This window comes from Spirosoma sp. 209 (assembly GCF_002006735.1).
GTDB classification, from domain to species: Bacteria; Bacteroidota; Bacteroidia; order Cytophagales; family Spirosomataceae; genus Spirosoma; species Spirosoma sordidisoli.
Genome location: NZ_MVEC01000011.1, coordinates 1 through 57671 on the forward strand (window position 1 = coordinate 1; position 57671 = coordinate 57671).

The following is a 57671-nucleotide window of genomic DNA, read 5'->3' on the forward strand; positions in this document are numbered from 1 at the left end:
CTACCGACGCTGCGCTGTGAGGGCCCTGACGGGCCGGGGTCGTGCTGCATTTTATTTCTTTACCGCTCCTTTAGGAAAACAATGGCCCGTCAGGGCCTTCACAGCGCAGCGTTGGTAGGAATCAATTCGGCCAGATTATTCATGGCCCGTCAGGGCCCTCACAGCGCAGCGTCGGTGCCCTGGGTAGGGTTGGTGGGTCGGTAGAATAAAACGGGTTCAGACTTATGATACTTGCTTAATGTGATCTTTTTATTCTCTGATGAAACGAAGACAGTTTGTTGCCTCATCGCTCCTGGCCGTACCGGCGCTGACCCAGGAAACCAAGAAACCCGCTCCGGCTAAACAAGTGTATGAATTGCGGATATACGACATGCGCTTCGGCGCTCAGCAGTCGAATCTCGAAAAATACCTCAAAGATGCCCTTATACCGGCCCTGAACCGGCAGGGTGCCAAAACGGTGGGCGTATTTCGGGAAATGGGTAAGTCCGACCCGGCCAAGCTGTATGTACTCATACCCCACGCGTCGATGGACGCCTACGCCGGAGCCGCTACCCGGCTGGCGGCCGATACCGCCTACACCAGCGCGAGCAAAGCGTATAACGACCTGACACCCGACAAAGCCGTTTTTACCCGCTATACCACCTCGCTGCTCACGGCGTTCGACGCGCTGCCGCAGCTGGTCACGCCCGCCCGCGAGAGCCGGATTTTTGAACTGCGAACCTACGAAGGGTACTCGGAAGATGCCGTTCGGCGGAAAGTGAAGATGTTCAACGTCGACGAGCTGCCTATTTTTTACCGGGTCAAACTCAATCCGGTATTTTTCGGCGAGGTGATTGCCGGGGAGCATATGCCGTGTCTGACGTACATGCTGACGTTTAAGGACATGGCCGAGCGGGATGCCAACTGGAAACAGTTCGGCGCTGACCCCGACTGGAAACGCGTGTCGCAGCTTCCCGAATATGCCAATACCGTATCCAACATCATCCGGGTATTTCTGGAGCCGTCGCCCTACTCACAGATCTAGTCCCCGAACGTTAGTCAGAGCCGCGGCCCGGTGTCGGAAACAACACCCCGGTGGGGCTGCGTGACGGCAAAACAGGCACAGGGTGGCCAAGAGCCTACCCAGTTTATACACAGAACCCCAGATCAGCCGAGGCCGGTCTGGGGTTCTGTGCGTATGGGGAATACGGCGGTTAGGGTTTTACCAGAAACTGGTCCAGGAACAGGTAGCGGTCGCGGTGCTGTTCGGTTTCGGGGCGGGTCGTAACGTCGATGCGCATATACTGAGCCGGGGCGTTGGGTTTCAGCGCGGGCCAGTTGGGTAAACCTTTACCGTTCGGGTTACCGGTTTTTATAAAGTTGGCGAAGTAAGCCTGCATCGTTTCCGATACTTTATAGTCGTCGGGGGTCCAGGCAAATACCTTGTTGGTAGCCAGGTTCCCCATGGCGTATTCGATCTCGGCCGAGTGGACGGCTCCTTTGGCGGGAGGAACCGCATTGGGGGCGTTTCCTTTAACCACGCCACCCGCCAGACCCGGTGCTGCGTTGCCCATTTCGGGGGTCATGGCCGGGCGCGGACGGGCGTAGAAATAGCGGTAAACAGGCTTGCCTCCTCCCGTCTGGCTGTGCATATCGGCCCATTTCCAGGTGCTGTACCCGATAAAGCGGTCGCCAGCCAGATCGGTGGCTACCTGTTCTACATCGGCGTCCGACTGGGCAGCATACTGCTTCAGTGCTTCGTCGGCGCGGTCGTTGTACAGCTTCTGCACGGCTTTGGTGTAGTTTTCCAGGGTCGGATTTTCCCTGCCCATGAGGGCGCGGTAGTTCATCTCTTCCGAGTTCCAGCCTACCAGCAGGGGTACCTTGGCCTGCTCGCCGGCCGCGCAGATGGCTACCGGCGATTTCGGAAAGAAGTACCCATCGATCGAGGCCGAGAAACGGGGCGCGTCGGATTTGGCGGTAGCCTCCAGCACCTGCTCGGCCGACAGGGCCCGCAACTCCTTCAGCGATTGTACACCCAGCAGGCTGGCAAACCGGACCCCGCTCTGTTCGGCAACCGGCAGCGGAGCCGGGGGGAGGGTACCCAGTACCGACCCACTCTCTCCGATGGCACCGGCAATCAGGTTGCGCGACAGGGGCGACATCATCTGGGCGCTGACCGAGGCCGATCCGGCCGATTCGCCCGCAATTGTCACCCGCTTGGGGTCGCCCCCGAACGCGGCAATATTCTGTTGTACCCAGCGCAGCGCAGCCGCCTGGTCGAGGTAGCCGTAATTGCCCGATGAGCGGTTCGGCGACTCTTTAGTCAGCTCCGGGTGGGCCATAAAGCCAAAAGGGCCGAGTCGGTAATTGACCGTCAGGGTAACAATGCCCCGGCGGGCCATACTTTCGCCATCGTAGCGGGGCTCCGAGCCATCGCCCGCTATGAACCCTCCGCCGTAGAAGTAAACCAGCACCGGCAGCCGTTCGCTGGCCGACTTGGCGGGTGTCCAGACGTTGAGGTAAAGACAGTCTTCACTCATGCCGTCCGATCGGAAGTTCATATCCCCGAATACGGCCCGCTGCATGGCGCGCGGCCCAAACTTGGTCGCTGGCCTGACGTCGGTCCAGTTTTTTACCGGCTGGGGTTCTTTCCAGCGTAGCTCGCCCACGGGGGGCTGCGCAAAGGGAACCCCTTTAAAGGAGCGAATACCCGAGGCTTCGAGGGTGCCCTCCAGGGTACCGTTGGCCGTACGGACGCGGGGCGGAGTCGACTGAGCCAGGGCGGTCAGGCCAGTTTGCACAGACAGGAGAGAAAGAAGAATGAGTGACTTCATAGGATACATATATAATCTGAAAATGACTATATGATCTGAAACTACTTGTCATATAGGCGAGGGCATAGGCATCTGTGGGTTTTTTGGGTAAAAAACACCTACTTTACCCTGTTTACTAAAAAGCGTACCCACTCTATGAAACGGCATTACGTTTGGCTGATCGGACTCTTGATTAGCACCATTGCCCAGGCGCAGCAACCGCTCGCCCTGATCCCACAACCCGTCTCGGTACAGACCCAGCCGGGCACCTTCGCCCTGACGCGCTCCACCGCCATCCGCTACAACAAACCCGCCGGGCAGGCTGTTGCCGATCGGCTCGCCAGCCAGCTGAGTCGGCCCACCGGTTTTCCGCTCGGGGCGAAAGCGGGGTCGGGGAGCGGCATCCAGCTCAACCTGACCGAAACGCCCGATGCTCAGCTCGGCCCCGAAGGATACCGGCTCAGTGCTTCACCGAAGGGAGTTGTGATCACGGCCAACCAGCCGGCGGGGCTGTTCTATGGCGCGCAAACGCTGCTGCAGCTGTTACCCAAAGAGATCGAAAGTGCCGCGGTTACCCGGGCCAGCTGGGCGGTTCCGGCGGTTCAGATTACCGATTATCCCCGGTTCGGCTGGCGTGGCATCATGCTCGATGTGAGCCGTCATTTCTTCTCCAAAGATGACGTGAAGCGGTATATCGATGAGATGGCCCGGTATAAGTTCAACACCCTGCACTGGCACCTGACCGACGATAACGGCTGGCGGATCGAGATCAAAGCGCTGCCAAAACTAACCGAAGTAGGGGCGTGGCGGGTAGCCCGGGCCGGTCATTTCGGTGATCGGGCCGACCCGCAGCCGGGCGAGCCCGTGCCGTACGGCGGGTTTTACACCCACGACGATATCCGCGAGGTGGTTGCCTACGCGCAGGCCCGCAACGTAACCATCGTACCCGAAATCGACGTGCCGGGCCACAGTATGGCGGCTCTGGCAGCCTACCCCGAACTGAGCTGCACCAAAGCCGCTGTCAGTGTCAACCCCGGTACTCCTTTTGCAGATTGGTACGGTAACGGTACGTTCAAGATGAAGGTCGAGAACACGCTGAACCCGTCTGACGAAAAAGTATACGAGTTTCTGGACAAGGTCTTCACCGAAGTAGCTGCCCTGTTTCCCAACCCGTATATCCACGTCGGCGGAGACGAATGCTACAAAGGGTACTGGGCGCAGGACCCAGGCTGCCAGGCGCTGATGAAAAAACTCAACATCCGGCATGTAGAAGACCTGCAGGGCTACTTCATGAATCGGGTGATGAAGATTGTACAGGCTAAAGGCAAGAAGATGATTGGCTGGGATGAAATCCTGGAGGGGGGCATTGCCTCGGACGCTACGGTCATGAGCTGGCGGGGCATCAAGGGCGGGATCGAAGCGGCTCAGGCGGGCCATAACGTGGTAATGACCCCGTCGACGTTCGCTTATATCGACTACCTGCAGGGAGACCCTACCATCGAACCGCCCATCTATGCCAGCCTCCGGGCCAGCAAAAGCTACAGTTTCGAGCCTGTTCCGGATGGCGTCGATCCGAAGTTTATTCTGGGCGGGCAGGCCAACCTCTGGACCGAGCAGATTCCGACCCTGCGCCATGCCGAGTATATGACCTACCCGCGCGGCTGGGCCCTGGCCGAAGTCTACTGGTCGCCGAAAACGGCCAAAGACTGGGCCGGATTCGTACCGCGCCTGGAAGCCCACTTCGACCGGGCCGACGCAGCTGGGGTCAACTACTCTAGGGCCATTTACGACGCCATTGTTCGGACCAGTCAGAAAGACGGGAAACTGGTTGTCGAGCTGGAAAGTGAAGCGCCGGGTCTGGATCTGTACTACACCATCGATGATACCATGCCCGACGGCCGTTCGCCGAAGTACAGCCAGCCGATCACCCTGCCCGACGGACCCATCACCCTGCGCGTCATTACGTACCGGGCCGGCAAGCCCATCGGCCGACTGATTACCCTTACGCGCGATGCGATGCAGAAGCGGGTCGGGCGGTTCTAACGGCCGGATTCAAACAACAATCCGGAACCGGGCGTTATTCGTAGTTGATATGTCGACTAAACCTATTGGATGCTTGTCTGTCCAACGGGCAATTGAACACCAACTATAAGTAACGCCATGAAAACGAACCGAGTGATTATCCTGATGGCAGTTCTGACTGCCTTTATATTCAGTCATGTTGTAGAAGCACAGCAACGCCGTAAGTGGAGTCCGCAAGCAAAAGGTACCGCCATCGGGGCGGGCGTTGGCGGAGCCGCCGGGGCTATAATCAATAAGCGGAATCGGCTGGTGGGTGGTCTGATTGGTGGTGCGGCCGGTGCGGCTGGTGGGTATGCCATCGGTAAAGGCGTCGACAACCGCCGGAAAACCAACGCCCGCATTGCCGCGGCCGAACGCCAGGCGGCCGAAGCCCGTCGCGAAGCCGCCCTGGCTCGCCGGGAAGCGGCCGCAGCTGCCGATAAGCCCGGCGTGGTAACCCGTCCGGCTGCCGAGCGGGTAGCTGCCGTGCAGAAAGCACCTGTACCCGCCGTGGCAGGGGTAGCCGCCGGGGCCGGTCTGGCCGCCACCGCGTTCAGTGCCCAAACCCTGTCGGAGCCGTATCAGAACAACACCCTGTTCCTGCTGAACAACAACTACGGCGATCAGAACAGTGCCTATCCCAGCTCCGAAGTGCGCCGGAAAAGCTGGTAAACAGCTTGCCTTCTCCATGGTCCGTGAGGCCCACCCGGCCATATAGTGTTGCTGACGCGTGAATGGTCCGTGTCCTCACGGACCATGGAGACGATGTTTTTGATCGTACTGTCACTCCTCACCGTGGTCCGTGTCCTCACGGACCACCCAGCCGGATAGTATTGCTGATACATGAATAGTCCCACTACGCGTTCCGGTGCGGACACAGACCATGGAGAAAGCAATCTATTGTGAGATTAGTCCATATCAACCATTCCATCATCTAAATACACCAACGTCATGAAAGCATACGGATTTGTTCTACTCGTGGCCCTGTTTGCCAGCGGCTGCTCCTCGACCGATACGGTCAATATTCAGGATTTAAACCAGCAGTTTATCGGTGCCTGGAATAACAAGGATACCGAGAAAGTCATTGGTTTCCTGGCCGAAGATGTGCATTTCCTGCAGGGCAACACCCACTTCAAAGGGAAGTCGGAGGTCGCGCAGAAATGGGTTCGCGAAACCATGCCAACCCTGGCTGATCTGAAAACGAATGTAGTCAGCTCGGCCGCCGATACCCAGACCGCTTATGAAGCCGGTACCTACTCGGTCGATGTGCTGCCCGAAGGCCCCCAGCAGCCACGAGGCTACGGGGAGGGCAACTTCATCCTGCTTTGGAAGAAGGGGACCGACAATACCTGGAAACTCAACTACGCTCAGCTGGAGGGATTGCCGGTACAGGTGAAGCAGTAAAGGGACTGGTAGTCAACACAAAAAAATAACCCGGCTGGTCCGGGTTATTTTTTTGTGCGTTCGTTCTGGATGCTGGTTCGCAGGGTGGCGAAAAACTCCTGGCAATCGGCGAACTGCTCGGCGTCGCCATAGTCCGTTTTTTCCTGATTCCAGCGTTTGATGGTTCCGTTAAGCAGGTCGGTCAGGCGCTGACCGGGTTCGGGCTGCGCCTGGCGAAGTTTGTTTAGTTCCTGCCGAACGGCTTTGATCTCGTCGGCAATCCAGGCGCGGTTTGTGGCGTAGCGCACTTTCCAGGCGGCAAAGGCTTCGTCGCGCGCGCGGGTTTCGGCGGCCGTTGACGCCGACAGGGATGGGGCCGATGTTGTTGTGGCTGATGAGCCGGTTACCTGCGCCGATGCGGCCATCGACAGCATCAACAGGAACAGAAAAGAAAACAACCGAATCATGGGGGTTACGTCATTGAGTCAACAAAGAAACGCATAAAAGCGGGTAGGTAGTACGCCGTAACAACTTACCCGGAACCATACAGCCTAGCTAACCGAGGATTTGAATCCTAAAGCTATGGATGTAGTTATGGTTAGTTACGGTTATTCGAACCGTTAGGTGAAGGACTGATTGGTCAACTTACTACCGATAAATAAATTCGACTGCGTTTATCTGAGACTATGTTCAATTGTATACACGGTAACACGAACATATTTGTTTATTTGTAACCTATTTTATATTTACTCGATGTGGTATTTAGAATTTGTAGCTTGTAGACCTTGATTATGTCTACAAAGCTCAGTCGTTTCTTTGCTGCCTCCCGTAATTGTAAACCACGAAAATGTTGAAAACCAACCCTTAAACTTGATGAAGCACAAATACGTACTAGTACTCTTCCTGATTATTATCCAGTTCGGTTGTTCTAAGCGAGCCGTTGTTCGGTTTACTCAGAGAGCTCCTGAGCTGACCTCGGCCGATGTACTGACCGAAATTATGCTTGTCAACAAGGCGCCACGCATTGTGCTTCGTGTGCCAAATACGCGCAAAGGGGTTACGAATACGCAGGGAACAGGCAGTCACCAGTCCAATGTAATCAACCCCGTTCTGGTAAAGCAGGCTGGTAGCGGAAGAGCAGCTGCCAAAGTGCAGTACGTTGAATCGCAGTATGACGAGACGGCTTTGTATAACGCTATTGAGAAGCAGCTCTTCAAGGAAGGGTTCAGCGTACGAGACCGGGGGCTGTTCAACCAGGTACTCGATGATAATGCCAGCTTAGACTATTCGAAGATCAAAGAACTGACGAATACGGATTTGATTCTGGAGCTTGTCAGTTTAGAAAGCTCGGTCGGGTACCGAACGAACGTCTGTTATCTGGAGGCCGATGATGCGCCCAAAATTATAAACGAGTACCGCAACCAGGGGGCTTCGGTTGAATTCAAACTGGTACATGTAAAGACGAACGAGATCGTTGGAACCTACAAAATTCATTACACGCCCTGCCTGGAAGGGTGCCGGGGTATCTATACCAAAAAAGGTACTAATGGCACATTTATAAGTAGCTTCTGGTTAAGGCCCGGCGAAAAAGAGCAGCTTCAGAAGCTGAACCGAAAAGGATACGAAGATCTCGATCAGGATCGGTTGGAAGCCTTTATTACCGATGCTACCCAACAGCTGGTCAAAACAATGCGCTAATTTCTGAACCACACCTTATGAAGCAAACTCTACTAGCCACACTATTTTTTTTGGTTTTTCCGCTGGTTTTGTCAGCACAGGATGCCATTTATACAGCCAATGGAAACCGGATCAGTGATGCACAACTGACCGGTCTTACGGAAGATAAAGTAACCTTTACCGTTCAGCGGGACGGTAAAGCCAGCACATTCAACTTTCAGCGTGCCAATGTTTTGTTTGCGTTCAGTCGTACCGGTAACTTTCTGGTAATAAGCGAATTGAGTAGCGACCTGACAAAAGCCCAGCAACAACTTGGAGCGTATTTATCAGCACCAGTCAGAGCGGGTGACAGGGAGTATCTGATCAGGGCAGTTCCACTTACTGTCATTCCGGCCACTATTGCCTATGAGAGCGATGCTGTTGTAAACTACAAAACCGCCGAAGGTAAATCCGCATCCATTCCCAAGAGTGAGCTCGTAGGGATTCTTTACCAGGATGGACGGCATCTGTTATTACGGGAAGCCGCCGAGATCGCTCCTTTATTAAAGGACATTGGCGGGCAGATAAAAGGCGAGACCCTGGCCGCAAAACCGCAGCCAGCCGTACCTACAGCCAGCTCTCCGGAGCCTCTGCCCACGCCATTGCCCACCGCTCCGGCCGCGTTGCCCTCCGACGGCGCTGCAAAACCGGAAGCGGCTATCCCGTCGGGAAAAGTGACAGACAAGCCGTTGACGACCGAATCGGCGACTGATGTCCGAAAGCCGGCATTGACCGAGGGAGAATACCAGGGCTATCGTAAAAAAGCATTGCAGAAGGTAGACGAATTTGTCTCGTATCTGAATATCATCACCGATAAAAAGCTGCCCACCTACGAAAAAGATAAGGCTATCGATCAGGCAGCCAGACTGTTTATGCCAGCGGCTACTATCGCTGTTACCTCAACCAGCAAACCCGGAGCCCGCCGTTACCCCATTCGCGACTACCTCAACCGGCTTAAGCTCCTGCCTTACAGCTCCGCCCGGATCGAGTGGTCAGAAGTGCAGTATATAAAGGAACTGTCGCAGGCTGCCGACGGGAACTACTATGGAGTCATCACGGGCCAGCAAACATTTATCGGGTATGGCAGCCAGGATCAGGTACTCTACTCTGACGTAGTTCAGAAGAATGTACGGGTTAAACTCCAGTCATACGGATCTACGTCAGACGGGGTAAAAAGTATAAAATGGGATGTATTGTTGGGTAGTATCGGTGTAGCGCAATAAATCACTACGAACGTGAGGAAGGCATTACTCGTATGCTCATCTCTGCTGAGCGTGGTGGTACAGGCGCAGGTGCCAGAACACCCCCCATGTCGGCGATTAGAGGGCGTTATCGTCGATTACAGTACCCGCAAAGCTCTGCCCAGGGCCAATCTGTTCGTTAAACTGCCCGGGGGGCAGAAGAAGGTCAGCTCTAGTTCAGCACAGGGAAGATTTTCGATAAACGCTCCCTGCGAAGCAACGGCTATTGTCATAGAAAAACAAGGTTACCGTACGCAGGTGCTTCCTGTCGCTATCGTGCAGGCAGATACCCATACCGTGGTTGTTGAGGTCCCATTGCTGGCGGTAGAGCCGCCAGCCAAGGATCGGATCTACTTGCAAACCGAGCAAAAGTCGTATGTCCAGGCCAGCCGTTTCGTCGGAGCCGACCAACCAGACAGCATTGGGCAACATGCTGTTTTTGTGGTGAGCGATGCAATCCGTAAGACGCCGGTCGAGGGAAAGATCTGCTTTGTTTTTACGAAAACGGGTGAGCGTAAATGCCTGGATACAGACAAAGCTGGTCAGGCAGCCATCAACTTTAGCCAGGCAGATATCGTTGCCGTTGACGCCACCGCAGCAGGTTACCAGCCCTACGCAGGCAACCTGCTCGTTGAATCACTGAAGGGCGCGTCGACGAAACAAATAATTCAGCTGCAACGCGAGCTGACCCTGCTGACCGTCTGGGCAGGTAAAGCAGAACAAGGTACGCTTCTAGGAAAGGGTGTTCGTATCCCGCTGAAGAAGGTGACGGGGGCCAGGGGGGGCGTTTGGTTCAGTACGTATCAAGCCGAGCCGGGTTCGTATACACTGGTCGTGAAGCGTCAGGGGCAGATCCGTAGTGAAGAGATAGGCGTTAGAAGTGGCTTGACTGTGCTGTACACAGACCCGCTGAAAGCCACCGCCGAACTGGGCGTACGAACCGCAGAAACGGGAATAAAACCCAACGGGGCCCCTCCTGTATCGCGGCCTGCTCTGGTACTTCCGGATAGTATTCCGATGCTTTATTTTGAGCAGGGCAGTTATCAGTTGCGGGCCGATTCGCAGGAGGTGTTGAAACAGGTGGCTCAGTACCTGAAGACGCACCCCCATTACCGCCTGCAGGTGACTGGTCATACGGATAATGTAGGTAACGAGCGCCTGAACGAAAACCTGTCCGAATACCGGGCTGCGGTTGCCTTTACATTTCTGACCCGACAGGGTATTCCCGAAGAGAAGTTAAACAAAGCCGGAGAGGGCAGCAGAAATCCGATTTCACCCAACGATACGGAAGCCAACAAAGCACTAAACAGGAGGGTAGCCCTGAAACTTATTACCAATCAATGAAGAAACTCTACGCAGCAGGCTATTCTTTATGGATCAGCGCCCTGGTGGCTGGTATAACCGGTTGTCATCAGGACCCTTTTTTGCCCAAGTCGGCCATCCCGTTTGCCTGTCAGCTTAGTCAGTCCGTGACTATTGATGAAGACCTGCGGGATACCACTACCTATCAGTACAACTCATTTGGGAACGTAGAAAAGAGCACGTACCGCAGATGGGTCAGAGGGCAATTAATGATGAGTACCGAGCAGGTCTACGTATATACAGCGGATCATTACCTCACCTCTCAGGTGGAGCAACTGATAAGTCGTGACAACAGCGGCCGGCAAATAAAGCAAGTAAACGGCTATCTCTATACGTACGAAGACGAGCGGCTTCGTACGGTAAAAATCATTAATAACACAACGAACGTAACCCTTGGCTATCGGGACTATACCTACAACGGCGACAGACTGAAGACCTACACGCAAGCCGATGCCAACCGGGTTGTTACAAAGCGATATTCGTACGACGACACCGGGAAACTTTCTTCCTGCCAGGCGCCAGGATCGATCAGCTCTTATACCGTAGATAAGGGAAAAATTATAGCAGAAAGCCACTACGGTAATCCGGATAGTACTGACATACGCTATCAGTTTGACAATCGGGGACAGCTCGAAAAACAGACCGTCTATTCCGGATTCAGCCGGGTACAGTATACGTACACCTACGATAACAATCCCTACTGGTACCAGACGCAGCTGGGGCTGAGAGGCATCCCGGCGCTCGACTTAGGGGGGCACAGGCCGCTACATAACGTAAAGACAAGGACGTACCAACGCTACCAGAACGACAGGCTACTTGAGGAGCAAACCCTTGTCTACAACCATGCCTACAACAAAAACGGCTATTCGCTGGGCTACGGCCGTAGTGACGGAGCCCGTCAGATCAACTATTACACCAACTGCCCATGAAAAACAGCTTCTTCTATTTGGTAGTGGGCTTCTTACTGATCGGACTGCCGGCCGTAGCTCAGGATAAGTCGGCTAAGGTGTACATAGCCAAAGTAAGTAAAGGGGGCGCGTTAACGCCCCAGCAGATGAAGCGACGCAACGACGAGATTAAGTTTCAGGCTACCAACCGGATCAATAAAAACCTCGTCGACCTGCTCAACACCCTTACGTTTGATGGACTGGGTGATGCTGAACGCATTGCGTTAATGCAGAACAGCTTTTTACCTAGTCCGAACCAGATATTTAGTGGAGACGACGTAGTTATCGAAGATGATATCGATCCTACCCATACGTCGGCCGAGGGGGCGGTTGATGTAGATGTCGAGAAATACCTGCGTAACATGGACCTGTTCTACGTCAAGTCCGATACGCTGACCATCGCCTTTTCTCAGCTAATTGTCTCTGACGTTCAGGAGGGGAAAGACTACCCGTATGTGAAAGTGTTTTTCACCCAGACCTTCAGGAGTAAAAACAAACAGGTAGACAGGGCCTATCAACCCGTACGGCGGGTGGCTGAACTAAAAGCAGAAATTGTTGACGGCAAATGGCGAACGTTTATTACCCGTCTGGCCTTTCTGCGGCCGGGCGAAGCGCTCACTCAGCTTACCAACCCAACGATCCTGCAAGCTGACGGACCGAAAAAGCCCCTGGATAGTAAAGAGGTCAGTTTTCGCAAAGCCGACAATCCCATTGACTCGCTAACGGTAAAATGGGATAGTCAATGGTTGAGTGTTGTCCGATCGACCATTGATATGATACCGACGGGTTACTACCGACGGGGTATAACGACCAGCAAAAGCCAGGATAATATCAGCATAACCTTATCCAGAGAAGATCAGCAGCTTACGTTTCGCCGGATTGATGGGTCAACAGTAGGGTTTACGCAGGCAAGGTCAATCGTGGGGGATGAGAAGTTACGCCAGCGCAGCCGGCGCCGGTTGTCTGGCTGGCTTCAGGTGGCAACTGGGCTTGTATCGCTCGGTGCCAGCTATGCAGGTTATGCGTATCTCCAGAAGCAATATGATGGTTACAGCCATCAGGTATCGGCGCTCAATGCTGACTATGCGATCTGGCAAACGCTGGCGCAACGGCCCGATACCAGTCCGTTAGTAACCATGCCATTTACCTCCTATGCCCAGCCTGGTATCTACGCGGTCTATGGTGGAGGAGTGGCGGGTGGCGGCCTGCTCATCAATGGAATCCGATTATTACTGAAAGCCGGGAAGTAGCCAGGCGTAGTTGCAAACAACCCGCCGACCAATTACAGATCCACACGTCTATGCAGTTCGTTCTAAAAACTTTGTGGGCAACGGCCCTGCTGATCGTTAGTAGTGCTTTGGTTGCAAAGGGCCAATCGTTGGCTCTGTACTACGGTGATCCAAATGGGAGGCCAGAAGATGCCTTCGATGGTAACGTATTCCGATCGGGTACGGAGTATGGCGATGCCAGTATATATGCGGTTCTGAGTAATGGAGCCCAGTCTTTCCAGATAGCATCGCCGGGTGAAAATCTGACAAAAACCGTAACCTCTACCGGCTATTTTACAATTCGGCCAACGAGCAGCATCGTTATTGACCGGACCAGAATTCTCAACTTCACCGGCTCGGTAACGGGATCGGTTAGCATCAATGTCAAGACCCTGAGCATTTCAACCATCAGTGCCAACGTGGCTACAGAAGCAGTCCCCGGCTCAACGCTCACCATAACATACACGACCGGAGCGGGCACCTATCCTGTGGGGCTCGCTGCCGGCAAATTCAAGGCTCAGTTACTGGATGGTAATGGGGTTCTGTATGGTGATCTGTCAAACTCAGAAGATCAGTATACTGACGGCGAGAAATTTGGTTCCAGCCGGGGTGGTATCCGGTCTATCAAGGCAACCATTCCGGCCAGTGTACCTCCCGGTACATACCGGGTTCGGGTTGTTACCCAGGGCCTGATCTCAAATGTGCTGGGTACTGCCAGCGGCACGTTTGTAATCAGAACCAATACACTTGGTATTACCGCCGGTACCCTGGCTTCAGCGCCTGTTTGTGCGGGAAATACGGTAAGCATCCCTTTCACGACAACCGGGAGCTTTCCGCAGGGGAACCAGTTCAGGGTGCGGCTACTTACCTTGAATGGGACGCCTGTACAGGATTTCACCGAAACCAGTGCCACGTCGCCAATCCGGGTTACAATACCGGCTTCCCTGGCTGGTGGCGCGTATCAGTTTCTCGTTTTTAGCACGTCGACCTCTACTGTCAGTGCTCCCAATCTTATCAACATACGGGCCCGGCCAACGCTTATGCTATCGGGGGGCGGCAGCATCAACGCAGGTGCCAGAGCAACCGTGCAGCTGACGTTTACAGGTACACCGCCCTGGTCCGTTGGCTTCGTTGATTACAGTGCTGACCTGGCACCCACCTATGTACGAACGCTTACTTTTTCCAGCAGCAATGGTACCATCAACCCGACGCTTTTTTCCAGTTCGACAATTGACCGGCAATTCATAAAAGAGTTTAGCGATAACGGATGTGGTACCAGTGATGCCATAACTGGCTCGGCATTCGTTTCCGTAACACCCATAACGGTGACGACCAGCAGCCTGTCAGAAGCGTATTGTCCTGGTTCCGATATATCCGTTCCGTTTACCGTAAGCAGCCCATTGCCAGCCGACGCGGTATACCGGCTACAGATTTCGGATAGCAACGGCAATTTTCAGAATGCCCAATTTATTGGCGGAGTCGCCCGCACTAGTCCACTAAGTGCAACCATTCCTCAGTCGCTGCCGGCTGGCACGGGGTATAAACTGCGTGTTGTACTGCAGGAGCCGACAGTGCCAGGCGCTGTTGATTACACAAAAGCCATAAATCCAGTGCCCGGATCACTGATTGTCAGCCGACCCAATGCCCCCGGAGTGACGGATGTGTCGTTCTGTCAGGGGGCTTCGCTAAGTCAGCTCACAGCTACCGGTACGTCGTTGACCTGGTACAGCAACGGAGGGACTTCACGGCTGGCAGGGGCGCCAATTCCACCCAATGACCGATCGAGTCAGTATCAGGTAAGCCAAACCATAAACGGATGCGAAAGTGCGTTGGCAACGATCACGGTATCGATCAAAGCGCTGCCTCCGGCGCCAACCGTAAGCAGTGTGGCCATATGCCAGGGCGGGTCGGGGCAATTTTCCACGTCGATTCCGGGGGCGCTGTGGTACACTTCCGGAACCGGTGGTACCCCAGCCCCGCAGCCCCCGCTGCTGAACAGCCAAAATCCCGGTAGTCAGACGGTCTATGTAAGTCAGACTATCAACGGGTGCGAAAGCCCCCGGACGGCAGTCGTGGCTATCGTTTACCCAATTCCGCCTGCACCCGCTGTTCAGAACCCAAAAGAGGTATGCCAGTATGCCACGGCGAGTCCACTCGCGGCTACCGGCCAGGACCTGACCTGGTATGATCAGTCCGGTAAGCTGGCCGGAGTACCCGTACCCGAAACCTCCACGGCTGGTAGTAAATCCTATTCGGTTACCCAGCGCATAAACGGTTGCGAAAGCCCCCGATCTCTCGTTGAGCAGGTGGTGCGGGCTGCGCCGGTCAATCCGGTTGCCAGTTCGATACGCCTTTGTGTTGGCGAAAATCCACGTTCGCTTACGGCTACTGGCACTGCCATCCGGTGGTACAGCAACGGCACGGGCGGCACGGGCTCGCCGGCTCCGCCAGGCTATTTTACGGACGTAGCCAATGTGTTTACGTTCTATGTAACCCAGACTGACAACAACGGCTGCGAAAGCCAGCGTCAGCCTGTATCGGTATCCGTGGTGGCACCGCCTTCGGCCCCTACTGTCACGGCTAATCAGACGGTATGTCAGTTTGCCAGAGTAAATCCACTGTCTGCCGTTCCTGCTACCGACTTAGTCTGGCAGGGGCCGGGTATTGCAGGAACAACCGGTGTGGCGCCTACTCCTTCTACAACTGAACCCGCCACCTTCACCTATTCAGTAGCCCAGCGGGCCGGGAGCTGCATAAGCGCCTATACCACCATCCTGTTTACCGTTCGGAAGACGCCCGAGGCTCCTAAGGTAAATTCACCGGCGGCCTTCTGTATCGGACAAAGCAGTGCAACCCTTTCGGCGACAGGAGAGGGGCAGCTCCGCTGGTATACCAACGCTGGACGCATTGGCCCATCCCTGCCACAGGTATTGGTAAACACCCAACAGGCCAGTACAACAACCTACTACGTCACCCAAACGGATGCTTTCAACTGCGAAAGCCCTGGTAGTGCCCTAACCGTTCGGGTGTCTGCCAAAGCCACCGCCCTCCTGACCGGCGACAGCGTAATCTATGCCGGTGACAGTACCGCAATCCGGGTGCGGCTTACGGGCGATGGTCCCTGGTCGTTCACGAACTGGAATAGCAACGCTATCAACAGCAGCGACTCTATCTACGTCAAGTGGGAAAAGCCAATGAGTACTCGTACGTACACGATCACCAATTTGACCAGTGCCTGCGGAAGGGGAGATATCCTGAACAGCTATCGGCTTTCGGTCATGACGCCCCTGTCGAATCAGGCTTCACTGGAGCCGCTGGACGTCAATGCGTACCCGAACCCAACTACGGGTAGTGTAACAGTAAGCTGGAGCGCGGCTATGAAACAGGAGATACGCCTGCAAATGATCAACGCCCAGGGTCAGCTGATCAGGCAGATAACGCGACAGGCTACCAGCGTATCGCAAACAGAACCGTTTCCGCTCGGGAGCCAACCCACCGGTACGTATATACTGCGCGTCATTACGCCCAAAAATGGGATAGTTACGCGGGTCATTGTCAAGCAATAAGAGCTCGACTGTTTTTAATGCTGCCTGATTGTCAATTTACCTGTAAATACCAATCAATAAAACCTCCACAAATATGTTAAGCTTTAAGCAATTTGACTTCCCACCTGGTCAGGATTTTGTTCCATCAAAAGAAACGAAAAATTTTTGGCTGTACACAAAGAAAAGTAAACGTACGTTCAGTGGTGTCGTACTTCCTGGTTTGTTCGAAACAGTCGGGTATCCCACACAAATGCTGGCTTTTTTCGCTATACTTCTCCTGGAGATAGTGCCAACAATTTATGGAATAGATCAGGGGGTTTTGTGGCAGGCAATTCTTGCCGCTATTTTTATAGATATATTCCTCGCTGTAGTTTCCCATATATGGCATGATAGCATATGTCGCTATCGAAATGAATTGGTGAACACAGATGAGCCTGTACTCAAAGAAGCATTGAGAAGAAAGATAAATCGTTGTCTTTGGTATACATACTTTTTCTATGTTTTGATTTTAATATCAGGTATTCTGAAGTTCTATTTTTTTTATGACGCGTATATGACTCCAGATGCTATAGCTGGCGCAGTTCTGGTATGTTATTTTTTAGGCGCTTTACTTCACGTAGCCTATACGGGTTATTTTCTGTACACGTCCCGATTCAATTACAAAATTCAGTCGGAGTATAGCCGGTATGTAGAGTCGGGTGGTGTAAAATTTAAAGACCAAACTGGTAAAGTTCCACAACCCCTCTTTCAGGATGGTAATACATTTCAGGTAGAACCAACGTCCTCAGGCAATCATCATATTTTCCAGGATGAAAACGGACGTCCTTTCTTGGAGACCAGTGGGGTGCTGACTGATAACGAATTAGCGAACCTAATTGTCAGACAGTCATACAATGTACAGGGGCTGGTAGCCCGAGTCGGGTTGAAGCGTCAAATGGAAATTTTACAGACCAATTAACTTTCAATATGAAAAAATTTACGAATCTGTTGTCGCTATGCCTTGTCGTAATGTTCCTGTCCGATGGCTGTAAAGGTGATCGTGCAGGGCAGGGACCAGATAGAAGTGGACTGAAAATAATAATGATGGATTCTCTGTCTGTGCAGGAAGAAGACGATGGCAGACGATTACCTGAAAATATCCGTGATTTATGTTCCGTGCTAATTTCGGAGACCAAAGACTGCGATCGTATTTTCATTCTCGATCCAGTGATTACACGCCTGGACTTGAATAAAACAATCTCTCTCAAGACAGCTATAGAGAAGGGAGGGGCAAAGAATGTTGAAAATCCTAATGTAATTGGTAAACTCATACAAAAAAACTTTGACGAGATAGAGGTTCCGCGAGAGTTTACTACGCGTCAGGCTAGCAACATTAATGCGGAAGCATTGATCAAAAAACTTTCTACAACTGAGTCTGTCAACGACTCAATTCTGATAGTGAATGAAAATTCTTCTCTGGATAAATATGAGTTGAACGGAAAGCAGTATAAAGTATTTACGAGTATGGAAGAAGTACGAACTAAAATCAGTTCTCTCCTCTGCCAGAACGATAAGACTAATTTTACTATTTTTATTAATCCTCCACTGCTTAATACTAGTATTTCAATTGTACCGAAACCTGTCGAACCACCAGTATATTCTCCCAAATCCGCGTCTCCTCGTTTTACAAAAAGACAAATCAGCTCAGGCGGAGGAGACCTGGTGATGGTAAAAGGTAGTGAAGGGTGTGATGTATGCACCCGTTACTACAGCGCGGTCGATAATGCAGGGCGCATCCGGCAGATTACAGAGAAGAATTCAACGAACTGCTGCCCCTGTGGGAAGGATATCGTACTGCGAGGAAGAACCTACCGTATGAACTGCGATGATACAGGTGGTAACAGGCTTGAATCTGTAGACTAAAACTTATAAGTAACTCCACACCAAAACCCTTATAAAAATGGATTTCAAAGATCAGATTAAACAGCTGGGCGACCGGGTTGCCCGGCTGAAAGACTCTATCCAGACCGAAGAAGCCACCAAAACAGCGTTGATTCTGCCCTTTTTGCAAACGCTGGGGTATGATGTATTTAACCCCCTGGAAATTGTACCGGAATTCATCAGTGATATCGGTACCAAAAAAGGCGAGAAGGTCGACTATGCAGTTATGCGGGAGAGTACCGACGGCAAACCAGCAGAGCCCTGTATGCTGATTGAATGTAAGCACTGGAAACAGGCGCTTACCCTGCATGATAATCAGCTACTACGTTATTTTCACGTTACGAAAGCCCGGTTTGGCGTGCTGACCAATGGTATCGTTTATCGGTTCTACACAGACCTGCAGGAGCCCAATAAAATGGACGAGTCGCCATTTCTAGAGGTCAATCTGCTGGATCTGCGCGATAATCAGATTGAGGAACTCAAGAAGTTTCATAAATCATATTTCGACGTTGAAACGATTATCTCTACAGCCAGCGAACTGAAGTATACCGGCGAACTGAAAGGCCTTATTCAGCAGGAAATGGCCAGCCCCTCAGATGCTTTGGTGCGGCACCTGGCCAGACAGGTATATGGCGGTACACTTACGGCTAAAATGATGGAGTATTTTACGAATCTGGTTCGTAAATCATTTCAGCACACGTTTTCGGACCAGATCACCGATCGGTTAAAAACGGCTCTGGGTCAGGAGGAAATAGCGGTTTCGCAACCTGTTTCTCTCGAAATCAGTAGTACGGTTGTTCCGGATGAAAAGAAAGGACCAATGGTCGTAACAACGCAGGAGGAACTGGAAGGATTTTATATCGTGAGAGCCATTCTGCGAAGTAATATCGATGCCAATCGGATCGTCCACCGCGATGCCCAGTCCTATTTTGCCATTCTGCTCGACGACAATAACCGAAAGCCGATCTGTCGGCTACACCTGAACGGAAGTAAGAAATCGATTACTCTGTTCGATGAAAACAAAGCTGAACAACGTCATGAGATCAGCAGCATAAATGATATTTTTCTACATAGCGATGCGCTGCTAAAGTCCCTGTCGGCCTATGAGTAGGCAATGACCTGATCTCTTAGTCTGATTTCCACACCAAAAATCGTCAGCCATGGTTCGATTAATTGTTGTTCTTGGCCTGCTTGTTTCTGGAAACCTGTCATTGGCACAGGTTCGCGTGCGTGGGTACTATCGGGAGAACGGCACTTACGTACCACCCCGTGAGCGTACCCGGCCAAATCATACCAGTATCGATAACTACAGCTATCCGGGTAATTACAATCCGAATACGGGGCGTATTACGGGAGGTCCGTCATCAACCTCCTACGCAACGGCTCCAGTCGTACCCGCCAGTCCCGGGTATTCTACCTCTGGTTCTACGAAAGAACCTATGCCCGCAAGGCCAGTAGGTGACGGTCAGCTATACGCCGAAACAGAAGCTAATGCTGCCTTGAGAGACAGGGCGAGTTATAAGGCTCCATCCATCTATGTGATCCCTAAAGGAGCCGTTGTTAAGATAGCCTTGTACGACGATTATTATTACCGGGCTGAGGTCAATGGTCGTAGCGGTTATATCTGTATCTGTCAGGTAAAGAAAACGGTCAGAAAGTTATGACCAGAGTGGCTTAACCTTAGCGGTGGCCTGTTCAGGGCGCATCACAAAAGAATACATCTCGTAACCGATGCAACCACAGACTGAACACGCAGGCCGCCTGGTATAGCCAGCAAAAAAGCCGGTCCCAGCTGGGACCGGCTTTTGGCCATTCAGTATACAGACTATTACGCGAAACGCAGGAATCGTTTCATGCAGGAGTAGCAGATATAGTATTTGGTGGGTAAGTAGCCGAGTAACGTTCGGACAAGGGCGGGTCTGGGAATACGCTCGATCGAATGCGTTTCGCCACAAGCCGGACAGCGGCTTTTGAAGACAGGGCGATAGTACAGCAACGGCAATACGAAGACCGCCAATGCGACCGCACCGGCTAAAAAGATAAGACTCATAAGGTGAATAGTGTTTGAGGAAGAACTAGACAAATATAAGTTTTATAATTAGCTGATATGCAATCTATTGGTTAATATTCTTTGAATATTATAAACATATTGGCTAATAATTCACATGTAGTTACATGCAAATCAAATCTTACTATTCTGTAGGTTATACTCAGCCTGTAATTTGGTTATTACTACTCAACTTAACACATATAGTATGTATTGATAGGGCAGGGCTGTATGTCAATCAGGCTAGCGAAACAGCTACAAAATGAGGCTGAAACAGACGCTCAATACGCTGGTTCATGAGCCAGTTTCCGGTCTATACCGACCATGTTATGTCCGGGCTGGCTGCGCATCTGCCGGCATCAGTGCAGCACAGCGGGTAGGATAAACTCTTCCATCATTCGGTCTACCTGCGGGTGCGCGTAGGGGGCGTTGTAGGCGGTGGCGGTGACGACCACGACCAGCGGCAGATCGGTGAACACGTAGATTTTGTTACCCCCGTTTCCGGTGCAGTAGTACGTCTCGTAGGCCTTACCTCCGACGGTGAAGGTCCGGTTCCAGAACAGATACCCGTAATACTCGTTGGTTCGACCGGGAATCGCTTTCCGCCGGGTAAAGGTTTTGGCGACCCACTCGGCGGGTAGGAGCTGCTGGCCATTCCACCGGCCGCCGTTTTTGTATAGCTGACCGAACTTGGCAAAGTCGAGCGCGTTCATCTGAATACCCCCTGCCGTATTAACCACCTGCTGGGGCGTGTATTGCCAGCTATACTCCCGGATGCCCAGGGGCGAGAATAGCTTTTGCTTCGAATAACGATCCAGACCGCCCGGCACTACCTTGTGCAGCACATCGCCCAGAACCACTACCCCGGCCGTGAAATAGTGCCAGTCGCCCCGAAATTTCGATGGCGTAACGGGCAGGTCGAGCGCAAACGTCACCCAGTTGGGCGCCGGGTACATGTTCTCTTCGTTACCCGGTGAGTCCATCTCGTTATCGTTGCCGTCGAAAGCCGAACTCATCGTCAGCAGGTCGGCGAGGGTGGTGCGGGCTTTATCGGTCGAATAATGTTGGTAGGCTTTCAGGTCGTAAAAGTCGGCCAGGGGCTGCTGTTCGTGTTTCAGGTATCCCTCGGCGATTGCAAGTCCGGTCAGGGTCGATGCGAAAGATTTGCCCACTGAGCGGACATCGTGGCGGGTCGTTCGGCTGGCTCCGTTGAAATACTCCTCGAGCAGGAGTTTCCCGTTCTTCACGACGACGACGCTGGTAATATGCCGGAATACGCCTGCCTCGATGTTTGCTTTCAGGGTTTTGATGCGACGCGTATCCAGCGAGTCGGTAGATACCGGGAGCCCGGCATAGGGTTCGGGTACGGCCAGCCGGATACGGGTCAGGTCAATAACCGGCTTTCGTTTCACGATCAGGGTCAGCTCGCCGGTGGCTATCGGCTGGCCTGTTTTCACGCCAGCCAGGTTTACGTACGGACTGATCACTAGCCGAAACCGGTGCCTGCCGTCGGACAGGGCACTGTCTCCGCCGTTCTGCATAAACCGGTTCCAGGCCGACTGGCTCCACCAGCGACCCTCGCGTTCGTTATCGACCAGAGGTTTGCTCAGGATCGTTTCCTCATTTTTTATCCGGGCATAGGGCGCGCCCGGGTGCAGGTTGGTCTGGTAGATGAGCCGGTTATCGACGTAGAAGGCAAACTGGTAGTTCCCCACTTTGGTGAGGGAGTCTGCGCTGAGGGTAGGGGCCAGCGGATGCAGGTAATTGGTCAGGGAGCTGGCCATGAAAACCGTCATGAACAGATTGCTCCGGTTGGTAAACTCGTGGGTTTTCAGAAAGTCCGCTGGCTTCAGGGCCGCGACCGGTATGTCGGTGGCTGTAAAAACGATCGTGCCCACCTGAGCTTGATGAAGCCCCGGGCTAATTCCCTGGTCGTTGACAAATGAACCCGGTTGGGCCTGTGAGCCCAAATATGTAAGCAGAAATAAAGGCAGCAGCCAACCGTATCGACCCGACATAATGCGTTGTGAGGATAAACAATGCCCCAAAGGTGAGCAAACCGCCGGTCTGGAAATAGAACAGAATTAACCTGCCCGGTCTAGCATGCCAAAAGCTTTCGGTAGTGGGAGGGCGTAAGCCTGTACTGCTGCCGGAACGACCGGATAAAATGACTCTGATCGGAAAACCCGCAGGCTAGTGCTACGTCGGTCAGGGCAATGTCCGGCATGAGCAGTAGCGGCATCGCCTGCTGAAGCCGGATCGCCCGCAGGTAGCCCCCAAAATGGCAGTGGAAGTAACGGGGAAACTGGCGGCAGAGGTAAACGGGATGCAGGCCTGTCTGGTCTGCCAGCTGCGCCAGTGTCCACGGTTCATGGGGAGCGTCGTGGAGTAAGTCCCGGAGCTGGCTCACCCAGGCCGGTTTCTGGCGATCAAGCCTGACCGGTGATGACTCGATCTCGCTGAGAAGCTGCACCAGCAACGCATCGACAGCCAGCTTTTCGTGGCCGTCCTGCAACTTCGTTTCCTTCAAAATGGCGTACATGAGCGCTTTCAGCCCCGGATCGGGCAGGTTGAGGCTGCCCTGTACACGGGACGTATCCAGCCCGTGGGCGTTGAACCAGTCGGGCGTAATTTCGACATGGAAGCCGCGTGTATATCCCCTGGGCTTGGTATTGTAGTGGGCCTCCTGCCAGTGGTGGAACAGCAGGCTCCCGGCGGTGCAATGGTGCGTGTCGGTACGGTTGCCTTCCAGCACCCGACCCGCCAGAACAAAGGTAAAGTAGGCGTTTTCGTGGTAATGCCAGTCGACCCGATCGTGGGTGTATTCGGTATCGGTCAGCGTCAGGCCGCCCAGCGTCACCAGCTGGTTCGTCAGGCCGTAATACTGTCCATTCCGCAAGGCGTTCATAGGAGGCTGACAGGGAAATAGGATCGAATACGCCCCATTGTCGCTGCTAAGGTACACGGAACGGATCAATAACCGCAGTTTAGGAAGACAACCCGACCGCCGAACGGCCCTATGCCGTACTCAGCAGGGCTGATAGGCCGCTGCCCGCACAACGCTCCCTGTCGACAAACGCAGTTGGGGGCATTATACGGGCAGTGGGTTATCCTGAAGAAACAGCCGAACTCAATTCCACAACTGGTTGGCCGCCGTCAGAATGATTGGCTCTCTATCCGTCACGACGATGGTTTGCTCGTGCTGTACGGCCAGACTATTCCTGGCGATCAGGGTCCAGCCATCGCCTTTCTCATGGGCATACGACGCTTTGGTAGACAAAAACGTCTCAATCGCCACCACGGAATGCTTTTTGAAATGTGCTTTGTTGGACCGGTCATGGTAGCACAGGATTTCGTGGGGTTCTTCGTGCAGGCTCCGGCCGATGCCGTGCCCGGACAGATTCTTAATGACCCGGTATCCGCTTCGTTTCGCTTCTGTTTCGATAAAGCGACCGATTTCAGCGATCCGCACCCCACCCCGGATCCGGCTAATGGCTTTGGCCAGAATCCGTTTGGAGGCTTCGACCAGATGACCGTGCTGATGAATATCCCGCCCCAGCACAAACGAGCCACCGTTGTCGGACCAGTAGCCATTCAGCTCGGCCGATACATCGATATTGATCAGATCCCCTTCCTGAAGAATCCGTTTCGCAGAAGGGATGCCGTGACAGACTTCATCGTTTAAACTGATACAGGTCCAGCCCGGAAAGCCGTAGGTCAGTTTCGGTGCCGAACGCGCCCCGTACGATTCCAGCAGTTGCCGCCCGTACCGGTCCAGCTCCAGCGTCGACATGCCCGGCTGGGCGTACGCCTGCATGCGTTTAAGCGTTGAGCCAACCACCTGGCTAATCTGCTGCATGCCTATCCATTCTTCCTCGGAGGTCAATGACATAACGTTCGGTTAAATAGTCAATTTCTGGCGAAAGTAAGCCCTGCAGCCCGTTTTCACACCAGGTAAAAAACACCGACGCATCAGTAAGGCCGATCAGCCATAGTCAGGACAAAATGATATCGTCACAAAACGAACGCGACCATCGACGCCAGAATTCCGCTGTTGTGCTCCCGTGGCGGTTCGTTGAAGATCTTACACCTGATGATTTTTGATTGGGGGCCGAAGTAGAAGCGATATAAGGCGGGCTACTGGTAGGACAAATAATAACGACAGGCCAGCTAATGAAATATGCATCCCTCTGCAGAACGGATCGTAGGCAGAGCTGACCATTCTGAAACGTGGAAAGTGGAAATTTCCAAAATGCTAAAGGGCGGGGTCAATACAGGGAAATACTTGCCTTTATGGGAGGTGTTTTCCTGTATATTATTGATAATTAGTAGATTAATATAAAATTCGAGTGCAAAAAGAGTATATATAGTTTTATTGTATAAATACAGTAAAAGATATAAATATATAGGTAGATATGTCTATGCTAAAACTTTGTTACATATTTGTTACGAGCTTGTCAGAGCTGCTTACATAGGATTATGTAAGTGTGTTTATATAAATGTTGAGGAAAATGGCAAACAATGATATTAAAGAAACAGTGCAAGCGGGACCTACAAAAAGGTTCTTCGTGGAAATGATAACAAGAGATATAGAGCTACAAGACTCAATCCTTGACTTGTTAGACAATTGCGTAGATGGGGTCTTGCGAAGTATACGGGGTCAAATAGTTAAAGAGAAGCCATACGAGGGATTTAAAGCTGAAATTATATTTAACGAAAAAGAATTTATAATACGAGATAATTGTGGAGGCATACCTGAAAGCGTTGCAAAAAATCAGGCTTTCATGCTGGGTAGAGCAAGTAAAGTTGATGATAGTATACCGACAGTAGGTATGTATGGTATTGGCATGAAGCGAGCCATCTTCAAAATGGGGAGGTCTTGTAAAGTCATATCTGAAACAAGCGATAATGCTTTTAAAGTTGAAATTACACCTGAATGGATGAGTAATGACAACGTGTGGGAGTTAGAGTTAGTACATACAGATAAAGTCGGTAAAAATGGGACAAGCATCCATATAGAGAATTTACTGCCGAATATCTCAGAGCTATTCAAGAAAGATAGGCCTATTTTCGAAGATTTACCTAGGATAATAGCTCAACATTATAGTTTTATCATTGAAAAAGGGTTTACTGTTTATGTTAATGGACACGAAATAAAACCCAAAAAAGTGGGACTACTTGTTTCTCCTGATGGAGAGTTCCAATCCCGGTCTTTAACTCCATACATATATAAAGGAAATTTAGATGACGGTTTAATGGTTTCTCTTGCAGTTGGTTTTCACAAACCCATGATAGATAGTGATGATTTAGATGAAGAACAGAAAACTAGACGTAGTTCAGCAGATGCGGGTTGGACTATAGTGTGTAACGATAGAGTTGTATTGTATAATGACAAAACAATTCTGACTGGATGGGGAGAGGCTGGAGTTCCATCTTATCATACACAATTTATTGGTATATTAGGTATCGTATTTTTTAACTCAAATGATGCAAGTAAATTGCCTCTAACTACAACTAAAAGAGGTGTAGAGACTTCTTCCAAAAATTATCTTTATGTGAAAAACTATATGCGGGAAGGATTGAAAAAGTTTACTGATTATACTAACTACTGGAAGGGAGAGAAAGAAACACAGAGGGCTTATGCTGAGTCAGCTAAGGTTGTTGACTTTAAAGAATTAGTGAGTGCGGATGCTAACAACATGTGGACAAGCATTCAGAATAGAGCAAAGGAGAAGAAACTTAATTTACCTCTGATGAGACCTGTATTAAACGATCCCTTAACTCAAATTAAATTTTATAGAAAAATTAGTGAAATAGAGAAAGTTAAGTTGTCATTTTATGAGTCTGATAGTGATGCTAAACCATCAGATATTGGAGCAGCTTGTTTTGACTATTTTTTAAACCGTCAGTCTGGCAATGAGTAGTGGAGGATTTGTATTTTATCATCAACGACAAAACAAAGCCGTTGAGCGTCAATTGTTTATTGATCTACTCGTAAAGGTAAATAGATCACTACCTATTAGTGAGTACTCATACGTAAGTTTTGGGGGAACCTATTTCGAGGATTTTAAACTAATGCACTCGTATTTTGACAGTATGAATATGTTTTCTATCGAGTCAGAAAAAATAGTTTACCAACGTCAACTATTTAACACTCCATATTCATGTATAAGTGTTAACAATACGGTAAGTAGTTCATTCATAACTGATTATAATCAAGATGCGAATAGTATTTTATGGCTTGATTTCGCTGACTCGAGAGCCCATAGAGAACAACTCGGAGAGTTTGAGTCTTTTTTAACAAAGGCTTGGTCTGGTGATATAGTTAAGATTACTCTTAATGCTAACCCCGGAGCACTTGTTGATGGTAGTCAAACAAACAAAGTAACTGGTAAACGCTACTTGGCTGATGAATTAAATCAGGCTCGGTTAGATAAATTGAAAACAAGAATCGAAGATTTCCTGCCAAAAAATGTCACACCAAATGACATGAAAAAGGATTCATATCCAGCACTTCTTCACAATGTTATAAAGTACGTATCATCTAAGGCAATGGCGTCTAGACCAGATTCCACGGTTTTTCAACCACTTACATCATTTTATTATTCAGATTCAGGCAATCAAATGATGACTATGACTGGTGCTATATTGGAGGAAGAACGAGTTAAGAGTTTTATAGATGAAACCAAGCTAGCGAATTGGAATCTGTCAACTTTAGAATGGGGCAGTTGTAAGAAAATTTCTGTTCCTCCTCTCACTTCAAAGGAGAAATCATTTATAGATCAAATGCTCCCAAATAGTAGTACTAGTGATATTATTGATGCTTTAGGCTTTTCTTTTGCAGAGGACGATAAATTAAACCAAGAGATGGTTGAAGGATATAGACAATATTATCGTTATTATCCATCTTTTCACAAAGTGACTTTCTAAAGATACTTTCGTATTGTACTTAGAACATGTTCCGCAACAATTGGACTTACACTGTTCCCTATCTGTCTAAAGCTGTGCCATTTTGTGGGATGAAATGAGAACCAATCTGGAAACCCTTGTAGTCTAGCGGCTTCGCGTGGATTAATTACACGAGCTTCAGAATAATGAATAGGCCGTACCGCTTGAAAACTGCCTTTTTCTCTACTAGTGCCAGCTCGTATTGTAGGGCAGTAACCTAGAGGATTCAACCTTACAGACTTTGAGATATAATCCTGTTGACCAGGTAGTAAACTCGAATACCTGGCTGCGACTTCTTTACTATGAATTGTTCCTAAAAAACCAGAAACTTCTTTACCTTGGTGAAGGCGCTTAATATTATATGGAGATCCAACACCTATTGGTATACGGTCTAGTACAGATTCTATAAAACGTCCTCCAACGTTAATATCTACCTTTTGCCAGCTACTTTTCTCGTCTTGCCACGCTGGATCGGTGAAAGTGGGCAAGCCAATAAGTGCTTTCTCAACCACTGTCAATTCAGTTGATGAATCTGGCTTAAAATGACTAACAGATAAAGCATACTTGTATTTTTTGGGATTGTAGCCAACAAAGAAAATTCTGGTACGCGAGGTTGGTGCACCGTAAAGGTTAGCTTTAATTGAGATGGGCTCCAAAAGCTCGTATTCATCTTTGATCCAAGAAAATGCATTTTCTCTTACAAGGTCGTATCTTCTATGCATTATTCCAGGTACGTTTTCCGCTACAAAAAAACTAGGTTTGGTTTCGTGTACCAGTCTGAAAAAGTGGTTGAAAAGATCATTTCTTATGTCATCAGTATTTCTAGGTCCGATGACGCTAAAACCTTGGCATGGCGGCCCACCGATTAGTCCATCTAGCTCACCCTCTAAGAGCCCAGATGCATCCAATAATTGCCTTCCTGAAAGCGCAGAAACATCTATTGCGAGATGAGAAGTGTTTGGAAAGTTGACAGCATGCGCGTTGATTGCATACGAGTCTATTTCGACTGCTGAAGAAACATTGAATCCGGCCCTGGCTGCACCTAAGCTCAAGCCTCCAACGCCAGCAAACAAGTCTATAACTTTAGGAATGTTATTCATAAATGCCCAAAGTTCGGAAATATTTGAACAACTAAAAGTGTAGTTTAAATTTAGGATTAAGTTGGCTGATAACTGACTGCCACTTAACGCATTAATTGACAGCTAGTTATTAGCCGTGTATTAAAATAATGAATTGAAGTAATTAATCCAATTTAACAAAATCCATCGGTTTTGACGTAGAAGCGGAAGTAATGAGCCAATAAGTAATAGCCTGTATAAAACACTTTATTACTTATTTTAGCTGCGAAGTCGGATTAATGATGCAGTTTGTCAGTAAACGACTTCTCTAGCCACCCGCTCCTCATTAGCTTTACCATAGTAGCGGACGTGCTTAGTAGTGGTATGGCCGAGCATAGCGTCCACGCTTTCCTCTGACACACCGAGCTCATTGAGCATGAGGTTAGTGAAGGTTTTGCGGGCCACCTTAACAGTTAGTTTGGTTTTGATGCCTGCCAGGTGCTGAGTTTGCTTTAACCAGTCGTTAAAGCCGGAGTTACTGATTTTGGGCAGTTTCTCCACGCTGCCATATTTGGCAAATCCTGTGTTGGCTTCGTCGCACAAATAGACGTATGCGCTTATGAATTGATGGGTGAGATACCTACTTGGCGTTGTTGGCTATTCTGTTGGCTAGCCAAAACAAAAAACGGGTTAAGCGTATGGCTTAACCCGTTGTAATGAAGTGTATTATCTGGTGCACTCGTAGGGATTCGAACCCCAAACCTCCTGATCCGTAGTCAGGTGCTCTATCCAATTGAGCTACGAATGCATTTCCCGTTGATTGGGAGTGCAAAAGTAGGGAGAAAAAAGGCGTCTGTCAACCTATCGGCCCGAAAAATTTGCTTTCCGCTTCATCAGAAAGGCACCAATCCCCTCGGCAGCATCGGCCGAGCGACCCAATGCGTCCTGATTTTCAGCTTCCTGCTCCAGCTGGTGGTCGAGGTCCGAATACAGCGATTGATTCAAAACTTTTTTCAATGCTCCAATCGCGCGGGTAGGGGCGGTGGCGTAATAGCCCACCACCTCCGCTACGGCTGCGTCGAGGCTAGCCGGGGGAACCGAGCGGCTGACGAGGCCGATCTGGGCCGCTTCGGGGCCGTAAACGCGTCGGCCGGTGCTGCTCAGTTCAAAAGCCCGCTGCGGGCCCACCAGACGCGGCAGAAAGAACGTAGAACCGGCGTCGGGCATGAGGCCGATGTTGATGAAGATCTGGCTGAAATAAGCCTCGTCGGTGCAGATAACGACGTCGCAGGCCAGGGCCAGCGAACAGCCCGCCCCGGCCGCTACGCCGTTGATTCGCCCCACAACGGGTTTGGGCAGGTTGCGGATGGCCCGGATCATGGGGTGATAGCCGTTCCGCAGCGACTCGCCCAGGTTCATCGTTCCGCCCGAGGCTGCCGCGCTGGCGAACCCTTCTTTCAGGTCGGCACCGGAGCAGAAGGCTTTGTCGCCCGCGCCGGTCAGCACCACGACCCGTACGCGGTCGTCGGCCCCGGCGGCTTCCATGGCGCTGGTGATATCCCGGATCAGACCGGGGCTAAGGGCGTTGTAGACCTGGGGCCGGTTGAGGGTAATGCGGCAAACGCCGTCGGCCAGTTCGTAGAGCAGTGTATCGTACATGATCGGTAAGGGTTAGTCAGGATACTACTAGATAAACCAGAATACGGCCAGCAGGCTGATGGCCACCCCCAGCGCCAGCCCGGCCAGGATCTGCCCCGGCGTATGGGCGTTGAGCTTGAGCCGCGCACTGCCCACCAGGCCCGCCAGCAGCACCAGCAGCAGTAGCGGAAAAAACAGATCGGTCAGGCTGAACTTCAGCATCAGCCCGCCAATACCGCCCAGTACGCCCCCCAGCCCGACGCCGTGGGCGCTGATTTGCCAGTACAGACTGATCAGCCCGACCAGCAGAATCGATACGGCAATACTGCCCAGCAGAATTGCTATTTCGGGCGCTACGGTCGAGACGAGCTGCATCCGGAAGGCAAACAGATAAGCCACAAAGGTGTAGATGAGCGCCGTCAGAAAATAGGGCAGCCGACGGTCGGCCAGGGTTTCGAGCTGCAGGCTGCTGACGTAGCCCGTACGAACCAGATAAACGATCAGCAGCGAGGGCACCGCAAAGGTGCCGATGAAGATCAGCACCAGCAGGCTGAGCCGCAGGGCCGGCGAAAACGCATCCATACCGACTACACCGGGTGCCTGAAACAGCAACAGGCCGAACAGCAGTGTCGGCATGAGCAGGGGGTGCAGCAGAATCGAGAGGAAGCGGGCGAACGAGGTTGTCAATGAATAACGATGAATGATAGATGATGAATTCGTTTTGGGGAGCCTGCGGCTGGGTTGCAAAGTTAACCGTCCTGGCTGTTGTCACTCATCATCCATCCTCCATAATTCGGTGTTCCTATAACTGTTTTCGCAAGCGGGCTACGGGAATGTTGAGCTGCTCGCGGTATTTGGCCACGGTACGGCGGGCAATGTTGTAGCCGCGGTCGTTCAGAATCTTCTCGAGCTTATCGTCCGAGAGCGGGTTCATCTTGGGTTCGCTGTCGATGAGGTCTTTCAGGATATTCTTCACCTCGCGGCTGCTGACGTCTTCTCCCGTATCGGTCGAGATCCCTTCCGAGAAGAAATACTTGAGCGGATAAATGCCGAACTCGGTCTGTACGGCCTTGCTGTTGGCCACCCGCGACACGGTCGATACGTCCATGTCGATGAGGGTGGCAATGTCTTTCAGGATCATGGGCCGCAGCTTCGACTCGTCGCCGGTCAGGAAGAAGTCGTACTGGAACCGCACGATGGCGTTCATGGTCTTGAGCAGGGTCTGCTGCCGCTGTTTGATGGCGTCGATGAACCATTTGGCTGCATCGAGTTTCTGCTTCACGAACGAGACCGTTTCGCGCAGGGATTTGTTTTGCTTGCTGCTCTTGTCGTAGGTATCGAGCATGTCGGCAAACGACCGGCTGATGCGCAGTTCGGGCGCGTTCTTGGAGTTCAGCGTCAGTTCGAGCTTGCCGTTGCTGTTGGTCAGGATAAAGTCCGGTATGAGGTACTGCACGTTGCCGGCTTCGCCTTCTACCGACCCCGGCTTGGGGTTGAGCTTGATGATCACATCGACGACCCGTTTCAGCGATTCGTCGCTGATGTTGAGCCGTCGCTGAATTTTGTCGTAGTGTTTCTTCGAGAACTCATCGAAAAAATCTTCGATGATGCGGATGGCCAGTACGTTGTAGGGGTCCGACTGATCTTTGCGCCGGAGTTGCAGCAGCAGGCATTCCTGGAGCGAGCGGGCGGCAATACCCGGCGGGTCGAAGGTCTGGATCTTATGCAGCACTTCCTGAATTTCTTCGGCGTCGGTGAATACGTTCTGCGAAAACGCCAGATCGTTCACGATGGCCTGCATAGATCGTCGGATGTAGCCGTCGGCCTCGATACTGCCAATCAGCTGCAGACCGATGATCCGCTGTTCCTCGCTGAGCGAGAGGTAGCCAAACTGCTGAAGCAGCGAGTCGGTCAGGCTCGAGCTGGTGGCCAGCGGCATGTCGCGCTCTTCTTCGCTGTAGTTGCCGTCGCCCTGCATCTTGTAGCCGGCATAATCTTCACCCTGCAGGTAGCTGTCGATATCGAGATCGTCGGTGCGGTCTTTATACTCGTCGTCGCCGAAGTCATCGTCGAACGGATCGTCCTCTTTCTGATCGAATTCGTCGTCCATGCCCTCTTCCAGCGCCGGGTTGATTTCCAACTCCTCTTCGATGCGGGTATCCAGTTCGGCAGTAGGAATCTGCAACAGCTTTATGAACTGAATCTGCTGGGGCGATAACTTCTGCTGAAGAGACTGGGAAAGGCTTAACTTCTGCATGGTAGTGATGTTTCAAATCGGGTAGGGGTGTCAACAGGGATTGGCGGCTCCAGTCGGCAAAATGCCCCTCACAATTATCAGACCAATTTAGTTATGATTTTGTTTAGGGCCACAAAAAAAATACAATAACTCGTTCAGAATTAATGATTTGCCCAAAAAAAGTACTTCGTTAATGGCCCCGGATAGTAGGTAAATTGTTGATAAATAGTTAGTTAGCTGGGCCCTTTCGGGGGGCAGCCCGAGAGAATAAAACTGGCACCATTTTTTATACCTTAGCGGCATGACAAACAAGCTATACGACACCTCGCTGAGTCTGCTCACTGATCTCTACCAGGTCACCATGGCCTATGGGTACTGGAAATCAGGCACTGCCGAAAAAGAAGCGGTCTTCAACCTGTACTTCCGGAAAAACCCGTTCGGCGGAGGCTATACGATAGCCTGTGGACTTAGTAATGTAATCGGCTACGTCGAACAGTTCAGTTTTTCGCGGAAAGACCTGCGGTATCTCCGTACCCTCACCGGCAACGACGGGCAGCCGTTGTTCGAGGAGGCTTTTATCGAGTACCTGGCCGCGCTGAAGCTGAGCTGCACCATCGATGCCATCCCCGAAGGAACGGTCGTATTTCCCAACGAGCCGCTGGTGCGGGTACGCGGGCCCATCCTGCAGTGTCAGCTGCTCGAAACGCCCCTCCTGAACCTGGTCAACTTCGAGTCGCTGATTGCTACCAAGGCGGCCCGGCTCCGGCTGGTTGCCGAGTCGGACACGCTGCTGGAGTTCGGACTGCGCCGGGCACAGGGGATCGATGGCGGCATGACGGCCAGCCGGGCGGCCTATATCGGTGGCTGCGACGCTACCTCGAACGTGCTGGCGGGCAAACTCTACGACATTCCGGTTCGGGGTACCCACGCCCACAGCTGGGTCATGTCCTTCGACGATGAGCAGCAGGCGTTCGATACCTACGCGCAGGTGCTGCCCAACAACGTTACCCTGCTCGTTGACACCTACGATACGCTGGACGGGGTGCGGCATGCCATCGAAACGGGGCATAAACTCCGGGCCAGGGGCTACCGGCTGGCCGGCATCCGGCTCGACTCCGGCGATCTGGCCTACCTTAGCATCGAAGCCCGTAAACTGCTCGATGAGGCTGGTTTTACCGATACCAGCATCGTGGCCAGTAACGACCTCGACGAGACGATCATCACCAGTCTGAAGCAGCAGGGGGCTAAAATTACGGTTTGGGGCGTAGGCACCAAACTGGTTACGGCTTTCGATCAGCCAGCGCTGGGGGGCGTCTATAAGCTGGCCGCGCTCCGCACGGGGGATGCCCACAAGCCCTGGGACTATAAGATCAAACTGTCGGAGCAGGCTATCAAAACCTCGACTCCGGGCATTCAGCAGGTGCGCCGGTACAGCGACGAGCGGGGCTTTCTGGCCGATATGATTTTCGATGCGACGCTGAACGGCACCCACCAGCCCACCACCATGATCGACCCGCTCGACTTCACCAAACGTCGGCGCTTCGACGCGCATGCGGCTTTCGAGGATCTGCTGGTGCCCATCTTTGCGGCCGGCCAGTGCGTGTACGATAAACCCGATATCCACGCCATCCGGGCGCGGGTGCAGGCGCAGCTGGCCGCGCTTCACCCCGGCGTTAAACGACTCGTCAACCCGCATACCTACCCCGTCGGACTGGAACGACACCTGCACGACCTCAAAACCGCGCTTATTCTCGAACGACGAGGGGAGTAAGAGCTGGATTTTTGGTGAAAGAGGCTACCGCGTATGATGCGTGCCGTTGTCGACGTGTACCACATAGGCCCGGCCACCGGCCTGCTCGATGGCGTCGGCTACCGCGATGGGGTTTTCGGGTGCGTAGGCAAACATGCAGCCACCACCGCCCGACCCGTTGATCTTGCCACCCAGCGCGCCGGCTGCGAGGGCAGCGTCGAGCATCCGGTCTATTTTAGGGGTGCTGATACGCTGGGCGTCGCGGAGGTTGGCGTGGTGGTCGGTCAGGAGCTGGCCGAACCGCCGGTGGTCGAGCGCATCGGCCTGTAACACCGTCAGCGCATCGCGCAGGATGTCGCGGTTGGAAAGGTTGCCTTTCAGCAGGATGTACTCGTCTTTGGTCAGGCTGTCTTTGAACTCGGTCGCGTCGGTCAGGGTCGAGTGGTGCAGCGAGAAGTCGGGGTTCACCGTTCTGATGCGGGCCAGGATGTCGAGCATGCCGTACTTGACCCGGCTCAGAATCCCGATCGTATCTTTCGGCTCCTGCGAATCGCCCAGTACGAAGGTGCCGAGCTGGGACGCCGGGCTGCGGGGCTCCAGGCTGACCAGCCGGATCTGCGGCTGCGATTCGAGGTAGATCACCTGCCCAACGGCCGTGGCGTAATGGTCCATCATACCGCCGGGTTCGCCAAATTCAAGCACTTCGGCTGCGTAGGCCAGCTCGGCCAGCTGCGTGGGTGGCAGGGAACGCGGCTGGTCGGCCAGCTGGGTCAGCACATCGAGCCAGGTCACCAGCAGCGCCGACGAACTCGACGTGCCTGCGTTGATGGGAATGGTACCGTGAACCTCGCCCAGAACCCCCCGCGAAAAGGTAAAACCCTCGCGCAGCAGCACGTTGACCGCCGACCGGAAGTAATCCCGATCCTGCGGATACGTCAGCGGAGAGCCGTCGAACGGAATCGTTACCGTACTGCCGATGTCGGGCAGGCTGAGCCGAAACCCTGTTTCGGGGATAGAGGTGGCCTCGATCTGAATCCGGCGCGAGATGGCGGCCGCTATGACGGGTAACCCTAGATAATCCTGATGTTCGCCGAACAGGCAGATACGGCCGGGGGTAGAACTGGTCATCGGAACAAAAAAGCAGACAGGGACTTACCAGCTCGTTTTTTTGTAGCCCGACACGGCATAGTACAGGATGAAGCCGAAGAGGGGCAGCAGCATGGCATAGGCCAGTTGCGGGCTGTACGTATCGGTCAGATACCCGTGGAGCAGGGGCAGCAGCGCTCCGCCCGAAATGCCCATGATCAGCAGGGCCGACCCGAGTTTGGTGAAGCGGCCCAGGCGGTTGAGCGCCAGCGGCCAGAGCGCCGGCCAGATCGGGGCGAGACCAAAACCCAGCAGCGCTACGCACAGGACCGAGGTAAAACCGCTGGTCAGCAGGGTAGCTACCGTCAGTACCAGCCCGTAGGCGGCTCCGAACCGCAGTGCCGTTTGCTGCGAGATCACTTTGGGGATCAGCACGATACCCAGCACGTAGCCCGCCAGCAGGCCGTACAGCGTATAGGTCGTGAAATATTTGGCTTCGTCGTTATCAAAACCCAGCGCTTTACCGTAGTTGATGATGGTATCGCCCGCAATGACCTCGGCACCCACGTAACAGAACAGAGCCGCTACGCCCAGCACCAGGTTGGGAAACTGCCAGACGCTGGTATGCGCCACCGTATCGGCGGGCGCGTCGTCCTGCTCTTCCGAAACCTCAGGCAAGTTTGAAAACCGAATCAGGCCCGCCAGCACTACCAGTACGCCCGTCAAAATCAGATAGGGCGACACCACCTTTTCGAGCGAAGCAGCCCCCGATACGGCATTGGCCCCCGTCAGCAGCAGCCCGCCAAACACGAACTGGCTGATGATACCGGCCAGCTTATTGGCAATACCCATGAAGCTGATGCGCTGGGCGGCACTTTCGCGTGGACCCAGAATGGTAGCGTAGGGGTTAGAGGCCGTTTGCAGCACCGTCAGCCCGATGCCGATCAGAAATAGACCGACCAGAAAAAGCGGGTACGATACGGCTTTGGCCGCCGGCACGAAAATAAGCGTACCGACCGCCATCACCAGCAAACCCAGCGACATGCCACTTTTAAAACCCGTTCGCTTCAACACCGCCGACGACGGAATGGCCATGAGCGTATAGGAGATAAAGAACGCAAAGGCAACCAGGTTGGAACCAACGGTGCTGAGGTCGAAGGCCTGCTTGAAAAACGCAATTAGGACGCTGTTGACCCAGGTCACGAAGCCGAATATGAAAAAGAGGGCGCCGATGATGAGCAGCGGGCCGGTGTAATTCTGGGGTTTGGAAGGGGCAGTTACCATGTCTGGGAGAGCAACAAAAAACGATGGGCTAATGAACAGAAAACGACCGGTGTCGAAGAGACGGCAGGCATTCGCTAGCCAATATTATTAAATTTTTTCAAAAATTGTCGTTTAACCCGAAAACCGGTGGGTTGGTCTTCCATTTGCCCCGGGTGAAGTCGGGAATATCGACCGCTTTGCTGTTCCCGGCAATGCTTTGTTCGGACAGGGGGCTGATGGCGCTCCAGACGGCTGCGTCATAGACGTCGATCGGAACGGGGCCTTTGGCTTTGACGGCTTCGATAAACGCCCGCAAGACGAAAAAGTCGATGCCGCCATGCCCGGCTTTGTCGGCGGTTTGGGAGTGCCGTTTCCAGAGCGGGTGGTCGTATTTCTCCTGATAGGCGGCAAAAGGCTCCCAGGTGTGGGCTTTGGGCGAGGTACCTTCGAGGTAGATCATGTCGTTATCGTCCATCCAGATACCCTGCGTGCCCTGCGCCCGGAAGCCGAGCGAGTAGGGGCGGGGTGAGTTGGTGTCGTGCATGATCACGATGTTTTCGCCGTTGGCGCACTCGATCATGGTCGTTACCACATCGCCGAGTTTGAAGTTGACTTTGGCGTTGGGGTGGTCGGCTCCGCCCTTGTCGACAACGTACTTATGCAGCCCGCGGCTTTTGGTGGCCATACTGGTTAGCCGGACGAAGCGGTTGCCCCGGTTGATGTTGAGCCAGTGGGCCACCGGACCGAGGCCGTGGGTTGGGTACAGATCCCCGTTGCGGTCTACGGAGTGTTGGGTGCGCCAGCGGGCTTCCGAAAAGCCTTTTTCGCCGAACTCGACCCCACCGCCATAGGCTTTTTTGCCGTCGTTGAACTTCACTTCGCGCAGGTCGTGCTGGTAGCCGCAGTGGGCGTAGGTCATTTCGCCGAACAGGCCCTGCCGGATCATGTTGAGTACCGCCAGCACGTCGCGCCGGTAGCAGACGTTCTCCAGAATCATGCAGGGCATCTTTGTTTTCTCGGAGGTGTTGACCAGATCCCACGACTCCTGAAGCGTTACCGTTGCCGATACTTCAACCGCTGCGTACTTGCCGGCTTTCATGGTCGCTACGGCCATGGGTACGTGCCATTCCCAGGGGGTAGCAATCACGACGCCGTCGAGGTCGTCGCGTTTGAGCATCTGCAAAAAGGCTTCGCTGCCTTTGGTATAGGCTTCGGGCAGCGGTCGGCCCGCTTTCTGGATCATGGCGTTGGTGCGGGCAATGCTGTCCGGGTCAACGTCGCAGATGGCCGGAATGACAACGTCGTCGCGATACAGTGCCTGTTCTACATGACTGCGTCCGCGCAGGCCGACGCCAATGAAGCCAAGCCGGACTTTGGTGTCGGCCTGGGCAGCCTGTCCGGCGCGGCTGGTCAGTACCGTCGGGAAAATAGATGCGGCTGTGCCGGTGAGGGCGGCCGTACGGATAAACTGGCGTCGGGTGGTGGCGGTCATGGGGATTAGGTTAGGACTACTTCAGGAATCACGACCGGAAATATACGGATTATCACCAAACCGGATGCCGCTGCCGGTGTCTAGAAATTCCACCAGACCTCGGTCGGGTAGGCCACACCCAGTACCACCGGCTCACCAATTCGGGGGGTCGTTACGGGAAGCCCCACCGCGCGGGCGCGTTCTGTAAACCGTTGTATGGGCTCGTTCCAGGGGTGGTAGGCCAGCGCGAACTTACTCCAGTGAACGGGTAAAACGGTTTTAGCCTTCAGATCCTGACCGGCCTTCACGACCTCTTCGGGAAACATATGAATATTGGGCCAGTCGCGGCCGTACTGACCGCATTCCAGAATAGCCAGATCGAACGGGCCGTAGGTAGCGCCTATTTTGGCAAACTGTTCGTCGTAGCCCGAGTCGCCCCCCAGAAACAGCCGGTAGCCGTGCAGGTCGAGGACGAACGATGTCCAGAAGGTTTTGCCGCGGGTCAGGCCCCGTCCCGAGAAGTGTCGCGCCGGGGTAGACGTGAGCCGGATGCTATCGGCCACGGCCTGCGTTTCCCACCAGTCGAACTCAACGATGCGGTCGGCTGGCACGCCCCAGCGTTCGAGGTGGGCACCAACGCCCAGGGCGGTATAGAACCGTTTAACTTTTGGTATGAGCCGGGTAATGGTCTGGTAATCGAGGTGATCGTAATGATCGTGCGACAGCACCAGCATGTCGATGGCGGGCATATCGTCGGCGCTGTAGGCATCCGAACCCGGAAACGACCGGCCGAAATACCCGATGGGCGACGCGCTGCCGCTCAGGACCGGATCGACCAGAATCGTAACTCCTTTGGACTTGATGAGGTAGGACGAATGCCCGAACCAGACCAGGCTGGGGGTGTCGTCGGGTAAACTGGACAGGGAGGTACGGACGGTAGGGATGGGCCGGGGCGGTTCGTTGGTGGCGGGCTTGTTCAGGAAGTCGCTCATCATGGCGATGTAGGAGGCTCCTTCGCGCATCATGGCCGTGGGGGCGATATTCTGGAAAGCACCGTCGCGGTAGTTGGGCGACTGGCTGATGCGCTCCAGCCGGGCGTCGGCTGGATTCAGGCCAAAAACGGGCTGCTGGAGAAAGATATACCCCCCGATGGCCAGGGTTGCCAGAATGATAAGGGTGATGAGCATGGTGGATTTAAGCGATTTCATGTTAGGCAAACCATGTGGGGTCGGCTTCCGTTCGGTACCCGGGGGAACAAACCGTTTAGAGCGGGCGTTATACAAATAAACCTGCCTACGCTTGTTTAGCTTTTTTAAAGAAATGTTGAACAAGATCCGGTGAAAACGGGTTAAATAGGTATCATTCGCACACGAAAGAGCGGGTTTTCTTCAACGCTCTGCTGTCTGCCTGTGTTGTACACATACTTTGTAACGACAGGTTGATCGAACCATTTTTCGATTACTAGTTTATGGAAACCTCCCGGGCCGATGCCCTGCGGGTGGCTGTGTTTCGGAAAGAGCACTTTAACGCGGCCCATCGTCTGAATAACCCCAACTGGTCAGACGAAAAAAACGCCCGCGTTTACGGCAAGTGCAACAATCCCAATTATCACGGACACAATTACGAGCTGATTGTTCAGGTTACGGGGCCCATCGATCCCGAAACCGGCTATGTCATCGACATGAAAGAGCTCGGTGACCTGATCAAAACGCACGTTACCGACCGCTTCGATCACAAAAATCTCAACCTCGACACCGATGAGTTCGCCGACCTGAACCCGTCGGCCGAAAACATTGCCATCGTTATTCACACAATTTTACGCAACCAGCTGAGCCAGGACCTGGCCCTCAAAATCAGACTTTATGAAACGGAACGGAACTTCGTCGAGTACCCCGCTTAACGGACAGGCTATGAACGGCGTTTCGCTGAACGGAAACCCCATGAACGGTAAACACATGAACGGTAACGGCCTGAATGGTCATCATCACGACGAACTGATTGATGAAATCGGCGACGAACACGGCGCTGCTTCGATTGATACACCCATGCGGCCCGACGCCTTCGATCTGGACGACGATACCAAAATCGACCTGATTGAAGAGCACTTCCGCGAGATCATGAGTATTCTGGGCCTCGACCTGACCGACGACAGCCTCAAAGGATCGCCCCGGCGGGTGGCCAAGATGTACGTCAAGGAAATCTTCCGCGGCCTGGACCCGGCCAACAAACCCGCACCGACCCTGTTCGAGAACAAGTTCCGGTACAACGAGATGCTGGTCGAGAAAGACATTCTGGTGCAGACCTACTGCGAGCACCATTTTGTACCGATCATTGGCAAGGCGCACGTGGCCTACATCTCCAGCGGGAAGGTCATCGGCCTCTCCAAGCTGAACCGGATCGTAGAATATTACAGCAAGCGTCCCCAGGTGCAGGAACGCCTGACGGTTCAGATTGCCGACGAGCTGAAGAAGGTGCTCGAGACCGAAGACGTAGCGGTCATCATCGACGCCAAACACCTCTGCGTGTCGACGCGGGGCGTACACGACGTCAATAGCTCGACCATTACGGCTGCCTACGGGGGCAAGTTCGATGAAGAGGCTACCCGTCAGGAATTATTGCGCTATATCGGCACGTCGAACGTAACTATCTAACCGGTTTGCGGTTTTACAGGGTACCGTCTGGCGTCAGCCAGCGTAGCTGTAAAAACCGCAACCTTTTTTTATGCAAGGCAAAAACATCCTCATTGTCGGGGCGAGTTCGGGCATCGGTCACGCGCTGGCCCGGCAGCTTCAGGAGCAGGGCGCAACCCTGTTCACCGCTGGCCGAACCCAGCCCGAAGGTATCCAGTCGACCCATATGACGTGGGACGTAACCCAGGCCCCGGCGACCGATGCGCTCAACCAGCTGCCCGATACCCTGCATGGGCTGGTCTACTGCCCCGGAACCATCAACCTGAAACCATTTCAGCGGCTCACCCTGGACGACTATTCCAATGATCTGCAGGTAAACGTGCTGGGCGCGGTGTCGGCCATTCATACGGCTTATGCCGCTATCAAGAAGTCGAAGTCGGCCAGTATCGTGCTGTTCAGTACGGTAGCGGCCAAGCTGGGGATGGGTATGCACTCGTCGGTTTCGGTCGCCAAATCGGCGGTGGAAGGACTGACCAAGTCGCTGGCGGCCGAACTGGCTCCGTTTAATGTTCGGGTCAATGCCGTAGCGCCTTCACTGACCGATACGCCGATGGCCAAATTTCTGCTCGGTGACGATACCAAGCGCGAAGCAGCCAACAAACGGCACCCGCTCAACCGGTACGGCTCTCCGGAGGATATTGCCACCATGGCCGCTTATCTGCTCACCGACCAGGCGAGCTGGATTACCGGCCAGATCATCGGGGTCGATGGGGGTATGGGCAGCCTGAAATAAACCTACTTCTCCATTGTAAAGCCGTCTTGTCGGGCATCAGCTCCGGCAAGACGGCTTTTTTGCGTTTAGGCAGGTACCTCCGTCTCGGCTGGGACGGGGGCTTTGATGGTATAAACGGGCGTAGCCGCATAGCGGGGCGCAACGATGACTTCAGTGCTATCCCGGTGCGGGGCAAACTGGGAGGCTACCAGGTCGGGACAGTTGTTTTCTTTGGAGAGGTGAGCCAGCAGGACGTGACTCATATGAGCCGGTTTATGCGCTCTGAACAACGCCAGCGCCTGCTGATTGGAGAGGTGCCCTTTGCCGCCCCGGATGCGCTGCTTCAGAAAATACGGGTATCGACCGTTTTCGAGCATCTCCTCGTCGTAATTGGCTTCCAGAAAGGCGGCATGACACTGGCTGAAATGCTCGATCAGCGACTCACAGGGGTACCCCAGATCCGTGAACACCCCCACGTTGGTCCCCTTATAGCGAACCAGGAAACTGTGTGGGTCGGCGGCATCGTGCAACTTCAGGAAGGCCGACACGCACAAATCGCCGATCCAGACCGGGCTGTCGCTGCGCAGCGGCCTGAGCGGATACGCTTGCGAAGCCAGCCGGGAGTTTTGCAGGGTTCTGGCGGTGATGTATACGGGAAGCTGGTACTTTTTAGCCAGTTGCGGAATGCCGCTGACGTGGTCGGTATGTTCGTGGGAAACGAAAATGGCCTTTACGGTATGTATGGATAAGCCCAGCTGGTCGAGCCGACGTTCGATCTGGCGGCAGGAAATGCCCACATCGATCAGGACGGCTTCGGTGTCGTTGCCAACGTAGTAGCAGTTTCCGTTACTGCCTGAATTAAGCGAGGTGATGTAAAGCGACATGCCGGTACGGAGGGATGAAACGAAACAACAAAAATAGGCAGGAAGAGGTTGCCGACGGCGGCAGTACCGGCACAATTACACAAAAATAAACCGGCCTGCAATTCCTACAGGCCGGTTGGTCGGGTAAAAAACGAATGATAGAAGTCGACTATTTAGCCGCCACGGTAAACAGAAAGGTGTCTGCGGGTTTGGGAGCCACTACGGTACAGTTGATCCGGTAAATGGTATCGCCCCATTTGCTGACAATACCCCGGTCTTCGGGCGCGTCGAGCTTTACTTTCTCGACGGCTACCTGCATCTGCTTCGGATTGTAGGTCACCACAAAGTCTTTGGCCGGCTGATCGTTGGGCTGGTAGTGAACGAGCAGCTCGCCGGGTTTCAGTACCTCCGCCGGGTAGCAGGTCATCAGATGCTGGGTGAGTGAACTGGCTTTATCCAGGCTGATCACGTCTGTGATCTGAACGTTTTTACCCCGGTTGAGCCGAACCGTCCGCTGCCAGCTTTTCACCCCCGCATCGGCCGGGTAGGCCTTCGCAATATCGACGCCAAACTGGGTGGTGGCGTTACCGGCTTTGTAGGTTACCTGGCTGGCTTTGTAGGTCATGCCCGGCGGCTGGGTCTTGCCGTTGATGGTGGGCAGGTTGTGGTAGTCGGAGCAGTTGTACCAGATCTCATACCGCTTGTCGCTGAAGGTTTTGCGGGTGTAGGTGCCCCGACCCACGTCGATCAGCAGCGGCTGACCGTTGTAATAGACCACGTAATTGCCGATGTCGTTGTGGTTATGGCTTTCGTCGTTGTGCCCGCCTTTGGCCGCTACGTAGAACCCGTCGGTGGTACCGGCTTTGTCGCGGGCGGCAAAGACCTGCAGGTCGGGTAACCAGACGTTCTGAGGCAGGGGCAATCCCTGGGCGGCTTTCTGAAACTCGTCCTGCATAAACAGGGAATAGAAGTGGCGGAAGTAATGAAACTTGCCGACAGCGCCCGTCTCCGGTTTGCGGTAGTAGGCACCGAACCGCATCATGTCGGGGTCGTTGATGGCTTTGCCGTATCGGTAAATCATCGTCGCGGCCATACCGGGCTGCGGATCGGCGTCGGCAAAGTTCAGGAAGTAGCGGTCGCTGATCTGGGCGCGGTAGATAAACCGGCCCATGTTTCTGACCTTCTCGTCGGCATAGACATAGGCAAAGGCATCGTTACTGGCAGTGTTCAGCAGCGCAATGTTATCATAGAGCGACGCGGCAGCGGCTCCCCAGTAGCTGGGCCCCTCGTCGCAGCCGCCATCCTGCGGATACGGGTTCAGGAATTCGTCCAGCACGTCGAGCAGCTTATGCACGGATGACGCTCGTTTGTCGTCGTCTTTTTCCAGCAGCAGCACCGCGTTGAGCCAGTTGGAGCAGATCCAGGGGTTCCAGTTGTTGGGCGCGCGACCCGCAGCGGTCTTGGTCATCCAGCCGTGGGGCTGCGTCATCAGAGGCTGAAAAATCCGGTTATTGGTTTCCGTATAGATCCGTTTGCGGATCTGGGGCGAAACGGCATCCAGCTTGTCACCGAGGTAATAGTCGACCCAGGCCAGGTAGGTGGCGGTTTCGGCCGCAAACAGGTCGACAAACGGTTTCGACACGTCCATCAGCCCGGCATACGAGCGGGAGCGCGGCAGGTGGGCCGGCACGCCCCAGAACGACTCTTCACAAATGGACCAGACGCCGTCGATGATGGGGTCAACAAACCGGCCTTTGTTTTCGTAGATCTCGGCCAGCAGCAGTGTACCCAGCACCTCGCGCTTTTCAAAACTGACGTTCTGGTACTGATCCCGGTCGCCGGTGCGTTCGATGAGCAGCGATTTGGTGGCCGGAATATACGGCCAGGTGTAGGTCAGGTACGTTTCGGCTTTTTTGACATAGGCCTGCATCATGGCCTGATCGGCTTTGGCCCAGCCCGCCCGGTCGTCGCGTTTGGGAAAAGGGGTCCATCTGGCCTGCGGGATCAGGACGCTCTTCAACTGCTCTTTCGTGAATTTACCGCTCAGCAAATCAGCCTGCTGCCCGAAGGCCGCCAGACTGACGAGCAGGGCAACGCATACTCCAGCTACGTGTTTCATAGAATTGGGTCAGGATGTGGCGGGTGGGTCATCCACCGGCCTGAGAAAAGGTAGCGGCTATAACCGCTGCCAGAATAACGAATGGGTCAGGGCAAACACGCCGGTGTCGCGGGCTGCAGCTGTTGATTGGCCGTACTTCTGACCGGCAACGGCCTGCAGGGGAGCAAACTCCTCTACGTGCAGGGCCTTGATCTGCTGAAAGGTCCAGGGCTTTTCCTGGCGGGCGTAGGGCACCAGCCATTCATACGCCTTTCGGATGCTTTTGCCGTCGGGGGTCTGGTAGTTCCAGAGGTCGACGCCTACGGTTTCGGCCAGTTGCGCCAGGGTGAAAAAGCCTTTCAGGTTCATGATCGAGTAGTTCCAGGACAGCGTACGGGCCAGTTCATGCGGCTGGCTACCGTCTGGTTTGAGCTGCGTCTGAATCCGCTTCATGGTCTTCTGTTCGAGCATCTGCCGGGCCAGCGCCCGGTTGTCCAGAAAAAGCGCGAACGCTACCGTCTGTACGTCATAATAAGTGCCGTGGTTGTTATGCTCATCTTCTTCATCCTTGCCGATGGGGCTGGTCAGCATCCAGTCCATGAACTGCTGCACCCAGCCCTGAAGCGCCCGATGATCTTGTTTTGACCAGGCTTTCGATCCCTGCAGCAGCTGAACGGCATCGGTCAGGTTGGCCAGCCCCCGGCTGTCGATCAGTCCGATGCCCCGGCCTTCGGTAATTCCCGGAATAGCCTGGCCGTAGTTCAGGTTCGGGTTCATTTTGGTAGCCGGGTCCAGGAACCAGATCCTCAGCCGCTCGGCCGCGCGACGGGCGTAAGTCTCATTGTCTGAATAATAGTACGCCAGTGCCAGCGTCTGCACGTCGTCGCAGAGGTTCTTGAGGTAGGTCTCGTCCACAATGGCCGACCGCTCCGGGTTGATCTGGCCGTCTTTGCGGATGTACGGTAATCCGTTGGGTTTGGTCGTGTCGGGCCACCAGTAGGGTCCCACGCTCATGTAATCGTGTTTGTTGCCGCTGGGGGGCGTTTTGCTCTTTTCCATGACCGAGTGAGCCGGTCGGGTCAGCACCTGGTCGGCAGCGGTCAGCAAGGCCTGCCGGGCCGCCGTCATCGCCGGGTCACCCTGCCGGATCTTCTGTTTGCTGGCCTGTAGCAGCGTAGCATCCAGCAGGAACGTGGCCGGTTTTCTGACGGGTTGCGCCACCGAGTCAAAAACCAGGGCTATACCAATCAGGCAGCCGCAAAGTGCCAGTCGTTGAGTCAGCTTGTTCATCGATTCGTGGGGGAGGGGAACCAGTACAACCCGTACCGTCTCGACAACGGTACGGGTGTAGGCCGGTTAGTTCAGCTTGAGCCGTTTGATGCTCACCGTCATGGTTTTGGCGGTGTTGTTGACCCCGTTTACATAGACGTAGGCCGCGTAGGCGCCGTCAGCCGTTTTCACGAAGGCGCCCTGATCCGCAGCCATGCCATAGGCGTAGTCTGCTACGTTGGTGAAGGTGGTCCGCTCCAGATCGATATCGTCGATATAGACGTCGAAACCGGCGGTGCCGCGCAGCTGGGCATCCTTCACGTCGACCCGCTTGTCGATGGCCGTACGGGGTTTAGCCAGTCCGGTTGGCAGGACGACGTCCTTGAGGTAATCGGCGTTCGAAGGCGCTACCAGCGCATGGCCGAAGGCATAGTTGCCCGCGCCGAGGGTTGGCCGGTAGATGTAGACCAGATCGATTTTGCTGGCCAGGTTGTTCTGCTCGACTTCGGCTTTGGTATAGGCCGTCATGTCGGCCAGCGAGATGTAGGCTTTGGCGCCGTCGGCCAGTACGATAGACCGTTTCATGTCCATACGGCTGATGCGGTAGGTCGGCGACTGGATGCTGACTTCCTTACCGGTGGAGGAGGTAACACTGAACCGGAACGATACATCTTTCCCCTGCGACGCTGCCGTGGGGTAGTAATAATACCGCAGCGTAATAGCCTTGTTGGTGGCTACATCCAGGATATTAGCGGTCGATATGGCTCCTCGGGTAGCGGTGTCGCCCGCCGTCGCCAGCGGTTCATCGACGCCGGTGCTGCGGTTGGTGTACCAGGAAAACCGGTCGAAGCCAGTGCCGGTGCCGCCGGGCAGGGTCGCTTCGGCCCGAACGGTTTTCAGGTCACCTTCGAGGGTACCGATGGCGTAGGCAAACTCGATCCGGTCGCCCACCACGGCGGGCCCCGTCGTTTTTTTGAGCAGGTCGTTTCTTAGAGGCCCTTCGTCCGGGCTTACGCTAGGCTGGCAGCCAACCGTCAGTAAGGCAGCAACAACCGGGATCAGCGGAAATAGATAGTGGCGCATGGGCAGTTATTGTTGAAGGGTGACCGTTACTGTGTAGGTTTTGCGTACCTGCCGGTTGCCCGACACGACTGTATAGGTCTGCGGCTGGCGGAAGTCCGTCCAGATACCCATGGTGGGTTCTACGATGGCATCGGTCACGACACTGCAATACGGTTTGACGCGCTGCATGTTGGTGCCGAACCGCGCCACGGCCGTCACGGTCAGCGCCGTCGTGTCGATCTTGGTCTGGCCGCTGACCAGCACGGTCCGGTGGTCGGAGCCGAGCAGGTCGAAAAAGGTAACGTAGCACTGCGACCGGCCGGTAATCAGCAGACCGGTGTCATCAATGGGATCGTTGCTGCAGGAAAGCAGGCCTATAACGGCCAGCATACAGAGGAGTTTGGAAAACAAAGACTGGTTCATCGAACAGGGTATTTATGGGCCAAAGCCGGGTTGCCCAACCAGCAGATGGCGCTGGCAGGCCCGGGGCTTATAGCCAGGGTTCGTTCTGAATAATGTTCGGGTTTACTTCAATTTCGCTGGTCGGAATCTGGAAGATATAATACCGCTGGTAGGCGCGCAGGTCGGCATTCACAAATTCATCGCGGACGCGGGTGCCCTGGCTGTCGAAGAGGACCTGCCCGGCTGGCATCGGCCAGATTTCTTCGGCTTTTCTCCACCGGCGGATGTCGAAGAAGCGGTGACCTTCGCCCACCAGCTCAACGATCCGCTCCTGTTCGATGGCTTTGAAGAATTCGGCCTGGGTGGCAAACTTAGCCTGGTTCAGCGCGGGCAGGTTACCCCGTCGACGGATGCGGTTGAGCAGGGTAAAGAGCTCGGGCGTAGGGCCACCGTTGATCTCGTTAACGGCTTCGGCATACATCAGCCACACGTCGGGCAGGCGCATGAGGTAGATATCCTGCGGACCGTCGCTGCGGCCGATACCGCCCGTCTGGCGTACCCATTTCCGGAAGATATACCCGGCCGGGGCGCCGTCGTAGTTGATATACGTAACCCCGTCGCGGCTGCCGAAGCGGAAAGGAATGCTGTCGAGCGCGTTGAGGCCGTCGGTCGAGAGCCGAACCATTTTTTGCTCGTCCCACAGCATCGTAGCCCGCATCCGGTAATCGCGACCAATGTAGGACCGGGGATTCGTGGCGCTGTTGACGAGGGTAGTGTTGCGGCTCAGCACGAGCGGGGGCGCAAAGTCGCCGGTGCTCACCAGCTGATACCGGTTGGCCAGCCGGTAGGTGGGCGCTACCCAGCACTGGGCGTTGCCGGTGTTGCGGGTGCCGAAGTCGCGCATCAGCTCTTCGCCCTGCCCCAGCAGCGGCCCGCCAAACTGAACCGAGAAAAGAATCTCGGGATCGTATTCGTTGAAATACTGGAACAGGTGCCAGTAGTTGGGGTTATCGATCGGGCCGGGTTCGCCATTCCGGAACAGCGGAATATTCTTGTCGATAATCTTCTTGAACTCAGCCGCTGCCGCCATGTAATGCTTCTGGGCTTCGGCGGTTTTTCCCTCGTTTTTCATCCAGCAGGCCCAGTACAGGTTGACTTTGCCGCTGAAGGCCAGAGCCGCCCGCTGCGAGGCCCGTCCCTGGTTATCGCCGGTGTAGGTTTCGGGCAGTACCGAAGCCGCATAGCTCAGGTCGGCCAGGATCGAATCTTTCACGGCCGCCCGCGGGGTGCGGGTGAGGGTATAGGCTTCGGCGTTGCCGTCGAGTCGCTTCGTGAAATACGGCACATCACCCCATAGATCGATCAGCCGGAAGTAGTTCAGTGCACGAATGAAGCGCACCTCGCCCGTCAGCCGGTTCATCAGGGCCTGGTCCGTGGGCGACTGTAAGGTAGCCCGCAGGGTGCCGATGTTGGCCAGCACGTAGTTGGCCCGGTTAATGGCCCGGTAGCAGTCGCCCCACAAAAAGCCGAAGTTGCCACCGTTGGTGGCGTTGGTAGCCGAGCCGATGCCGCCGGGGTTAAACGCGCCCTGGTTGTTGCTAGTGCCGCGGGTATGCACAAATTCACCGGCTCCGTCGAAGTAATAATCGCGGTCAAACGTGGTTCGGTTGGCTTCGTAAACGCCGTTGACGGCAAAGATGGCGTCGTCGGCTGTTTTCCAGAACAGGTCAGACGACAGCTGCGTGGTAGGTACCTGGTCGAGCAGGTCTTCCGTGCAGGAGGCCGCCGTCATCAGGGCTACGCCCAGCAGACAATATAGTTTGGTAAGTCGTTTCATGAGAATGAGTCGGAGAGAGACTACAGATTAAGGTTCAGACCGAACGAGAACGAGCGCAGCAGCGGGAACGGATCGTCCTGGTTGTCGACGCCGGCTACGCTGGTGCTCTTCTCGGGATCGACACCCCGGTATTTGGTGAAGGTCAGCAGGTTCTCGGCCGTGGCGTAGATCCGCAGGCGGCTTACGCCGAAGCGGCTCGTTACCTTGGCCGGGATGTTGTAGCCAGCCTGGATGTTTTTCAGCCGCAGGTAGCTGAAACTATCCAGCCAGAACGTCGATTCGGCCTGGTTGTTGGCTCCTGAACCGCTGACCAGCCGCGGCAGCGAAGCCGACCGGTTATCCAGGTTCCAGGTGTCGTTCCAGTGGAAATCCTGGAAGGCGTTACGCGTAGAGGGTACGTTGACGTTGTTGAACGGCTCGAGCCAGAAGTCTTTCCGGCCCGTTGCGGCCTGCCACAGTACGCTGACGTCGAAGCCGCGCCAGTTGCCGAACAGGTTAAGCCCGTAGGTGCCGATGGGCTGGTCGCGGTTAAACTGCGGCTGTGCTTTGCGGTCTTCGTCGTTGACCTGACCATCGCCGTTGAGGTCTTTGTAGAGAATATCGCCCGGCGAGAAGTACTGGCCCTGGTAAGGAGCATTGGCGATGTCTTCCCAGCTCTGGGCAATGCCCGTCGCTACGCGGCTGTAGGCAAAGTGGTAGGGCATGTTGAGGTACGTAAAGCCCTTGCCCAGAAACTCGTTCCACTGGAGCAGCTTGTTGCGGTTGAACGCCAGGTTCAGGTTGGCGCCCACGTTGGCGTCGCGGACTTTGGCGCGGTAGGTCAGGTTCACCTCCAGACCGCGGTTGCGCAGCTCGCCAATGTTGACGCGGGGCGCCGAATACCCCGACAGAAACGCCGACAGGGTAGATGGCCGGATCATGCCGGTCGTAAGCTTCTGGTAAAAATCGATCTCACTCGACAGCCGTCCGCCGAAGAAAACCAGGTCGAGCCCCAGGTTGGTCACGTTCGTTTCTTCCCAGGAGAAGTCTTCGTTGATGATCTTGGCCGAGCTGAAACCCTTAACGATTTTGCCGTTCAGGATGTAGTTGGTCAGGTTGAAGATGTCGCGCTGCTCATACCGGCCCACGCCCGAGTTATTCCCGAGTTTACCGATCGAGGCCCGCACCTTACCCGATGAGAGGAAGTTGGAAAACCGCTTGAAAAACGGCTCTTCCGAAAAGCGCCATCCGGCCGAAGCCGACGGGAAGAAACCGTACTGGAAACCCGGCAGAAACTTGCTGGAGCCGTCGTAACGCGCGTTGACTTCGAACAGATACCGATCGTTGACGACGTAGTTGACCCGGCCAATACCCGACCGCAGCCCTTCGGCATCGGAGTTGCCACCGGCGGCCTGGGTCGTGGTCAGGGCTGCGTCTATCTCGCTCAGCAGCGGGTTGATCCGGTCCTGACGGCTGGCCGACAGGTTGCGGTTGAACCAGTATTCTTCCGTATACGCGCCCAGCAGGCTGAGCTGGTGGTTGCCGAACAGGGTTTTGTTGTAAGTCACCCGCCCCTGCAGCAGGGTTTTGTAGCCGGAGTTGACCGCATTGCTGATGCCGGCGCTGGGGGCTACCAGGTTCCGCGCAATCAGTCCCGTCTGGAAGTTGTACTCGTCGGTGGGGTCAGAATAGCTCTTGACGAACTGGTTGTAGTACCGCAGGCCGTAGTCGCCCCGTACGGTCAGGCCCTCAATTGGGTTCCACTCGCCGTAGAGGTTGGCGTTCAGTTCCTGCCGGTCGTTCTGGTTGTGGTTCACCTCAAATTGAGAGAGCATATTCCGGGCAAAGGCATCTTCACCGTAGGCCATAATACCGCCATACTGGCCGGTGTTCGGGTTCTTCGGCAGTATACCCGCCACCGCGTACCGGATGTCATAGCCGGCCGTTCCGTTGTAGGTGATAAATCCTTCCTGGTTGGCGTACTCCTGCTTGGACCACTGACCATCCATCCGGATACCGACTTTGATGTTGTCCCGGACTTTGTAGTCGAGGTTGAAACGGGTGTTATACCGGCGGTAGTTGTGGTTGATCAGCACCCCCAATTCATCGAAAATACCCGCCGACAGGTAGAAGTTAGCCCGGTCTGTACCGCCCGAGGCCGACAGGTTGTGGGTCTGAATCCGGCCGTTGTCGCGCAGGATGACGTCCCACCAGTTGGTGCTGGGGTACTTGATCGGATCGACCATACTCTTCGACAGCCAGTCTTCTACCGTGCCGTAGCGATAGGTCGTCGACGAGGCTCCGGCGCCGGACGCCCGCAGGTGCATGGTCAGCGACCGGGCGTAATCGTCGAAGTAATTGTAGAAGTTGGTAGGCTGCGACAGGCCGTAGGTGCCCGTGTAGCTGATCTGCGCTTTCTTGTTCTGCGAACCGTTTTTGGTGGTGATCAGCACCACGCCATTGGCCGCCCGCGAGCCGTAGACCGAGGCCGAAGCCGCGTCTTTCAGTACCGAGATGCTGGCCACGTCGTTCATGTCGATCCGGTTGATGTCGACATCGGGAATACCGTCGACGACGATCAGCGGACCGGCGTTGTTGACCGTACCCAACCCCCGGATCACCAGTGCGGCTCCACTGCGACCCGCCTGCCCCGTCGACTGCTGAACGGCGAGGCCCGGAATCAGCCCCGAAAGGCCCGACGATACGTTGGCCAGCGAGCGGCTGGCGATTTTTTCATCGATGGTGATGGCGGCAACCGCCCCCGTCAGGTTCTCTTTTTTCTGGGTACCGTATCCAACAACGACTACCTCGTTCAGGGTCTTGATGTCGGGCGCCATGGCCACATCGAGGGTGGTTTCGCTGGTGATGGCTACCTCTTTGGGGAGGTACCCGATGGCCGACACCACGAGTGTACCGCCACCGGTAGGTACGTTGATCGTGAATTTGCCATCGGCATCGGATGTCGTTCCCGTTTTGGCGTCGTTTTTCAACACCACCGTTGCACCGGGGAGGCCGGTTCCTTTTTCGTCGAGCACCCGACCGCTGAACCGGTAGGAGCCCACGGGGCGGGTGGCAGGCGTTTGCCCGCTTCCCGGCGTCACGGCCTGCCCGAGGGCGGCTCCGGTGACCAGCGCTACGGCTAGCCAGCCGTGCATCATCGGCCGTATGACGTGAGTAGATAGAGGTTTATACATGAGCAAGAATCACAGGTTAATTGGTTTACAGGCAATGGGGTAATCAATCTAATCGGGAGCAGGCCGCTGGGAGAAGTCGTTTATAAGCGGGTGCCAACCCGTAAAACGGGCGGGCACCAACGTATGGCGGCTTACTGAATGAGTATCGATTCGTGTCTGGTTAGGCGGGGTTAGCTGCGTTTTTTGCGCAGCGCATCGTAGCGCAGCAATGCTTCCAGGTAGTAGTAGTCGGCGTAGACCAGCGGCACGTCGATCTCGCTCTTGCCGGGTTTGTGACCCACACTGTGCTTCAGGATAAAATGGTTGTTCTCGCCCACTTTAGCCCGGTAGGCAGGTCCCGACAGGCTTTCCAGCATCTGCACCGCCGACTGGTAGTATTTTTTGGCCGAGGGGCCGCCATAGGTGCTTAGCTCCAGCAGGGCCGAAGACGCAATAGCGCCGGCCGATGCGTCGCGCTCTTCGTTCGGGATGCCCGGCGCGTTGAAGTCCCAATACGGAATTTTATCGGCGGGCAGGTTGGGGTGGTTCAGGAAAAAGTCGGCAATGCGCTGGGCCTGCTGCAGGTACGTTTTGTCTTTGGTTTCGCGGTACATGGTCGTATAGCCGTACAGCGCCCAGGCCTGGCCCCGCGCCCAGGCCGACTCGTCGGCATAGCCCTGGTGGGTTCGGCGGGCCAGCACCTTGCCACCGTCGCCGTAGCAGATGACGTGGTAGCTGCTGGCATCGGGCCGGAAGTGGTTTTTCAGGGTCTGGTTCGCATGGGTAACGCTGAGGTCCCGAAGTCGTTTGTCTCCCGACTCGCGGGCGGCCCAGAACAGGAACTCCAGGTTCATCATGTTATCGATGATGACGGGATAGTCGTACTTTTCGCCGGCCTTATCCTTGAAGCTGTTCCACGATTTGATGACCCCGTAATCGGGCCGGAACCGGGTCGAGAGCGACTGCGCACCCGTCAGCATGATGGTGCGGTACTGCGGATTTTTGGTGAGCCGGTACCCGTTTCCGAAGGGGCAGTAGAGCATGAAGCCCAGATCGTGGGTGCCGGTGTTGTGCTGCTCTTTGGCAACGGCCATGGTCCATTTGTGGGCCGCGTCTTTCCACTTCGGGTCGCCGGTCTGCTCGAACAGGTACCAGAGCGATCCGCCGAAGAAACCGCTGCACCACCAGCTCGATTTCATATCGCGCGGGCTGCCGTCGGGGTTGGTCGACTGCGGAAATTTGGTCGTGTCGGGATGCGACTGCAACATGCCCTCGTATTGCTGAGCCGCGAAGGCAAAAGCACCCTTGACGTCGATGGGCGTCTGGGCCGGCGCCAGTTGGGTCAGTAAAACCAGGCCAAGTATAGAAATAGAACGTTTGATCATCGTAGTGCTGAAATAGGTGAGAAGTCCATGTCGGCGAAGTCTTTGTTTTCGCCGGCCATACCCCAGATAAAGGAATACGAAGAGGTGCCGCAACCCGAGTGAATGGACCAGGGCGGAGAAATAATGGCCTGGTGGTTGGCCACGACGAGATGGCGGGTCTGATCGGGCGGACCCATAAGGTGAAAGACGCGATGGTCGGGGTGCAGGTCGAAATAGCAGTAGGCCTCCATACGCCGGTCGTGTACGTGCGCGGGCATCGTGTTCCAGACACTACCCGGTTCCAGGACCGTAAGGCCCATCACGAGCTGGCAGCTGGCTAGTCCGGCGGCATGGATGTATTTGTAGATGGTCCGTTCGTTGGCCGTTTCCCGGGCCCCGAGCCGGATGGGGCTGGCGTCTTCTTTGGCCAGTTTAGCCGTCGGGTGGGCGTAATGGGCCGGGGCCGACATCAGAAAAAAGCGGGCCGGCTCACCGGCATCAAAGCTCTGGAACGTCACCGACCGGCTTCCCTGGCCCACGTACAAGGCGTCGAGCGCCGTCAGGGAATAGGAAGTACCATCGACTACAACCGAGCCGGGGCCGCCTACGTTGATGATGCCCAGTTCGCGACGCTCCAGGAAAAACGAGGTTTTAAGATTGTCGTAGGGAGGAAGCTCGATCGAATCGTAGATCGGTAGCACGCCACCAACGATCACCCGATCGTAATGAGTGTATACCGTCTGGATGCTGTCGGGCTCGAACAGGGATTCGACCAGAAAATGATCGCGCAATTTCTCCGTGGTGAAATGTTGCATTTCACCCAGGCCAACCGCGTGGAGAATGGGCATTACGGTAGTGTCTGTTATCATGCGAAAACGAGTACGTGTTTGAGATTAGCTGGAATAGATACGGACTGGAATGGTCTCTTTACAAGAAGCTTAATTAGGTATATGGCAGGCGTACTGTGTTGGAAAAGTGATAAATGAGCCTGGGTGGAGAGCGGTTGTTTCTAACAAAAAAGAAAGGTTGACTGTACAGGTCATTTAGCTTTTTCAAGGAAATTATACGCTTGAGGTAAGCTTGTCAATAGCCAACATATCCAGAAAGTGAACATTCTTCCCGCAAACGTTGCCGCAAACGTTTGCGGGAAGAATTATTTTTTGAAAACATTACACTTTACGGGTACAGGCTAAACGGAGTAGCCTAATCGCTTTTTTGGTATGGCAAGGAACGTTAGGGCGCTTTATATAAATTTAATACTATTTGGGGATCCGATAAAAAAGCCGCAGCGCCTGTCTGGTTGGGTAGACAGGCGCTGCGACTTTGGACGGAATAAGGTATAGATAAACCTGCTGCGAATGCAGACTGGCGACGTTTAATCTTTGGTCAAGACACCATCAACATTCCGCCAGATGCCGAGCGGATTGCCGTTTTGTAAGGCGGGCGGCAGGAGCGCATCCGGAAAACTCTGGTACGAGACCGGACGGACCCAGCGCAGAATGGCCGCGGTGCCCACCGACGTCGTACGACTGTCGCTGGTGGCCGGAAAGGGGCCTCCATGGGTCATGGCTTCGCAGACCTCTACGCCGGTAGGAAATCCGCCAAACAGCACCCGACCCGCCTTTTCCTGTAACCGGCCGATCCAGTCGTACGCCGACTGCTGTAACTCGTCGGGCGTAGCGTATAAGGTTGCTGTCAGCTGCCCTTCCAGCGAATCGATGCAATCGGCCAGTTCGGCTTCGGTCTGGCAAATAACCACCAGCGAGCTGGGTCCGAAAATCTCGTGGCTGAGGTCCGTATTCGACATGAACAGGGGAGCGGTGGTGGTCAGCACCGTAGGCCGGCCTTCGGTGCGGCTCTCATCGGCATCCGTTTCTGCTTCGGCCAGTAGATGAACGCCGGGCAGCACCCGAATTTGCTGAACCCCTTTCTGATAGGCTTGCTGAATACCGGCGTTGAGCATGGTTGCGGGCGCAGTAGCCCGTATTTTCTCAGCTACGGTTTCCAGAAAGGCGTTGGTCAGGCTTTCTCCACCGTCGAGCATGAAAACCAGCCCCGGATTGGTGCAAAACTGCCCGACCCCCAGCGTGACGGAGGCTGCCAGCCCGGCTGCTACTTTCGTGGGGTCCTCGGCAATGGAGCCCGGCAGCACGATTAGCGGGTTGACTGCGCTCATTTCGGCATAGACCGGAATGGGTTCGGGGCGTTCCTGAGCTACCCGCAAGAGAGCTAAACCGCCCCGGCGCGATCCGGTGAAGCCAACGGCTTTTATGGCAGGGTGAGCAACCAGGCGCTGGGCTACTTCGTTGTCGGCATGGAGCAGCGAGAACACCCCGTCGGGCATACCGGTTTTCTGAGCTGCCGTAGCTATAGCTGACCCTACCATAGAGGAGGTACCCGGATGCGAGGGGTGGGCTTTGCAGACAACCGGACAGCCAGCCGCCAGGGCCGATGCGGTATCGCCCCCGGCTACCGAAAAAGCCAGCGGGAAGTTACTCGCTCCAAACACGACCACCGGTCCGAGCGGCACCAGCATCCGGCGCAGGTCGGGCCGGGGAAGGGGTTGCCGGTCGGGAAGAGCCGGATTGATGCGGGCGTCGACCCAGGAGCCTTCCCGAAGCAGGTTGGCAAAGAGCCGGAGCTGGCCGGTGGTACGGCCGCGCTCGCCCGCAATCCGGCCGGTGGGCAGGCCGCTTTCCAGCACCGCCCGTTCGATCAGGGCATCGCCCAGGTTTTCGATTTCGGCTGCAATGGCGTCGAGGAAATCGGCCCGCTGCTGCGGACTGCGTTTCTGGTAGGGCGCAAAAGCGGCCAGCGCTTTCTCAACGGCCATGTCGGCCTGTTCAGCGGTCACGTTGGTGAACTCGTCGGGTAAGAGGTCGCCCTGGGCCGGGGCGTAGGCCTGGAATGAATCCCCTTCGCCAAGGACTGATTCGTGGCCAATGAGGTTTGTGGTAAGCGGTTGAGCTATCATGGATTGGTTGTATCTGATTCGGGTGAACCGGCTGGCTGGGCTACCGGTCATTCAGTATGATCAGGCCAGTGGCCCGACACGCTCCAGCAGGGCTTTGGATTTGCGGATGCCTTCGTATTCGTCGAGGTTTGCCCCTTCGTACTCAATACCCACAATACCCCGGAAACCACTGTCTTTGACGATCTTCATCATTCGGGCAAAATCGACCAGGGTGTCATTGCCCTGCGCATCGAAGTCGTGGGTCTTGGCCGATACGCCTTTCGCAAACGGCATCATCTCTTTGGTTCCTTTGTAGCGGTCATATTCTTCAACGCAGGCGCCCCCCCATTCGGTGCCGTTATCGGCCCGGCGCAGGCAGAAATTGCCAAAATCGGGCAGCGTACCGACATTTTTCATGTTGACCTGCTTCATAACGGTGGTCAGCCACTCACCGTTGGAGGAATGGCCGCCGTGATTCTCGACAATGACGTTGATGTTCATGGTTTTGGCAAACTCACCGAGCTTGCCCAGTCCATCGACCGCGCTTTTCATCACATCGGCCGCTGAGCCAATGCCGTGGGCGTTGACCCGGATGGTCTTACAGCAGAGGTATTTGGCGCACTCGACCCATTTTTTGTGGTTGTCGACCGCCGTTTGCCGCTTGGCTGCGTCGAGATCGCCCAGTCCACCCTCACCGTCGATCATGATGAGGTGATTGCTGACGCCGTTGTCTTTGCAGCGCGTCAGCAGGTCGTTGAGGTAGGTTTTGTCCTGAGCCTTGTCCTTAAAGAACTGGTTGACGTACTCAACAATACTGATGTCGAATTCTTTACGGGCAATAGCCGGAAAATCGAGGTTGGTAATTTTCTTGGCGAAGAGGGTTTTATGCAGCGACCATTCGGCCAGCGAGATCTCGAAGAACATCTTTTTCTTCATGGGGCCAGCAACGAGTTCGGGCAGAAAAGCCATTCCGGCTGCGAATCCGGCGGCTTGCTGAATAAATTGACGGCGATTGGTAGTCATAACAGGCCAGGTTTGGAGATTAGCGTTTGAAGTCTGTAGTTCGTAGTTTACAGGACCAGGTTCGGCCGCTAAACTACAAACTTCAAACGTCAAACTACGAACAATATACCCATCTATGCTTTCCTTCGAGACGATTGCCGAGGCCCACGACCGCATCAGACCCTATATCCACCGCACGCCGGTGCTGACCAACCAGACCATTAATGAACGGGCCGGCGCCGACTTGTATTTCAAGTGCGAAAATTTCCAGAAAATAGGTGCTTTCAAGGCGCGTGGGGGCACAAACGCGGTGCTACAGGTAGCTCAAAACCGCGAAGGCACCGCCATCACCACCCATTCGTCGGGTAATCATGCCCAGGCTATTGCCTATGCGGCCCGACAGGTTGGTCTGCCTGCCTATATCGTGATGCCCCGCAACGCTCCGCAGGTCAAAAAAGACGCGGTCCGGGGCTATGGCGCCGAAGTAATCGAGTGTGAGCCAACGCTCGATGCCCGCGAACAGGGCGTGCGG

The 57671-nt window shown here is 54.4% G+C and carries 46 protein-coding genes and 1 tRNA gene (1 of these 47 running past the window's edge); 20 read left to right on the forward strand and 27 right to left on the reverse strand.

Translation table 11 applies throughout. The features are described from left to right. The first annotated feature begins 259 nt into the window (after window positions 1-259). On the forward strand, window positions 260-1024 hold the full coding sequence (locus B1C80_RS18200) for an NIPSNAP family protein (protein WP_077922638.1): 765 nt from the start codon (window positions 260-262) through the stop codon (window positions 1022-1024). A gap of 169 nt (window positions 1025-1193) precedes the next feature. Here the strand turns inward: B1C80_RS18200 and B1C80_RS18205 are convergent, their stop codons facing one another. After that, on the reverse strand, window positions 1194-2816 hold the full coding sequence (locus B1C80_RS18205; RefSeq protein ID WP_077922639.1) for a carboxylesterase/lipase family protein: 1623 nt from the start codon (window positions 2814-2816) through the stop codon (window positions 1194-1196). A 135-nt stretch (window positions 2817-2951) separates the two neighbouring features. Between B1C80_RS18205 and B1C80_RS18210 the strand changes: the two genes are divergently transcribed. The 3 genes from B1C80_RS18210 to B1C80_RS18220 all read left to right on the forward strand — a co-directional run bounded on the left by B1C80_RS18210 (window position 2952) and on the right by B1C80_RS18220 (window position 6260). Next, window positions 2952-4838 (forward strand): beta-N-acetylhexosaminidase, encoded by a 1887-nt coding sequence (locus B1C80_RS18210; RefSeq protein ID WP_077922640.1) that lies wholly within the window; start codon window positions 2952-2954, stop codon window positions 4836-4838. A gap of 117 nt (window positions 4839-4955) precedes the next feature. Further along, complete coding sequence (locus B1C80_RS18215; protein ID WP_077922641.1) at window positions 4956-5528, forward strand: YMGG-like glycine zipper-containing protein; 573 nt, start codon at window positions 4956-4958, stop codon at window positions 5526-5528. A gap of 279 nt (window positions 5529-5807) precedes the next feature. Beyond that, on the forward strand, window positions 5808-6260 hold the full coding sequence (locus tag B1C80_RS18220) for a nuclear transport factor 2 family protein (protein WP_077922642.1): 453 nt from the start codon (window positions 5808-5810) through the stop codon (window positions 6258-6260). A 44-nt stretch (window positions 6261-6304) separates the two neighbouring features. Here B1C80_RS18220 and B1C80_RS18225 read toward each other — a convergent pair whose 3' ends face one another. Beyond that, complete coding sequence (locus B1C80_RS18225; RefSeq protein ID WP_077922643.1) at window positions 6305-6706, reverse strand: hypothetical protein; 402 nt, start codon at window positions 6704-6706, stop codon at window positions 6305-6307. Window positions 6707-7112: 406 nt separating this feature from the next. On the opposite strand from B1C80_RS18225, the gene B1C80_RS18230 reads away from it, so the two are divergent. The 9 genes from B1C80_RS18230 to B1C80_RS18270 all read left to right on the forward strand — a co-directional run bounded on the left by B1C80_RS18230 (window position 7113) and on the right by B1C80_RS18270 (window position 19349). Further along, a complete protein-coding gene (locus tag B1C80_RS18230; RefSeq protein WP_077922644.1) occupies window positions 7113-7937 on the forward strand; it encodes a hypothetical protein in 825 nt (274 codons plus the stop codon). Window positions 7938-7954: 17 nt separating this feature from the next. After that, window positions 7955-9178, forward strand: coding sequence for a hypothetical protein (locus tag B1C80_RS18235; protein ID WP_077922645.1), 1224 nt, complete (start codon window positions 7955-7957; stop codon window positions 9176-9178). A gap of 276 nt (window positions 9179-9454) precedes the next feature. Continuing rightward, window positions 9455-10540 carry an OmpA family protein gene (locus tag B1C80_RS18240; protein WP_139361681.1) on the forward strand — a complete coding sequence of 362 codons (1086 nt, stop codon included), beginning with the start codon at window positions 9455-9457 and terminating at the stop codon, window positions 10538-10540. After that, window positions 10537-11487: a hypothetical protein gene (locus B1C80_RS18245; protein WP_077922647.1), complete on the forward strand. Its 951-nt coding sequence runs from the start codon at window positions 10537-10539 to the stop codon at window positions 11485-11487. Before B1C80_RS18240 ends, B1C80_RS18245 begins: the two co-directional genes overlap by 4 nt. Beyond that, entirely contained in the window at window positions 11484-12755 is a 1272-nt protein-coding gene (locus tag B1C80_RS18250) for a hypothetical protein (RefSeq protein WP_077922648.1), read from the forward strand. Before B1C80_RS18245 ends, B1C80_RS18250 begins: the two co-directional genes overlap by 4 nt. A gap of 50 nt (window positions 12756-12805) precedes the next feature. After that, window positions 12806-16339 (forward strand): T9SS type A sorting domain-containing protein, encoded by a 3534-nt coding sequence (locus tag B1C80_RS18255; protein WP_077922649.1) that lies wholly within the window; start codon window positions 12806-12808, stop codon window positions 16337-16339. Between the two features lie 73 nt (window positions 16340-16412). Further along, entirely contained in the window at window positions 16413-17276 is an 864-nt protein-coding gene (locus B1C80_RS18260) for a hypothetical protein (protein WP_077922650.1), read from the forward strand. A gap of 8 nt (window positions 17277-17284) precedes the next feature. After that, window positions 17285-18220 carry a hypothetical protein gene (locus B1C80_RS18265; RefSeq protein ID WP_077922651.1) on the forward strand — a complete coding sequence of 312 codons (936 nt, stop codon included), beginning with the start codon at window positions 17285-17287 and terminating at the stop codon, window positions 18218-18220. A 37-nt stretch (window positions 18221-18257) separates the two neighbouring features. Then, window positions 18258-19349 carry a type I restriction enzyme HsdR N-terminal domain-containing protein gene (locus B1C80_RS18270; RefSeq protein ID WP_077922652.1) on the forward strand — a complete coding sequence of 364 codons (1092 nt, stop codon included), beginning with the start codon at window positions 18258-18260 and terminating at the stop codon, window positions 19347-19349. 717 nt (window positions 19350-20066) lie between these two features. On the opposite strand, the gene B1C80_RS28160 is transcribed toward B1C80_RS18270, so the two are convergent. The 4 genes from B1C80_RS28160 to map all read right to left on the reverse strand — a co-directional run bounded on the left by B1C80_RS28160 (window position 20067) and on the right by map (window position 24177). Next, a complete protein-coding gene (locus tag B1C80_RS28160) occupies window positions 20067-20288 on the reverse strand; it encodes a hypothetical protein (protein WP_129601391.1) in 222 nt (73 codons plus the stop codon). Window positions 20289-20644: 356 nt separating this feature from the next. After that, window positions 20645-22183: a serine hydrolase gene (locus B1C80_RS18275; protein WP_236648829.1), complete on the reverse strand. Its 1539-nt coding sequence runs from the start codon at window positions 22181-22183 to the stop codon at window positions 20645-20647. A gap of 200 nt (window positions 22184-22383) precedes the next feature. Further along, window positions 22384-23193, reverse strand: coding sequence for an AraC family transcriptional regulator (locus B1C80_RS18280; protein ID WP_077922654.1), 810 nt, complete (start codon window positions 23191-23193; stop codon window positions 22384-22386). Between the two features lie 222 nt (window positions 23194-23415). Continuing rightward, complete coding sequence (gene map / locus B1C80_RS18285) at window positions 23416-24177, reverse strand: type I methionyl aminopeptidase (protein WP_077922655.1); 762 nt, start codon at window positions 24175-24177, stop codon at window positions 23416-23418. Between the two features lie 619 nt (window positions 24178-24796). Here map and B1C80_RS18290 point away from each other — a divergent pair. Both B1C80_RS18290 and B1C80_RS18295 read left to right on the forward strand, forming a co-directional pair. Further along, window positions 24797-26209, forward strand: coding sequence for an ATP-binding protein (locus B1C80_RS18290; protein WP_161492788.1), 1413 nt, complete (start codon window positions 24797-24799; stop codon window positions 26207-26209). Continuing rightward, complete coding sequence (locus B1C80_RS18295) at window positions 26202-27215, forward strand: O-methyltransferase (RefSeq protein WP_077922657.1); 1014 nt, start codon at window positions 26202-26204, stop codon at window positions 27213-27215. Before B1C80_RS18290 ends, B1C80_RS18295 begins: the two co-directional genes overlap by 8 nt. Here B1C80_RS18295 and B1C80_RS18300 read toward each other — a convergent pair. From B1C80_RS18300 to rpoN, 6 genes are all read right to left on the reverse strand, one after another. Next, the gene (locus B1C80_RS18300; RefSeq protein ID WP_077922658.1) at window positions 27212-28333 is read right to left on the reverse strand and encodes a DNA cytosine methyltransferase; all 1122 of its coding nucleotides are present in this window, start codon (window positions 28331-28333) and stop codon (window positions 27212-27214) included. The two genes, B1C80_RS18295 and B1C80_RS18300, sit on opposite strands and share 4 nt — an antisense overlap. A 270-nt stretch (window positions 28334-28603) precedes the next feature. Further along, window positions 28604-28894 carry a tyrosine-type recombinase/integrase gene (locus tag B1C80_RS18305; RefSeq protein ID WP_161492789.1) on the reverse strand — a complete coding sequence of 97 codons (291 nt, stop codon included), beginning with the start codon at window positions 28892-28894 and terminating at the stop codon, window positions 28604-28606. Between the two features lie 128 nt (window positions 28895-29022). Continuing rightward, window positions 29023-29099: transfer RNA gene (locus B1C80_RS18310), tRNA-Arg, on the reverse strand. 53 nt (window positions 29100-29152) lie between these two features. Continuing rightward, window positions 29153-29950, reverse strand: coding sequence for an enoyl-CoA hydratase/isomerase family protein (locus B1C80_RS18315; RefSeq protein WP_077922660.1), 798 nt, complete (start codon window positions 29948-29950; stop codon window positions 29153-29155). A 27-nt stretch (window positions 29951-29977) separates the two neighbouring features. Continuing rightward, window positions 29978-30616 (reverse strand): hypothetical protein, encoded by a 639-nt coding sequence (locus B1C80_RS18320; RefSeq protein ID WP_317126246.1) that lies wholly within the window; start codon window positions 30614-30616, stop codon window positions 29978-29980. A gap of 115 nt (window positions 30617-30731) precedes the next feature. Beyond that, window positions 30732-32186 (reverse strand): RNA polymerase factor sigma-54, encoded by a 1455-nt coding sequence (gene rpoN, locus B1C80_RS18325; RefSeq protein WP_077922661.1) that lies wholly within the window; start codon window positions 32184-32186, stop codon window positions 30732-30734. 280 nt (window positions 32187-32466) lie between these two features. Between rpoN and B1C80_RS18330 the strand changes: the two genes are divergently transcribed. Continuing rightward, on the forward strand, window positions 32467-33936 hold the full coding sequence (locus tag B1C80_RS18330) for a nicotinate phosphoribosyltransferase (protein WP_077922662.1): 1470 nt from the start codon (window positions 32467-32469) through the stop codon (window positions 33934-33936). A gap of 24 nt (window positions 33937-33960) precedes the next feature. Here B1C80_RS18330 and B1C80_RS18335 read toward each other — a convergent pair whose 3' ends face one another. The 4 genes from B1C80_RS18335 to B1C80_RS18350 all read right to left on the reverse strand — a co-directional run bounded on the left by B1C80_RS18335 (window position 33961) and on the right by B1C80_RS18350 (window position 38943). Further along, complete coding sequence (locus tag B1C80_RS18335; RefSeq protein WP_077922663.1) at window positions 33961-35043, reverse strand: mevalonate kinase; 1083 nt, start codon at window positions 35041-35043, stop codon at window positions 33961-33963. A 24-nt stretch (window positions 35044-35067) separates the two neighbouring features. Beyond that, entirely contained in the window at window positions 35068-36285 is a 1218-nt protein-coding gene (locus B1C80_RS18340; RefSeq protein WP_077922664.1) for a sugar MFS transporter, read from the reverse strand. A 97-nt stretch (window positions 36286-36382) separates the two neighbouring features. Further along, entirely contained in the window at window positions 36383-37756 is a 1374-nt protein-coding gene (locus tag B1C80_RS18345) for a Gfo/Idh/MocA family protein (RefSeq protein ID WP_077922665.1), read from the reverse strand. An 80-nt stretch (window positions 37757-37836) separates the two neighbouring features. Then, entirely contained in the window at window positions 37837-38943 is a 1107-nt protein-coding gene (locus tag B1C80_RS18350; protein ID WP_077922865.1) for an MBL fold metallo-hydrolase, read from the reverse strand. Between the two features lie 260 nt (window positions 38944-39203). Between B1C80_RS18350 and B1C80_RS18355 the strand changes: the two genes are divergently transcribed. The 3 genes from B1C80_RS18355 (at window position 39204) to B1C80_RS18365 (ending at window position 41158) form a co-directional block, all read left to right on the forward strand. After that, window positions 39204-39635, forward strand: a complete 432-nt coding sequence (locus B1C80_RS18355) for a 6-carboxytetrahydropterin synthase (protein ID WP_077922666.1) — start codon at window positions 39204-39206, stop codon at window positions 39633-39635. Then, window positions 39598-40386 carry a GTP cyclohydrolase I FolE gene (gene folE, locus B1C80_RS18360; protein ID WP_077922667.1) on the forward strand — a complete coding sequence of 263 codons (789 nt, stop codon included), beginning with the start codon at window positions 39598-39600 and terminating at the stop codon, window positions 40384-40386. The genes B1C80_RS18355 and folE overlap by 38 nt, the downstream gene beginning before the upstream one ends. A gap of 70 nt (window positions 40387-40456) precedes the next feature. Next, window positions 40457-41158, forward strand: coding sequence for an SDR family NAD(P)-dependent oxidoreductase (locus tag B1C80_RS18365; RefSeq protein ID WP_077922668.1), 702 nt, complete (start codon window positions 40457-40459; stop codon window positions 41156-41158). Window positions 41159-41223: 65 nt separating this feature from the next. Here B1C80_RS18365 and B1C80_RS18370 read toward each other — a convergent pair whose 3' ends face one another. From B1C80_RS18370 to B1C80_RS18420, 11 genes are all read right to left on the reverse strand, one after another. Next, entirely contained in the window at window positions 41224-42021 is a 798-nt protein-coding gene (locus B1C80_RS18370) for an MBL fold metallo-hydrolase (protein WP_077922669.1), read from the reverse strand. A gap of 148 nt (window positions 42022-42169) precedes the next feature. Further along, window positions 42170-44119 carry a heparinase II/III family protein gene (locus B1C80_RS18375; RefSeq protein ID WP_077922670.1) on the reverse strand — a complete coding sequence of 650 codons (1950 nt, stop codon included), beginning with the start codon at window positions 44117-44119 and terminating at the stop codon, window positions 42170-42172. 57 nt (window positions 44120-44176) lie between these two features. After that, window positions 44177-45388, reverse strand: coding sequence for an alginate lyase family protein (locus B1C80_RS18380; RefSeq protein WP_077922671.1), 1212 nt, complete (start codon window positions 45386-45388; stop codon window positions 44177-44179). Between the two features lie 66 nt (window positions 45389-45454). Next, complete coding sequence (locus tag B1C80_RS18385) at window positions 45455-46450, reverse strand: DUF4466 family protein (RefSeq protein ID WP_077922672.1); 996 nt, start codon at window positions 46448-46450, stop codon at window positions 45455-45457. A gap of 6 nt (window positions 46451-46456) precedes the next feature. Further along, window positions 46457-46852, reverse strand: a complete 396-nt coding sequence (locus B1C80_RS18390) for a hypothetical protein (RefSeq protein ID WP_077922673.1) — start codon at window positions 46850-46852, stop codon at window positions 46457-46459. A 67-nt stretch (window positions 46853-46919) separates the two neighbouring features. Continuing rightward, window positions 46920-48668, reverse strand: coding sequence for a RagB/SusD family nutrient uptake outer membrane protein (locus B1C80_RS18395; RefSeq protein ID WP_077922674.1), 1749 nt, complete (start codon window positions 48666-48668; stop codon window positions 46920-46922). Between the two features lie 20 nt (window positions 48669-48688). Then, window positions 48689-51841, reverse strand: a complete 3153-nt coding sequence (locus B1C80_RS18400) for a TonB-dependent receptor (protein ID WP_077922675.1) — start codon at window positions 51839-51841, stop codon at window positions 48689-48691. Window positions 51842-52011: 170 nt separating this feature from the next. Then, window positions 52012-53205, reverse strand: coding sequence for a glycoside hydrolase family 88 protein (locus tag B1C80_RS18405; protein WP_077922676.1), 1194 nt, complete (start codon window positions 53203-53205; stop codon window positions 52012-52014). Next, window positions 53202-54032, reverse strand: coding sequence for a 5-dehydro-4-deoxy-D-glucuronate isomerase (gene kduI / locus B1C80_RS18410; RefSeq protein WP_236648830.1), 831 nt, complete (start codon window positions 54030-54032; stop codon window positions 53202-53204). Before kduI ends, B1C80_RS18405 begins: the two co-directional genes overlap by 4 nt. A 527-nt stretch (window positions 54033-54559) precedes the next feature. Next, window positions 54560-56158, reverse strand: coding sequence for an aldehyde dehydrogenase (NADP(+)) (locus B1C80_RS18415; protein ID WP_077922678.1), 1599 nt, complete (start codon window positions 56156-56158; stop codon window positions 54560-54562). Window positions 56159-56218: 60 nt separating this feature from the next. Further along, complete coding sequence (locus B1C80_RS18420; protein ID WP_077922679.1) at window positions 56219-57160, reverse strand: sugar phosphate isomerase/epimerase; 942 nt, start codon at window positions 57158-57160, stop codon at window positions 56219-56221. 115 nt (window positions 57161-57275) lie between these two features. Between B1C80_RS18420 and B1C80_RS18425 the strand changes: the two genes are divergently transcribed. Continuing rightward, a protein-coding gene (locus tag B1C80_RS18425) for a threonine/serine dehydratase (RefSeq protein WP_077922680.1) crosses the window boundary here: on the forward strand, window positions 57276-57671 show its beginning. The gene runs 552 nt beyond the window's last position; only the first 396 of its 948 coding nucleotides appear in the window; its start codon is at window positions 57276-57278; the stop codon falls past the right edge of the window.

Bases quoted from the DNA above. Each gene is read 5' to 3' on its own strand.
- B1C80_RS18290 (WP_161492788.1), top strand. From the start codon at position 24,797: ATGGCAAACAATGATATTAAAGAAACAGTGCAAGCGGGACCTACAAAA.
- B1C80_RS18400 (WP_077922675.1), bottom strand. From the start codon at position 51,841: ATGTATAAACCTCTATCTACTCACGTCATACGGCCGATGATGCACGGC.
- B1C80_RS18220 (WP_077922642.1), top strand. From the start codon at position 5,808: ATGAAAGCATACGGATTTGTTCTACTCGTGGCCCTGTTTGCCAGCGGC.
- B1C80_RS18380 (WP_077922671.1), bottom strand. From the start codon at position 45,388: ATGAACAAGCTGACTCAACGACTGGCACTTTGCGGCTGCCTGATTGGT.
- B1C80_RS18215 (WP_077922641.1), top strand. From the start codon at position 4,956: ATGAAAACGAACCGAGTGATTATCCTGATGGCAGTTCTGACTGCCTTT.
- kduI (WP_236648830.1), bottom strand. From the start codon at position 54,032: ATGCCCATTCTCCACGCGGTTGGCCTGGGTGAAATGCAACATTTCACC.
- B1C80_RS18345 (WP_077922665.1), bottom strand. From the start codon at position 37,756: ATGACCGCCACCACCCGACGCCAGTTTATCCGTACGGCCGCCCTCACC.
- B1C80_RS18350 (WP_077922865.1), bottom strand. From the start codon at position 38,943: ATGAAATCGCTTAAATCCACCATGCTCATCACCCTTATCATTCTGGCA.
- B1C80_RS18335 (WP_077922663.1), bottom strand. From the start codon at position 35,043: ATGACCAGTTCTACCCCCGGCCGTATCTGCCTGTTCGGCGAACATCAG.
- B1C80_RS18225 (WP_077922643.1), bottom strand. From the start codon at position 6,706: ATGATTCGGTTGTTTTCTTTTCTGTTCCTGTTGATGCTGTCGATGGCC.
- B1C80_RS18205 (WP_077922639.1), bottom strand. From the start codon at position 2,816: ATGAAGTCACTCATTCTTCTTTCTCTCCTGTCTGTGCAAACTGGCCTG.
- B1C80_RS18200 (WP_077922638.1), top strand. From the start codon at position 260: ATGAAACGAAGACAGTTTGTTGCCTCATCGCTCCTGGCCGTACCGGCG.
- B1C80_RS18235 (WP_077922645.1), top strand. From the start codon at position 7,955: ATGAAGCAAACTCTACTAGCCACACTATTTTTTTTGGTTTTTCCGCTG.
- B1C80_RS18375 (WP_077922670.1), bottom strand. From the start codon at position 44,119: ATGAAACACGTAGCTGGAGTATGCGTTGCCCTGCTCGTCAGTCTGGCG.
- B1C80_RS18405 (WP_077922676.1), bottom strand. From the start codon at position 53,205: ATGATCAAACGTTCTATTTCTATACTTGGCCTGGTTTTACTGACCCAA.
- B1C80_RS18355 (WP_077922666.1), top strand. From the start codon at position 39,204: ATGGAAACCTCCCGGGCCGATGCCCTGCGGGTGGCTGTGTTTCGGAAA.
- B1C80_RS28160 (WP_129601391.1), bottom strand. From the start codon at position 20,288: ATGAGTCTTATCTTTTTAGCCGGTGCGGTCGCATTGGCGGTCTTCGTA.
- B1C80_RS18315 (WP_077922660.1), bottom strand. From the start codon at position 29,950: ATGTACGATACACTGCTCTACGAACTGGCCGACGGCGTTTGCCGCATT.
- B1C80_RS18365 (WP_077922668.1), top strand. From the start codon at position 40,457: ATGCAAGGCAAAAACATCCTCATTGTCGGGGCGAGTTCGGGCATCGGT.
- B1C80_RS18340 (WP_077922664.1), bottom strand. From the start codon at position 36,285: ATGGTAACTGCCCCTTCCAAACCCCAGAATTACACCGGCCCGCTGCTC.
- map (WP_077922655.1), bottom strand. From the start codon at position 24,177: ATGTCATTGACCTCCGAGGAAGAATGGATAGGCATGCAGCAGATTAGC.
- B1C80_RS18385 (WP_077922672.1), bottom strand. From the start codon at position 46,450: ATGCGCCACTATCTATTTCCGCTGATCCCGGTTGTTGCTGCCTTACTG.
- B1C80_RS18390 (WP_077922673.1), bottom strand. From the start codon at position 46,852: ATGAACCAGTCTTTGTTTTCCAAACTCCTCTGTATGCTGGCCGTTATA.
- B1C80_RS18415 (WP_077922678.1), bottom strand. From the start codon at position 56,158: ATGATAGCTCAACCGCTTACCACAAACCTCATTGGCCACGAATCAGTC.
- B1C80_RS18265 (WP_077922651.1), top strand. From the start codon at position 17,285: ATGAAAAAATTTACGAATCTGTTGTCGCTATGCCTTGTCGTAATGTTC.
- folE (WP_077922667.1), top strand. From the start codon at position 39,598: ATGAAACGGAACGGAACTTCGTCGAGTACCCCGCTTAACGGACAGGCT.
- B1C80_RS18245 (WP_077922647.1), top strand. From the start codon at position 10,537: ATGAAGAAACTCTACGCAGCAGGCTATTCTTTATGGATCAGCGCCCTG.
- B1C80_RS18210 (WP_077922640.1), top strand. From the start codon at position 2,952: ATGAAACGGCATTACGTTTGGCTGATCGGACTCTTGATTAGCACCATT.
- B1C80_RS18300 (WP_077922658.1), bottom strand. From the start codon at position 28,333: ATGAATAACATTCCTAAAGTTATAGACTTGTTTGCTGGCGTTGGAGGC.
- B1C80_RS18295 (WP_077922657.1), top strand. From the start codon at position 26,202: ATGAGTAGTGGAGGATTTGTATTTTATCATCAACGACAAAACAAAGCC.
- B1C80_RS18420 (WP_077922679.1), bottom strand. From the start codon at position 57,160: ATGACTACCAATCGCCGTCAATTTATTCAGCAAGCCGCCGGATTCGCA.
- B1C80_RS18250 (WP_077922648.1), top strand. From the start codon at position 11,484: ATGAAAAACAGCTTCTTCTATTTGGTAGTGGGCTTCTTACTGATCGGA.
- B1C80_RS18260 (WP_077922650.1), top strand. From the start codon at position 16,413: ATGTTAAGCTTTAAGCAATTTGACTTCCCACCTGGTCAGGATTTTGTT.
- B1C80_RS18270 (WP_077922652.1), top strand. From the start codon at position 18,258: ATGGATTTCAAAGATCAGATTAAACAGCTGGGCGACCGGGTTGCCCGG.
- B1C80_RS18255 (WP_077922649.1), top strand. From the start codon at position 12,806: ATGCAGTTCGTTCTAAAAACTTTGTGGGCAACGGCCCTGCTGATCGTT.
- rpoN (WP_077922661.1), bottom strand. From the start codon at position 32,186: ATGCAGAAGTTAAGCCTTTCCCAGTCTCTTCAGCAGAAGTTATCGCCC.
- B1C80_RS18330 (WP_077922662.1), top strand. From the start codon at position 32,467: ATGACAAACAAGCTATACGACACCTCGCTGAGTCTGCTCACTGATCTC.
- B1C80_RS18280 (WP_077922654.1), bottom strand. From the start codon at position 23,193: ATGAACGCCTTGCGGAATGGACAGTATTACGGCCTGACGAACCAGCTG.
- B1C80_RS18230 (WP_077922644.1), top strand. From the start codon at position 7,113: ATGAAGCACAAATACGTACTAGTACTCTTCCTGATTATTATCCAGTTC.
- B1C80_RS18395 (WP_077922674.1), bottom strand. From the start codon at position 48,668: ATGAAACGACTTACCAAACTATATTGTCTGCTGGGCGTAGCCCTGATG.
- B1C80_RS18370 (WP_077922669.1), bottom strand. From the start codon at position 42,021: ATGTCGCTTTACATCACCTCGCTTAATTCAGGCAGTAACGGAAACTGC.